Genomic DNA, 55834 nt, shown 5'->3' with positions numbered 1-55834 from the left:
CCTCTCGCGAGGGTTCAGGCTGGGGCTGGGGTGGCGCCTGGGTCTGGGTCGGGGCGGGCGTCGGCTATCCGGGCCAGGCCTGGTTCCGGTTTGCGGCCGGCCCGGCGGGCTGCTTCTACGTGGAGGCGGGCGAGCTCGACGGCTTGACGGGTGACCGTCACCTTCTTCTTCTCAGCCATCGGCGCCTTCTCCTTCCACAATCATCGTGTCCGCGTCCGCAAGATCAGCGTACGCGTCCGCCCCGACCCGGTCGATCGCTACCGAGGCGGTCAGCGCGGCGACCAGATCGTAGTCCTCGGGCTGTAACAGCTCGGAGCGCATCAGTGAACGGAGCGTGACGACCCCGGCGTCGGTGCCCGCGTCGGTGCCCTCCAGGATCTGCTCGACCGACCAGCGGACCATCCGCATCGTCTCCTCGCGATGCCGCCAGACGTCCAGCTCGCGATCGGACTTGCGGGTCAGGTACCCGCCGAGGACGACGCCGCCCAGCGCGAGGAACGGGCTCAGCACGGTGACGATCACACCCACCACCGAGATCCAGGTCGGAATCACGAACACACCCCAGTACTCACTCGCGTCCTCCCAAATCCGTGGTCTTGACCGGTCGATGATGCTACGAAGAGAGCAGACCACGCACCACCGACAAGTGGGGGAGCTGTACATCGTGACCGACGACCCGGCGCGGTACGACGTGTTCGTGCAGGGGACCGTGTTCCTCGACATCGTGATGACCGGGCTGGAATCGGCCCCGACCACCGGGACCGAGATCTTCGCCGAGGGGATGGGATCGTGCCCGGGCGGCGTCGCGAACTTCGCCATCGCGGCCAGCCGGCTCGGCCTGCGCAGCGGACTGGCGGCCGTCTTCGGCGACGACGTGTACGCCGACTTCTGCTGGCGCACCCTGGCCGACCAGGAGGGCGTCGACCTGAGCCACTCGCGCCGGATCGGGCACTGGCACTCGCCGGTCACGGTGTCGATGTCGATCGACCGGGACCGGGCGATGGTGACCCACGCCCACGAGGCGCCCGGTGATCCGAGCAAGCTGGTCGGGCCTGGCCTGCTGACCCGGTCCGCGATCGTCCCGGTGGCCGAGGAACTGCCGGACTGGACGATCGAGGTCCGCGAGTCGGGCGCGCTGCTGTTCGGCGACGTCGGCTGGGACCCGACCGACACCTGGTCCCCCGCGGTGCTCGACGTGCTCGACGGCTTCCACGCGTTCACGCCGAACGCGGGCGAGGCGATGGCGTACACCAGGACCGACACCCCGAAGGCGGCGCTGCACAAGCTGGCCGAACGGGTCCCGCTGGCCGTCGTGACGAACGGGTCCGACGGGGTGCTGGCGATCGACTCGACCACCGGCGAGGAGGAAGAGGTCCCCGCGCTGCCGGTGCGTTCGTACGACCCGACCGGCGCGGGCGACGTCTTCCTCGCCTCGCTCGTCCTCGGTACCTTGCGCGGCTGGCCGCTCGCTCATCGGCTCGCGTTCGGGAACCTGTGCGCGGGGCTGTCGGTGCAGCACTTCGGCGGCTCGCTGGCGGCGCCGGGCTGGGGCGACATCATCGACTGGGTCCGCGACCACAGCCGGCACCGTCCCGGCGACGTCGACCCCGAGGTACTGCGGCACTACACCTTCATCGGCGACGTCCTCCCGGCCGGCCCGGTCCCGATCGTCCGCCGCGCCGGCGCGACGATCGCCCGCCTCTCCGACGCCTGACCGCCGAGCCCGTTGAACCCGCCGGCACAACGACCGGCGGGCTCAACGGACGTACGCCGATCAGGCGCGCCGGCGGCCGAGGGCGAGCGTCAGGCTGGTCAGAGCCAGCAGCACTCCCCCGGCGACGAACCCGAGCGCCGGGCCGGAGCGATCGATCGCCAGCCCGGCCAGGGAGGCGCCGGCCGAGCTGCCGAGGTTGTTCGCGGTGTTGATCCACGTACTCGCCTCGGTCCGCTGGTCCGGCGGCGTCAGCTCGTCCGCGGCCAGGTACGACACCACGAACAACGGCGCCACCGCGACTCCCGCGGCGGCCATCACCACGCCGAGCAGGACCAGGTTCGTCGTCGTCGATGCCGCCAGCAACCCGGCAGCCAGTACGCCGATCAGCCCGGCGAGGTGGGTCCACGACGACCGTGTGTGCTGCCGCCGTGCCCACAGCAGTCCCCCGACCACGCTGCCCAACCCGATCCCCGCCTCGAGGAACCCGGTCGCCCCCGGATGCCCCTGCCCGGCCGCGACCCCGGCGAGGCACAGGTACGCCACGCTGATCCCCGAGGCGGTGACCAGGATGACCAGCAGGATCCGGCGGAGCGCCGGGAGGGTGAGTGGTCCGAGCGGATGCCGGGACCGGGCCGGCTCCTCGGTGTGCCGCGTGACCGGGGACGTGACCATCAGGAAGGTGCCGACGGCAAGAAGTGCCGCGGTCGCGGTGAGCGCGACCGGGGCGGACCAGAGGCTGATCAGGAACCCGGCGAGCAGCGGCCCGAGCAGGTACAGCGACTCCTCGCAGATCGCGTCCAGGGCGTAGGCGCGTTCCTTGAGCTCGGTGCCTTCGGTGAGCCGTCGCCAGGACGCGCGCATCGACGGTCCGAGTGGTGGTGCGAACACCCCGGACCCGGTGGTCAAGGCAACCAGAGCGGCGGCGTTCGTGGTCGGGATCGCCGTGAGCAGGATCAGGCCGGCCGCGCAGACCAGGGCGAGACCGGGGAGGACGCGGCGCTGGCTGTACCGGTCGACGAGGCGCGACTTGTACGGCATCGAGAGCGACGCCAGCCCGAAGCCGGCGGTCGCGGCACCGGCGATCGCGAACGACCCGGTGCGTTGTTGAACGGTGAACAAAGCGGACAGCGGGAGCAGACCGTACGCCAGCCGGCCGGCCAGCGCGGGCGCGAAGGTGCGCAGGGCCGACGGCAACAAGAAGACGTCACGGTAGCTCCCAGCACGGACAGTGCTGGACATGCGGAATCGCTCCTGAAGGGATCCACGGCAAGAAGCCGGGCGATGAAAGTGGGGGCTCTCTACAACGAGCCCGCTCTAGTCACAGAAGCGCTGCATGGCGCACAGCGTACCTCTCGAAGTCGATCGTGCCAGTTGATTTTCGGAGCGTGGGAACTCCCCACCTTGGCACCCCAACGGCCGTAGGGTCGGTCTGCTGGTCAGTCGAGGTGTGGAGGTACGTCGAGATGTCGGGTGCGGGTGGATTCAACCGGCGGAGCTTTCTCGCCATGGGCGGCGGCCTGGCCGCGCTGGCCGTGGCCGGGTGCGGCTCGAACACGGGCCGCGAGGAGGCCGGCGGCGGTGGCTCCGAGGGCGGCAAACCCGCGCTCGCGCAGTGGTACCACCAGTACGGCGAACCGGGCACCCAGCAGGCCGTCGAGCGGTACGCCAAGGAGTACGCCGACGCCGCGGTGACCGTCCAGTGGTCCCCCGGTGACTACGACAAGAAGGTTGCCTCGGCCCTGTTGACCGACAGCGGCCCGGACGTGTTCGAGTACGGCAACGGGCCGAGCATCGACATGATCAAGGGCGGCCAGGTGGTCGACCTGACCGACCTGCTCGGCGACGCGAAGAGCGACTTCACCCCGTCGCTGATCGAGCGGATGTCGTACCAGGGCAAGCTGTACGCGATCCCGCAGGTCACCGACATGCAGCTGCTGGTGTACCGCAAGAGCCTGTTGCAGCAGGCCGGGGTGGAGCCGCCGACGACCGTCGACGAGCTGCTCGCCGCGGCGAAGAAGCTGACCACCGACAAGGTGAAGGGCCTGTTCGTCGGCAACGACGGCGGCGTCGGCATCCTCGGCGGTCCGGCGCTGTGGTCGGCGGGCGTGGACTACCTGACCAAGGACAACCAGTTCGGCTTCGACGACCCGGCCGCGGTCGAGTCGCTGCGGAAACTGCGCGAGCTGTTCACCTCGAAGTCGTTGTTGCTCGGGGCACCGACCGACTGGTCCGACCCGTCCGCGTTCACGCAGGGCCTGACCGCGATGCAGTTCACCGGACTGTGGACGTTCCCGCAGTTGCAGAAGGCGTTCCCGGACGACTTCGGGGTCCTCCCCTGGCCCAAGCTGAACGCCTCCACCGGCGCGCCGAGTGTCACGGTCGGGGCGTACGGGGCCGCGGTCAGCACGAAGGCGAAGGACGTCGAGGCGGCCAAGAAGTTCGTCCAGTGGCTGTGGGTGGACCAGACCGACAAGCAGCTCGACTGGGCCCAGACGTACGGCTTCCACATCCCCGCCCGGAAGAGCCTGGCGGAGCGGGCGGACAAGCTGAAGTCCGGCCCGGCCGCGGACGCGGTTAAGTTCGTCAACGAGGTCGGGCACGCGCAGAACCCGTTGCTCTGGACCCCGAAGTCGGGCACCGCGTACTCCGACGCGCTGAACCGGATCATCAAGAACGGCACCGATCCCGCGACCGAGATCAAGGCGGTCAAGGCCGTCGTGGACGCTGAGCTGCAACGCATCGCGGGCTGATGTCGGCCCCGGCAACGAGCCGGACCCGGCCCACCGCCGAGGACCGTCCACCGGTTTCGCTGACGACGCGGCTGCGCGGCCGGTACGACCGGAACCTGTGGTTCGCGATCTTCGTGGGGCCGTTCGTGCTCGGCCTGGCGGTCTTCGTCTACGTGCCGATCGTGTGGTCGGTGGTGCTCAGCTTCTTCGACGCCCGGAACACGGTCACGCCGACGGATTTCGTCGGCCTGGGCAACTACCTGGACATGCTCCGGGACTCCGCGTTCCGGAGCAGCCTGCTCACCTTCGTGGTGTTCGCGTTGTTCATCGTGCCGACGACGTTCGTCGTGTCGCTGGGGCTGGCCCTGCTGGTGCACCGGGCCCGGTTCGCCCGGACGTTCTTCCGGTCCGTGTTCTTCCTGCCGACCGCGTGTTCGTACGTGGTGGCGTCGCTGATCTGGAAGCTCTCCATCTTCAACGGCGTGCGCTTCGGCCTGGCGAACACGGTGCTCGGCTGGTTCGGTCTGGAGCCGGTCGCCTGGCTCTCGGTCACCCAGCCCCCGTGGTACTGGCTGGTGCTGGTGACCGCGCGGATGTGGCTGCAGGCCGGGTTCTACATGATCCTGTTCCTGGCCGGGTTGCAGCGGATCTCGCCGTCGCTCTACGAGGCGGCCGCGATCGACGGCGCGACCGGGTGGCGGGTGCTGCGGTACGTCACGCTGCCGCAGTTGCGGGCGACGTCGACCGCGGTCCTGTTGCTGCTGCTGATCAACGCGTTCCAGGCGTTCGACGAGTTCTACAACCTGCTGTCCAGCTCGGGCCAGTACCCGCCGTACGCGCGGCCGCCGCTGGTCTACCTGTACTACGCGGCGCTCGGCCAGGGTCAGGACTTCGGTCACGGCAGTGCCGGCGCGGTGATCCTCACGTTGATGATCGCGCTGATCGCGTTGGCCCAGGGCCGGTTCCTCGGGCTCGGACGGAGAGACGACTGATGGCCGGCATCCAGCGCTCCTCGGCGGACCGGACCGGCTCGGTGATCCGGTACGTCGTGCTCGCGATCGGCGCCCTGCTGTTCCTGCTGCCGTTCTACCTGCTCGTCCGCAACGGGCTGTCGACCGAGCAGGACATCACCTCGCCGTCGTGGAAGCTGTTCCCCTCGTCCCTGCAGTGGAGCAACCTGCCCGACCTCTTCCGCGATCCCACCGTGCCGATGGCGCGGTCGTTGCTGAACTCGCTGGTGATCTCGGTGATCCAGACGATCGGCGTCCTGGTGATCTCCGGCCTGGCGGGGTACGGCCTGGCCCGGATCCCGTTCCGGTACGCGAACGCGGTGTTCTACTTCATCCTGGCGACGCTGCTGATCCCGGCCGCGGTGACGTTCGTCCCCAGCTTCGTCCTGGTGTCCACGCTCGGGTGGGTCAGCACGTTGCGCGGCCTGATCGTGCCCGGGTTGTTCCAGGCGTTCGCGACCTTCCTGTTCCGCCAGTACTTCCTCGGTTTCCCGCGGGAACTCGAGGAGGCGGCCCAGCTCGACGGGACGGCGTACTGGGGGACGTTCTGGCGGATCGTGGTGCCGAACTCGAAGGGGTTCGTCGCCGCGATCGGCACGATCACCTTCATCGGCTCGTGGAACGCGTTCCTCTGGCCGCTGGTGATCGCGCCGGACCAGGACGCCTGGACGGTCCAGATCGCGCTGTCCACCTTCCTCACCGCGCAAACGATCAACCTGCCGCAGCTGTTCATCGCGGCCACGATCGCGATCTTGCCTCTGGTGGTGATGTTCGTCTTCCTGCAACGTTGGATCGTGCAGGGCGTCGAACGCTCTGGCATCAGTGAGTGACAACCATTCCGCAAGGGGGACAACGTGACATTCGACAGCGACCTGATCGGCCTGCTCCGCGGTGAGGTGAGCGGCCCGGTCCTCGGTCCGGGCGACGAAGGTTTCACCGAGGAGGTGGCCGCGCAGAACACCGCGGTCCTGCACACCCCGGACGTGGCGGTCGGCGTGACGTCGGAGGAGGACGTCGCGGCGGTGGTACGGATCGCCGCCGCGAGCGGGACCCCGGTCCGCGTACTCGCCACCGGCCACGGCTCGGCCACGCCGGTCACGGGCGGCATCCTGGTCACCACCCGGCGGCTCGGCGGAGTCACCGTCGACCCCGAGACCCGGATCGCCCACATCGGTGCCGGCTGCCGCTGGGACGAGGTGATCGCCGCGGCCGCCGAGCACGGCCTCGCGCCGATCACCGGTGCCTCGGACAACGTCGGCTGTATCGGGTACACGCTCGGCGGCGGCCTGGGTCCGCTCGCCAGGACGTACGGTTTCTCGTCGGACTGGGCGCGCGGGTTCCGCCTCGTCACCGCCGACGGACAGATCCGCACCGTCACCGGCGACGAGCACCCGGATCTGTTCTGGGCGCTCCGTGGTGGCAAGGGCGGGTTCGGCATCGTGACGGCGATGGACTTCGAACTGGTCGAGCTGACCACGCTGTACGGCGGGGCGGCGTTCTTCGACGCGGACCAGATCGCGCCCGTGTTCGGCAAGTGGGTGGACTGGACCAAGACGCTGCCGGAGACGGCGACCACGTCGGTGGTGATTCTGCGGCTGCCCCCGCTGGAGTTCATTCCCGAACCGTTGCGGGGCAAGACCGTCCTCAGCGTGCGGTTCGCGTTCATCGGCGACGCGGCCGACGGCGAGAAGCTGTTCCAGCCGATCCGGGACGCGGGCGTGAGCCTGATCGACCTGGTCGCGGAGATGCCGGCGGACCGGATCGCGATGATCCACAACGACCCCAAGGACCCCGGCCCGACCTGGGATCGCGGGCAGCTGCTCGACGACCTGGACGCCGGCTTCGCGCCCGCGTTCCTCGGTGCGGCCGGTCCGGAGCAGCGGGTGCCGTTCGTCGCGATCGAGATCCGGCACCTCGGCGGAGCCACGGCGCGCGACGTCCCCGAGGGCAGCGCGGTCGGCGGACGCGGCGGGGCGTACACGCTGATGCTGATCGGCGCCCCGGATCCGAGCCTGCGCCCGATCTTCCCGGACGCGGCCGAGCAGTTGCTCGCGCCGCTGCGCCCGTGGATCTCGGCCGAGACCACGATCAACTACGCGGGCGGCCTGACGGTACCGGGCACGTACGAGGCGTCCTGGCCACCGGCAACCTTCGCCCGCCTGGCCGAGATCCGCGCGACCTACGACCCGGACACGGTGTTCCCGTACGGCCCGGTCAGCTCGGAAGCTGCGGGATGACGTCACGGCCGTACGCCGCGAGCGTCTCCTCCTTTTCGTCGTGCTGTAGGTAGAGGGCGAACTGGTCGACGCCGAGCTCGCGGAGCTCCTTCAGCCGGTTCACGTGGTGCTCGACCGGGCCGAGGATGCAGAACCGGTCGATCACCTCGTCCGGGACGAAGTCGGTGTGGGTGTTCCCGGCCCGGCCGTGCTCGGCGTAGTCGTAGCCGTGCCGGCCCTTGATGTAGTCGGTGAGCGCGGTCGGTACGGTGCCGGCCGCGCCGTACCGGGCGACGATGTCGGCGACGTGGTTGCCGACCATGCCGCCGAACCACCGGGTCTGGTCGCGTTGGTGGGCCAGGTCGTCCCCGACGTACGCAGGGGCCGCGACGCAGAACCGGATCGCCATCGGATCCCGGCCGGCCTTCTCGGCCGAGGCGCGAACCGCGGCGATCATCCAGGCGGCGATGTCCGGATCGGCGAGCTGGAGGATGTACCCGTCCCCCACCTCGCCGGTCAGGGCCAGCGCCTTCGGCCCGTACGCCGCGACCCAGACGTCCAGCTTGCCGTCGGAGACCCAGGAGAACTTCAGGTCCTGGCCCCGGTACGTCACCGTCTCGCCGCGCGCCAGCCCACGGACCACCCGCACGCAGTCCTTCAGTTGGGCGAGCGTGCCCGGCTTCGCGCCGAGGGTCCGCAGCGCCGAGTCGCCGCGGCCGATCCCGCAGATCGTCCGGTTCCCGAACATCTCGTTCATCGTCGCGAACTGGGAAGCGATCACGGTCCAGTCCCGGGTGCCCGGATTCGTCACCATCGGCCCGACGGTGACCCGCTCGGTGGCGGCGAGGATCTGCGGGTAGATGACGAACGGCTCCTGCCAGAGCAGGTGCGAGTCGAACGTCCAGACGTACGAGAAGCCGGCCAGCTCGGCCTGGCGGGCCAGACCGATCACCTCCGACGCGGGCGGATCACACTGGAACACCACTCCGAACTCCACCGGCTTCCCCCTTCAGACCAGGTACGACGACAACCCGCGGCGCAGGTACCGACCGTGTCCCTTCCGGCCGTGGTAATTGCCATCGGCCACGATCACGGTGCCGCGGGAGATCACCGTGTCCACGTGACCGGCGATCTCGAACCCCTCGTAGGCCGAGTGGTCCATGTTCATGTGGTGCGTCGCGACCCCGATCCGGGTGGTCCCGTTCGGGTCGTAGACGACCAGGTCGCCGTCGGCGCCGGGCTGGATCACGCCCTTGCGCGGGTACAGCCCGAACATCCGGGCCGGCGTGGTCGCGATCGTCTCCACCCAGCGCTCCAGCGAGATCTTGCCGTCCACCACGCCCTGGTAGACCAGGTCCACCCGGTGCTCGACGCCACCGATCCCGTTCGGGATCTTGGAGAAGTCGCCGAGACCGAGCTCCTTCTGGTCCTTGAAGCAGAACGGGCAGTGGTCGGTGGACACGATCGCCAGGTCGTTGCTGCGCAGCCCCTTCCACAGGTCCCGCTGGTGCGACTCGTGCTTGCTCCGCAGCGGCGTCGAACAGACCCACTTCGCCCCCTCGAACCCGGGCGCGCCGAGCTGGTCCTCCAGGGTGAGATAGAGGTACTGCGGGCAGGTCTCGGCGAACACGTTCCGGCCCTTGTCCCGGGCGGCCGCGACCGCTTCCAGGGCACCGCTCGCGGACAGGTGGACGATGTACAGCGGGCAGTCCCGGGCGACCTCGGCGAGTGCGATCGCGCGACTGGTCGCCTCCGTCTCGAGCGCGGCCGGCCGGGTGATCCCGTGGTAGACCGGGTCCGTCTCGCCGCGGGACAGGGCCTGCTGGACCAGGACGTCGATGGCGATCCCGTTCTCCGCGTGCATCATCACCAGCGCGCCGTTGTCCCGCGCGGTCTGCATCGCCCGCAGGATCTGGCCGTCGTCGGAGTAGAAGACGCCCGGGTACGCCATGAACAGCTTGAAGCTGGTGATGCCCTCGTCGGCGACCAGCTGGTCCATCGCCTTCAGCGCGTCGGTGTCGACGCCACCGAGGATCATGTGGAACGCGTAGTCGATGTGGCAGTTGCCGTCCGCCTTCGCGTGCCAGGCGGCCAGCCCGTCCTGGACGATCTCGCCGGTCCGCTGCACCGCGAAGTCGATGATCGTCGTGGTCCCGCCCCAGGCCGCGGCCCGGGTCCCGGTCTCGAACGTGTCGCTCGCCGCGGTCCCGCCGAACGGCAGCTCCATGTGCGTGTGCGCGTCGATCCCGCCCGGGATCACGTACTTGCCCGAGGCATCGATCACCTCGTCGGCCTGCACCGGTTGACGGTACCCCGGATCGAACAACGCGACGATCCGCTCGCCGTCCACCAGTACGTCGGCGACCTGGGTCCCGGTCGGCCCGACCACCGTCCCACCTCTGACCAGCAACGACATCCTTGGCGCTCCTTCGGTCGGTCGGTTGTGCTCCGGCGCGGCGCTACGGTGCGGTGAGGTCCCCGTACGCGTCCGGGCGGCGGTCCCGGTAGAACTGCCAACGGTCCCGGACCGTGGCCAGCAGCTCCAGGTCGAGGTCGCGGACGATCAGCTCGGGATCGTGGTCGTGCCCGACGTCGCCGACGAACTTGCCCTCGGGGTCGACGAAGTAGGACGTGCCGTAGAAGTCGTTGTCGCCGAGGTCGGACTCGATCCCGACCCGGTTGATCGCGCCGACGAAGTACTCGTTGGCGACCGCCGAGGCCGGCTGCTCCAGCTTCCACAGGTACGACGACAACCCGCGACTGGTCGCCGACGGGTTGAACACGATCTTGGCTCCCGCCAGGCCCAGTGCCCGCCAGCCCTCGGGGAAGTGCCGGTCGTAGCAGATGTACACGCCGATCCGGCCGACCGCGGTGTCGAAGACCGGGTACCCGAGGTTGCCCGGGCGGAAGTAGAACTTCTCCCAGAACCCCTTCACCTGTGGGATGTGCGTCTTCCGGTACTTCCCGAGGTACTTGCCGTCAGCATCGATCACGGCGGCGGTGTTGTAGAGCACGCCTTCCTGCTCCTGCTCGTACACCGGCAGCACCGTGACCAGGCCGAGCTCCGCGGCGAGTGCCTGGAACCGCTCCACGGTGGGCCCCGGCACCGACTCGGCGTATTCGTAGAACTTCGGATCCTGCAGCTGGCAGAAGTACGGCCCGTAGAAGAGCTCCTGGAAGCAGATCACCCGCGCTCCCTGGGCCGCCGCCTGCCGCGCGTACTCCTCGTGCGCCTTGATCATCGACTCCTGGTCCCCCGTCCAGTTCGTCTGGACCAGCGCCGCCCGTACGACCTCAGCCATTCCCCGACCTCCCGCACTAGCCGAACATCCATGCTCCGCCCGGACGGGACCCCCGTCAACGGCTTCGGGAAAGACGCCGGTCGCTCAGTAGTCGAGCGTGCGCGGAGCGGCCACGGTGACCCGGCCGCCGACGGTGACCCAGTCGGGGTCGAGGTAGGTGGTGAGCAGGTGCGAGCCGGCGCCCTGGACGACGGTGAGGTCGCGGCCGAGCCGCGCGGTCAACTGGGTCACCGCGGACCCGGTGGCCTCGTCCTCGCGGACCCCCATCGCCGGGGCGAACATCCGAGCCCGGATGGTTCCCTGCTGCTCGTCCTGCCAGGACCAGAGGAAGGTATGACCCGCCTCGTACTGCGCGGGGTCGGCGGCGAGCACATCGTCCGGAGTGGGGAGCTGGTGCCATTCAAAGGTGCTGCCCCAGGTCGCGTGGGCACGGACCGAGGTGAGATCGCCGTCATGGCGGACCGGGACCTCGCCGGCCGGGACGTGGAGGACGTCGGCCGGGTACCCCTGGGTGCGGAGCCACCACGCGACGCCGACGGTGGGGTGGCCGGCGAACGCCATCTCGCCGGTGGCGGCGAAGATCTGGAGACGGCCGGTCGCGGGATCGTCGACGTACACGGTCTCGCTGTAGCCGAGGCGGGCCGCTAGTTCTCGGCGGTCCGCGGGTGGTACTCGGGTGCCGTCGACGATGCCGAGCGGGTTGCCGAAATCCCCGGACGGGTCGACGAAGACCCGGACGACATCGACGGCGACGGTGGACACTTGCTTGCCTGGCCGGTCAGTGGGCGCGTCAGCGGGCCGGTCAGAAGACGAGAACGGCGGCGATGACCGCGATCAGCACGACACCGGCACCGATGAAGGCCAGCCTGCGGCCGTTCAGCTTCGGCTCCTCGGCGGTCTCGACCTCGCCCTCCTTGACGAAGGCGCGGAACATCTGCGTGCTCGCTCCCGGGTCCTGCTCGTTCTCGACGTTGTTCGTGACGTTCTGGTCTGCCATGGCGCAGACCCTACCGGCGGCATCGGACCGCCAGCACACGGCGACACCCGATCTGACCCGGCTCTTACCCTCCGTACGCCGGCCAGACACGCTCCGCTGGTTCCCGGGCACTTTTCCTGGACCAGGGGGTGCGCATGTACCGTTTGGCACATGCGCTTCGAATCCTCGGTCACCGTGCACGCTCCCCGCGAACGCGTCTGGGAGGTGTTCAGCGACGTCGCCCACTGGCCCGACTGGACCCCGACGGTCGACTCGGTCGAACGCCTCGACGAGGGCCCGATCCACGTCGGCGCCCGGACCCGCATCCGGCAGCCGAAACTCCCGGTCGCGATCTGGGAGGTCACCGAACTCGTCGAAGGCGAGTACTTCGCCTGGGTCTCGACCGCACCGGGCATCCGGACCACCGGCGGTCACCGCGTCGAGGAGGCAGCCGACGGGACGGTCGTCGCGACGTCGACGATCGTCCAGGAAGGCCCCCTCGGCTGGCTCTTCGGCAAGCTCTACGCAAACCTCACCAACCGCTACATCACCCTCGAAGGCGAAAGCCTCAAGAAGATCTGCGAACAGCAGTAGATCCGCCGTCCGGCTTCACTGCGCGGCCGCTTAGGCGGACCGTGAACAAGAACCCGGGACCACGGACAACGCACAACATGTCCGAGGTCCCGGCAAGGTGTTCACACCCGGCAACCCACCGCAAGGCTGTCGACATCAAGGAAGGCCAAGTGGTCGACTACGAGGCCCTGGCCGAGATCCTGGCCAAGACCACAGTCACCCGGTAGGAAGCGGACCTACTCCGGTTCGGTGGGTTGGGACAGCCAGCCGGTGACTACGGGGAGGCGGGTTGCGCGGTGGACTGCTGTGAAGGCGAAGGGGCGGTCCAGGGTTGCTTCGAGGCGGCGGGACTGGGTGGTGGGCATGGACGTTCGCATCATGCCCATGGCGGTGACCGCGGCGGCTTCGAACCCGGTGGCGAAGAAGCGGGCGAGGACGGTTTGCTTGGCTTGGCCGACGACCAGGGGGTCGGGGCTGATCGCGCTGAAGTGGCCGCTCGGGCCGGGGTCGGTCGTCACCGTGGTGAGGCCGAAGAGGTCGCGCTGGGCCATCAGGTCGTGCTCGGCCTGGACGCTGAAGGACGGGAGGGAGAGCTTCACCTCAGGATGACGCGAGGTGGTCTGGCCGAGGCGCAGGGCCGGGGCGAGCTCGTCACCCGGTTGGCCGAGCTCGAGGAGCGCTGATCCGGACTGGCCGGACTGCGGCTCGAGGGCGGCTTCCAGGAGGCCGGCCAGTACGTCGGGTTGCGAGGCTTGCGGGGTACCGATCCCGAGCAGGACATCCACGTCGGCGTCGCCGCGGACCGTGATCACGGTCAGGCGGCCGGCCGGGGTCTCGTGGACGCGGACGGCGTCGAGGTCCTGGTCGACGCGGTCCAGCCAGTGCCACGCTCCGCCGGACCACGGGCCGTCGTACACGCGCCGGATCTGCTCCTTGAACGCCTGCACCCAGGTGGTTCGCAGGGACAGAGCGGACGCGAGCACCACCATCAGGTCCGGGGTCACCTCGATCGGCATCTCCCGGATCAGGTTGTCGGTGTGCTCGGCCGCCCAGGCGTCGAGCTTCGCCTTGTCCGCGGCCAGGTCACCGGTCAGCGCGCCGGTCACCTCGACCGGGATGACGCTGTCGAAGGACTCGCTCAGCTTCAACTGCTGATGCAACCAGATCCCCAACGCCGCCTGCAGATCGCTCGCACCGTCGACCACGCGAATCAGCTCGACGGCCTGCCCGGCCGCGGTTCCAGGATCGACGCCGGCCGCCTCGGCCAGCTCGGCGCGCCCTGGCTCGTCCGCCGCGGAAGCGAGCAGAGCCAGCAGTGGCCAGAGACCGAGCCCGGACACGACCGAGTTGCCCGGGGGAAGCGTGCGGGCCCAACGGGAGGTCAGCGTGGTGACTGCGCGTACGACGTCGGTGTCCATGCGCTCCACAGTGCCATGGCCCCAGTGCACTCACCAGGAACTCACCCTGCACTCTCCAGGAACTCAAGGCCGGTCGATCCCGGTCGTCACAGCCGAGAACCAGTATTCCGCGGAGTGGCGGTGATTTTCATTTGCGGGCACGGTGGGTAGTCGATCCGGTGCGCGGTGCTGTGTCAGGATTCCGCCCATGAGTACGCCCGCCGAGTCCGCTGAGGCCCTGGATCCCGCGGTCGCGGCCGACGCCGGGCACGCCGAGGACACCGACCACCAGCATCCGGATCACGATCCGCCGAAGGAGCCGGCCGGGTCGTCGATCGTGTTCACGGTGACCTTGGTGATCCTGGTCGGGCTCGCGTTGTTCGGGCGGAAGTTGTTCGCCGGGCTGTTCACCGACGACGGGGTACGGACCTGGGCCACGATGTTCGTCGGTGTGACCGTCCAAGCGCTGCCGTTCCTGGTCCTCGGCGTACTCCTCTCCGCAGCGCTCACCGCCTTCGTCCCGGCGTCGTTCTTCGCCAAGGCGCTCCCCAAGCACCCGGCTCTCGCCGTACCGGTCGCCAGCGCGTCGGGGGTCGTGCTCCCCGGGTGCGAGTGCGCCTCGGTACCGGTCTCGGCCGCGCTGATGAGTCGAGGGGTGACTCCGGCGGCGGCACTCGCGTTCCTGCTCTCCGCGCCCGCGATCAATCCGGTCGTGCTGGCGTCCACGGCGGTCGCGTTCCCCGGGCAGCCGAAGGTGGTTCTGGCGCGGGCGGTGACGAGTCTCGGGGTTTCGATGATCCTCGGCTGGCTCTGGCTCGCGACCGGGCGCGGAAGCTCCTGGTTGCGGATGCCGAAGAACCGGCATGCCGACGGGACCAGCAAGGCGGACGTGTTCCGCTCCTCGATGCTGCACGACTTCCTGCATGCCGGCGGCTTCCTGGTCATCGGGGCTGCCGCCGCGGCCACGCTCAACGTCGTCGTTCCGCGCGAGTGGCTCGATCACGTCGCCGGCAATCTGCTGCTGTCCGTGCTCGTCCTCGGTCTGCTCGCGGTGCTGCTCGCGATCTGTTCGGAGGCGGACGCGTTCGTCGCCGCCAGCCTCACGCAGTTCTCACTCACCGCGCGACTCGCGTTCATGGTGGTCGGGCCGATCGTGGACGTGAAGCTGATCGCGTTGCAGGCGGGCACGTTCGGCCCCAAGTTCGCGGCCCGGTTCGCGCCGGCGACCTTCCTGGTCGCCGTGGTGTCCAGTCTTCTCGTCGGATGGTGGTTGCTGTGAGACGCAACGTCGCGGGGCTCGTGATCGTGTTCGTCGGTGCGGCCACCGTGCAGCTCGCGATCTCGGACACCTACCTGCGCTACGTGAAACCGAACATGCGCTGGATGCTGCTCGCCGCCGGCATCATCCTGATCGCCTTGGCCGTCGTGGACGTGTTCGCCGACACCAGGCGGAAGCCGGTCGCCGACGACGGTCACGGACACCACGGTCTGCCCCGGGCCGCCTGGCTGCTGCTGATCCCCGTCTTCGCCTTGCTCGTCGTGGATCCGCCGGCGCTCGGTGCCGACGCCGCGCAACGGCAGTCCCCGGTCGCCGCCAAGCCGGTCGCACCGAAGGACCAGTCCTGGTTGGCGAACAGCGCCCAGAGCGACGTCCCGGTCGCGTTGGCGGTCCGCGACTACGCGGTCTGGGCCGTCTGGGAGTCCGACCGGATGAAGGGCCGCAACTTCCAGCTCACCGGCTTCGTGACACCGGGCAAGGACGGCGCCTGGTACGTCTCCCGGATCGGGCTGACCTGCTGCGTCGCCGACGGGACCGCGTTCATGGTCGAGGCCCGCGGCCAGACCGCGCCGCCGAAGAACCAGTGGGTCACCGTCACCGGCGAATGGGCCGAGCCGACCAAGCGCGTCGACGGCGACGTGGCCGCGCTGACCGTTACGGAGATCCGCCCGGTGACCGCCCCGGCGAACCCGTACGAGTAAGCAGTACGAGTCAGCGGCCGGCGACCTTGTACGCCGAGGACGTGGTCCACCCGGCCACCAGGGGCAGCCCCGTCGGCCGGTGCACCGCGATGAAGCCGAACGGGCGGTCCAGGTCGATCCACAAGGCCTTGGCACCCGGCATCGGCGCGGAACCGGCCGCCATCGGCATCGCGGTCACCGCGGCCGCCTCGAACCCCTTCGCCGAGAACCGCGCCATCACGGCCTGCTTGGCCTGACTCACCGCCAACGGCATCGGGCTCACCCCCGGGAAGTGCCCGCGACTCGGGTCCGACGCGGCCGCCAACCCGAACACCTCGGGCGTCGCCAGCAGATCGTGCTCGGCGTCGACCTCGAAGTACGGCACCCCGAGCAGGACAGCGGGCCGCGGCGCCATCGACTCGATCACCTTGACTCCCGGCGCCGCCGTACCGCCCAGCAACTCCTCAGCACCCGCACCGGAGTCCGCGAGCGCCAACCCGGCACCCAGTACGGCGGAACGCGACGCACCCGGCTCCCCGACGACCAGGCGGACGTCGACCTCACCGGTCCCCCGCACCGTGATCGCAGTCAACGGCCCGGCCGCGGTCCGGTGGAGCCGTACCGTGCCGAGATCCGGGTCGGCGCGGGACAACCACCACACGGGCCGACCGTCGACGAACCGCTCGTTCTCCGTGAACGGCAACGCCCACGAGGTACGCACCGCCAGCGCGGACGCCAGCACGAGCAGCGTCTCCGGTGTGAGCTCCACCGGCATCCGCTGCAACAGACCGCCCGTCTGCTCGTTCACCCACTGGTCCAGCGCATCCCGGTCGGACAGTACGCCGCGCAGCTCGGGCGGGATCACCTTGTCGAGCCCTGGTTCGAGCGGCACCTCCGCGTTCGTCCACAGGGCAACCGCTGTGCGCAGTTCCTCGGTACTCGGGAGCAGCTCGGTGGAGTCGGCGACAGCGAGCAACTCGGAGCGCGCCGGCTCATTGGCGAGCGCGCCGAGCATCGCGATGAGCGGGGCGACGCCGTACCCGGAGACGACGGTGCTGTCGTCACCGGGGAGCGTGTCGATCCAGCGGGAGGTCAGACGGCCGACTTGGTGAGCATCCACTCGGAGGAGTCTGCCTGTTGACGGGTTCGCCTACGCAGCACGGTACAGGCCATCCCACCGATGATCAGCGCGGCCGCGATCCCCTGCTGCAGACCGACCGCTTCGCCACGGAACAACCAGGCCGCCGCCATCCCGACCACGGGCACCAGGAGCGAGAACGGCGCGACGGTGCTCGCGTCGTACACCCGCAGCAGGAAGCCCCACACCCCGAAGCCGAACAGCGTGGCGACGAACGACAGATAGGCCAGCGCGCCCACACCGGTGAGGTCGATCCCGCGCAACGCGTCGAGATCCACTCGTGGCCCCTCGGTCAGCAACGACAGCCCCAGCAGCGGGACGACTGCGACCGCGCTGACCCAGACCATGAAGCGCAGCGTGTCCTGCGGCTTCGCGTGGCGGATCACCGTGTTCGAGACGCCCCAGCACGCGGCCGCTGCGATCACGAGCGCCAACGCACCGAGCGGTGCGCTCAGTCCGCCGTCCAGCACGATCAGCAGCAGCCCTGCACAGGCAACGGCGATACCGACGAGCTGCGTACGCCGCGGCCGCTCCCGCAGGACCAGCATGGCGAACAGCAGCGTGAACACCACCTGGCTCTGCAACACCAGCGACGCCAGCCCAGCCGGTACACCGTGGTCCATGCCGACAAACAGCAACCCGAACTTCGCCACCCCGAGCGCCAGGCCGACAGCGATCACGTACCGCCAGGCGACCCGCGGGCGGCCGAGCAGGAAGATCGCCGGGACCGCGGCGAACAGGAAGCGCAGAGCCGAGAACAGCAACGGCGGGAAGTCCTGCAGACCGACCTCGATGACGACGAAGTTGATTCCCCAGACAGCGGCCACCGCGACCGCGAGGAGGACGTGACGAGGGCTCATGGTCACCCAGTCTGGGCGCGAGTACAGTTAAGGACCAGCACAGCTTGCTATGGCAATCACTGTAGGAGCGCTACATGATTGAGCTCGGCCGGTTACGCGCCCTGCACGCCGTCGCGGTGCACGGGTCGATCGGCACCGCGGCCGACGCGCTCGGGTACACACCGTCCGCGGTCTCCCAGCAACTGGCCAAGCTGGAACGCGAGACCCGCACGCCATTGCTGGAGAAGCGCGGCCGCGGCATCGTCCTGACCGACGCGGCCCAACAGCTCGCGGCGACGGCGGCCGAAGTCCTCCGCCTGGTCGAGGAGGCCGAGCTGCAGCTGGAGGAGCAACGCGGCCAGGCCATCGGCGAGCTCGTGATCGCCGCCTTCCCGACGGCGGCCCGCGGACTGCTGCCAGCCGCACTGCCGCGGCTGATCGACGGCAACCCCGCGCTCGACGTCCGGGTGCTCGAGATCGACCCGTACGAAGCGGTCGCCGCGGTCCAGCGCGGTGAGGTGCACATCGCGGTCGTCCACGACTGGCACAACAGCCCGCTCGCCCTGCCCGACGAGTTGTCCCGGGCCAAGCTCGGCAGCGATCCCGCCGACATCCTGGTTCCGGAGACGCACCGGCTGGCCGGCAAGGAGTCCGTCCGCGCCGTCGACCTCGTCGGCGAACGCTGGATCTGCCAGCCCGCCGGGTCGATCTGCCACGACTGGCTGGTCCGGACGATGCGATCGGCCGGCGTCGAACCGTTCGTCGCGTACTCGGTCGCCGAGTACCAGACCCAGCTCGCGCTGCTGGCCCGCGGGATCGGGATCGGCCTGCTCCCCCGGCTCGGCCGCGGCCCGTTGCCGGACGGAGTCGTCGCGGTCCCGCTGCAGCCCGCGCCGAGCCGGCGGCTGTACGCGGTCTGGCGGACCGCGACCGCCCGGCGCCCAGCGATCGCGGCCGCCCTCACCGCCCTGAAGACCGGCTGGCGCGACCGCGACACAGCTTGACTCCACGCCATGGACCCGGTTGACCTGCCCGCCAGGGACTCCGCGAGGTTTGATCACACTGTGCGATCGATTGACAGCGGTGAGCTTCCTCGTTAGGTTTCCGGGAAATAGTTAGGAAACCTTCCTGTTCATCCACCTCGCTCCGTCCCCGCCCCAGGCGAAGGAGGCACGATGTCCCGTTCCCGTTGGGCCGCGCTGGCCGGCAGTATCGCGCTGGCCGCCACCGCCCTGGTGACCAGCCCGGCCGCCAGTACCGCCGCCCCTGCCCCCATCGACTCCGCCGCGTCCCGGCCCGCAGCGACCACGCCGGTCGGGATCAACGGCCAGCTGCATGTCTGCGGCACCAAGCTGTGCAACCAGTACGGCAAGCCGATCCAGCTCCGTGGGATGAGCACGCACGGGCTGCAGTGGTACAGCCAGTGCGTGAAGACCGCGTCGCTGGACGCGCTCGCGAACGACTGGAAGGCCGACATCCTGCGCATCTCGCTGTACGTGCAGGAGGGCGGCTACGAGACCGATCCGCGCCGGTTCACCGACCTGGTCCACGGCTACATCGAGGAGGCCACCAAGCGCGGCCTGTACGCGCTGGTCGACTGGCACCAGCTCGACCCCGGTGACCCGAACGCCAACCTGAGCAAGGCGAAGACGTTCTTCACCGAGATCGCGGAGCGGCACAAGGACAAGACCAACATCATCTACGACATCGCCAACGAGCCGAACAACGTCAGCTGGGCCGGGATCAAGTCCTACGCCGAGCAGATGGTGCCGGTGATCCGGGCCAAGGACCCCGACGGCGTCGTCTTCGTCGGGACCCACGGCTGGGCCTCGCTGGGGATCTCCGACGGCCGGACCGAGAACGACGTGATCAGCAACCCGGTCAACGCGACCAACCTGATGTACACGTTCCACTTCTACGCCGCGTCGCACCAGGACGAGTACTTCGCCGCCCTGTCCCGGGCCGCGGACCGGATCCCGTTGTTCGTCACCGAGTTCGGCACCCAGACGTACACCGGTGACGGCGGCAACGACTTCGCGTACTCCCAGAAGTACCTCGACCTGCTGGCCGCGAAGAAGATCGGCTGGACCAACTGGAACTTCTCCGACGACTTCCGCTCCGGCGCCGTCTTCAAGCCGGGCACCTGTGCGGGCAACACGTTCACCGGGACGTCGGTGCTGAAGCCGGCCGGCGTCTGGGTCCGGGACCGGATCCGCACCGCCGACGCCTTCCCGACGAGTTGAACACGGTCCGACCGGCTGAACCACAGGAACGCCCGGGCCCGGCACACCGCCCCCGTGCCGGGCCCGGGGTGCGCGATCAGCGACTCCGGCGCGTCGAGCTCGAAAGAGGCGGGCGCGACCGGTCAGTCGCCGACAAGGGCCTGCAGCTTGGCCTCGGACTCGTCGTCGGCCGCGGTGTAGACGGTCGCGCGGACCTGGCCGAGCTGGGTGAGCCAGAGGTTCACCGGTTCCACCCGGACGAGGCCGTGCCGCGCGGTCTCCAGCAGCTTGATGTTGTTGCTCGGCGCGGCCACTTCGTACCGCTCCCACAGGTCGGCGAACAACGGTGACCGGGACAGCAGTTGCTGGGTGAGCTCCTGCCAGGCCGGTTCGCCGAGGTGGTCCGCCAGCGCGCCCCGGTACCCGGCGACCATGTGCAGTTGCAGCGACTCCGCCTCGGTGAAGCGGCACTGCCACTCCTCGGACACGAAAGTGAGCCAGAGCAGGTTCCGCTCCTCGGGCGGGATCGTGGCCATGTCGAGCAGCACCTTGCAGTACGCGTCGTTGAAGGCGAGCACGTCGTAGCGCGCGTTCAGCACAACCGCGGGGTACGGCGAGGCCTTGTCGAGCATGCGCTGCACCGAGTCGGGCAGGACGGTGCACTCACCGGTCACCGGACCCGGCGGGAGCCCCGCGAGCCGGTACAGGTGGCTGCGCTCGAGCCGGTCCAGCCGTAGCGTCCGTGCGACCGCGTCGAGCACCTGTGCGGACACGTTGATGTCACGGCCCTGTTCGAGCCAGGTGTACCAAGTGATCCCGACACCTGCGAGCTGCGCGACCTCCTCGCGCCGTAGACCCGGTGTCCGTCGTCGGCCACCCGGTGCGAACCCGACCTCCTCCGGCCGGATCCGCTCCCGCCGGCTCCGGAGGAACGCGCCCAGCTCCCGGTGCCGCTCGTGCTTGCCGGTCACGGTGCGGGCGTACTCTGCGGGCAGGCTGGTGGTCATGGTCCCATCCTGGTCGGTGGTTCCGGGGTACGGGAGGCTGGTGCCAGGTGCTGTGGATACCAGGATAAGCAGGCTCTCACCACCAGGATCCGATCCGTCGCAGGCTGGTTCGCATGACTGACCAGCTCCAGACCGCCCCGGTGCCCGCGCCTCCGCGGGACGCCTCGCCACTCGGGCCGGTGGCTCTCACGACTCTGCTCTTCGGCGCGTTCCTGCCGATGCTCTCCTTCTTCATCATCAACGTCGCATTGCCCGCGATCGGCGGCGACCTGCACGCCTCGTCCGGGGAACTCCAGCTCGTCGTCGGCAGCTACGGCATCGCCAACGCGACCCTGCTCGTGGTCGGTGGCCGGCTCGGTGACGGGTTCGGCCGGAAGCGGCTGTTCCTCGCCGGGCTGACCGGGTTCACCGTGCTCTCGCTGATCTGCGCACTCGCCCCGACGATCGGTGTGCTGCTCGCTGCCCGGGTCGTCCAGGGTGCCGCGGCCGCTGCGATGACGCCGCAGGTGCTGGCCTCGATCAGCAGCCTGCTCACCGGCGAACACCGGGCCCGCGCGATGGCCTGGTTCGGCGTCGCCGGTGGTGCGGCGGCCGCACTCGGTCAGATCCTCGGTGGCGTGCTCGTCGAGGCCGACGTGTTCGGGCTCGGCTGGCGGGCGGTGTTCCTGGTCAACGTCCCGGTCGGCCTGCTCGCCCTTGGCGCGGCGCTGCGGTTGCTGCCCGAGACGCGAGCGGACCAGGCCCACCAGGTCGACCTGGTCGGTGCGGGGCTGCTCGCTCTGACGCTGGTGCTTCTGCTGCTGCCGTTGACCGAAGGGCGTCCGCTGGGCTGGCCGTTGTGGACCTGGATCTCGCTGGCCGCGGTGATTCCTTCCGCGGCCGTGCTCGGGCTGCATCAGCACCGGGCCGAGCGGGCGGGTCAGGCACCGCTGATCCCACCGACGGTGCTGCGGTTGCGGGCGATGCGGGTCGGTCTGCTGCTCGCGGTCGGGTTCTTCACGACGTTCGGCGGGTTCATGTTCGTCTTCGCGCTCGCGACCCAGGGCGAGGCGGGGATGTCGCCGCTCGAAGGCGGGCTGAGCCTGCTGCCGATGGCGGTCGGGTTCCTCGTCACGTCGATCTACGGCCCGCGCCTGCAGCTCCGGTACGGGGCCGGGCTGATCGTCCGCGGCTGGCTGGTGCAGGCTGTGGGGTACTCGCTGCTGGCCGTGGTCACGTTGATGCTCTGGCCCGACGTGTCACCTCTCCGGCTGGCGCTGCCGATGCTGGTGGCGGGCTTCGGGAACGGGCTGGTGATGGTGCCGCTGATCGGCGTGGTCCTTGGTCAGGTCCCGCCGGCGCAGGCCGGACTCGGCAGCGGGATCCTGTTGACCAGCCAGCAGACCTGCCTCTCACTCGGCGCGGCCACCGTCGGCACGGCGTACCTGTCGCTGGCCGGGACGTCGTGGGGTCAGGGTGGTTCGCTGGCAGCGGTCGCGTTCGCGATCACGGCGATCTCGTTGCTGATGACACCGATCACGTGGCGGTTGCGGAGCCGCTGATCACCAGTGGCCGGGGCGGAGGACGGTGGCGGGCAGCTTCGTGGCCGCGTCGCCCTTGGCCGCGTTGACCTGCGACTGGGTGAGGAAGAGGGCCTCGCGGAGATCGGCGCCGGACAGCTCCGTGTCGCGGAAGTCGGCGCCGATCAGGTCGGCCCGGCGCAGATCCGCGCCGGTGAGGTCGGCGGCGATCAGGTACGCGCCGCGGAGGTTGGCCCGGGCGAGATCGGCGCCGCGCAGCCTCGCGCCGACCAGGTCCGCTCCGCGACGCTCCTTCTTCTTCGGCTGCTTGCCGCGGACGAGCTCGCTGGTCCGCAGCAGGAGTGCGTTGACCTGCTGGCGTTCGTTGCCCAGGTCAACGTCCAGGACCGCGATCCGGGTGAGCTGCTCGACGTGGTGCTCGGCCTTGCGCAGCGCGTCGGCGATCGGCGCGGTCTCCGGCCGGTCCAGGGCGTCCGCGAGGTACCAGAGCAGCTCGTGCAGCTGCCGCATGATCGGCAACTGGGCGAACAGGTCCTGACCGGGCCGCTGCCGCCAACTGGTCCCGGCCTGCTCGGAGATCTTCTGGCCCGCGCCGAAGCAGTCGTACACCGTGCAGCCCTGGAAGCCTTCGGGCCGCAGCTTGCTGTGGATCCCACAGCGGAAGTCGTCCCGCAGGTTCGGGCAGGGTTCACCGGCCGGTTTGTCGATGGCGAAGTCGGCCGACTTCGCGAACGTCAGCGCGACGCAGCACAGTCCGAAGCACCGGCCGCAGTCGGCGCGGAGCTCCGCCAGGGGCACCGGTACTAGTTCTGCTCGGCGACCGTCTGGCCGGTCCGGCGCCAGCGGATCCCGGCCTCGATGAACTCGTCGATCTCGCCGTCGAACACACCCGACGTGTTGCCCGACTCGAACAGCGTCCGCAGGTCCTTGACCATCTGGTACGGGTGCAGCACGTAGGACCGCATCTGGTCGCCCCACGACCCTTGGACGTCACCGCGCAGCGCGTCGATCTGGGCCCGCTCCTCGGCCTTCTTCAGCGCGAGCAGCTTGGCCTTCAGGATCACCATCGCGCTGGCCTTGTTCTGCAGCTGGGACTTCTCGTTCTGGCAGGAGACCACCGTGCCGGTCGGGAGGTGCGTGATCCGGACCGCGGAGTCGGTGGTGTTGACGCTCTGGCCACCCGGGCCGGACGAGCGGTACACGTCGATCCGCAGCTCCTCCTCGGGTACGTCGATCTCGTCGGTCTGCTCCAGCACCGGGACCACCTCGACCGCGGCGAACGAGGTCTGCCGGCGGCCCTGGTTGTCGAACGGGGAGATCCGGACCAGCCGGTGCGTGCCCGACTCCACGCTCAGCGTGCCGTACGCGTACGGCGCCTTCACCGCGAACGTGGTCGACTTGATCCCGGCCTCTTCGGCGTAGGAGGTGTCGTAGACCTCGGAGCCGTACCCGTGCCGCTCGGCCCAGCGCAGGTACATCCGCTGCAGCATCTCGGCGAAGTCGGCGGCGTCGACACCGCCCGCGCCGGACCGGATGGTCACCAGCGCCTCGCGCTCGTCGTACTCCCCGGACAGCAGGGTGCGCACCTCGAGCGACTGGATCGCCTTCCCGACCGCGCCGACTTCCTTCTCCGCCTCGGCGAGGCTGTCCGGGTCGTTCTCCTCCCGGCCGAGCTCGACCAGCACGCCGAGGTCGTCGAGCCGGCCGCGCAGGTTGGTCACCCGTTCGACGTCGGCCTGCAGGCTGGACAGCCGCGAGGTCACCTTCTGCGCGTTCGGCTGGTCGTCCCACAGGTCGGGCGCAGCGACCTGCTCCCCCAGGTCGGCGATCTCCCGGCGCAGCGCGTCCAGATCGAGCACCTTCTCGATCGAGGTCAGCGTCACGTCGAGCTGCTTGAGCTCCGCGTCAAAATCCAGTCCAGCCACAACCAAGCAGCGTACCCGCTAACACTCACACCCCGGGAATCCTTTGTCCCGGCCCCGGCCCTGACCCCGGCGCCGACAGGCCGTGACGGAGGATGCCGAACACCTCGGCGGTCGCGTCGGCGAGCCGGGCGTTGGCCGCTTCGAGCTGGGCCTGATCAGCGGTGTCGGGCAGCAGCCTGGCCAGCTCGGCCTCCAGCACCTTCTGCGCCGCGGCGTACTGCGCGCCGATCAGCTCGGCCTTCCATCGCGGCATCCCCTCGTCCCGCTCCAGCAACGCCTCCGCGATGAGCTGCTCCATCCTGGTCGCGACGAGCCGCCGCCTCGCCCGCAACGTCTCGCTGTCCTCCAGGGTCCGGCTGAACCGCAGCCAGGTCGCGAGGTGACCCGACTCCAGCCGCGCGCGGGTCACGGCCAGGTAGTGGTCCTCGAGCGCGGTCACCGCGTCCATCTCGGCCGGCGCCGCCCGGATCGCCTCGGCCGGTCCGGCCCACCAGCTGTCCTCGTCGAAGAACAGGTCCTCCTTGGTGGGGAAGTGGTTGAAGACGGTCTGCACGGCGACGTCCGCGGCCTTCGCGACCTCGGCCACCGTGACGGCGTCGAACCCGCGGGCCAGGAACAGCTCGGTCGCGACATCCGAGATCGCCTGCCGCGTCTGCCGCTTCTTCCGCTCCCGCCGCCCGGTCTCCGCACTCGCCGGCCGGTCGGCACCCGTGGACGTCATGGACAGAGCCTAGAGCACCGTGCTTTACTCCCTCCATTGTTGTAGTGACTACATTTTTGGAGCGACACCATGACCATTCTCGTCACCGGTGGCCGCGGCCGGATCGCCCGTGCCGTCGTCGCCGGCCTGACCGCCGCCGGCCTCGACCCCCGAGTCGCCAGCCGCGATACCTCCGCCGTCCCTGGCTCCGTCCCGTTCGACCTCACCGATCCATCGACCGTGAGCGCCGCCCTGCGCGACGTGACCCAGGTGTTCCTGTACGCCGAACCGACCACGGCCGCCGCCTTCGTCGAAGCAGCCGACGCGGCCGGGGTGAAGAAGGTCGTCCTGCTCTCCTCGATGTCGTCGTACGCGGACAACGAGGACGCGGCCGCCGACCCACACGCCGAGACCGAGCGCGTCATCAAGACCGGCGCGTACGCCGTGACGTGTCTGCAGCCCGGCGCCTTCATGACCAACGCGATCTTCTGGTCGTACGCCCTGCGCGCGACCGGCCAGATCCGGCTGCCCTACCTGGACGCCGAGGAGGCCCCGATCCACGAACAGGACATCGCCGACGCCGCCGTCCAGGTCCTGCTGGCCGGACCCGGTTCACCGCACGACGGCCGGGCGTACCCGCTCAGCGGCCCCGAGTCGATGACCAGGCGCCGCCAGATCGAGCAGATCACCGAGGTCACCGGTGTGCCGATCGAGGCCGTCGACCTCGCCCCGGCCCAGGCCGAGGAGGAGATGAGCCGGGGTATGCGCAACCAGGCCCAGTTCCGGAGCCTGATGTCGTACTGGGCGAGCCGGGTCGGGCTGCCCCATCCGATCGAGCCAGGGGTCGAACTCCTCACGGCGCATCCCGCCCGGTCCTGGCAGACCTGGCTCCGCGACCACCCCGAGGTCTTCGCCGAGTAGGGCCGGACCCGCCGGACCTCAGGGCAGGATCGAGTCGATGTAGCCGCCGTCGACGCGGACCGCGCCACCCGTGGTCGCCGAGGCCTGGTCGGAGCTGAGGTACACGACCATGTTGCCGATCTCGGGCGGCTCGATCAGGCGCTGGATGAGGGAGTACGGGCGGTGCTCCTTCATGAACCGGCGCTGCGCCTCGTCCCAGGGCAGGTCGGTGCCGACCAGTTCACCGACGAAGTCCTCGACGCCGGGAGTGTGGGTCGGGCCGGCCATCACCGAGTTCACCGTGACGCCTGTCCCGGCCGCGGCCTTCGCGTACCCGCGGGTGACGGCGAGCAGGGCGGTCTTGGTCATGCCGTAGTGGACCATCTCGACCGGAGTCGCCACGGCGGAGTCGCTGGCGATGTTCATCACCCGGCCGAAGCCGCGCTCGATCATGCCGGGCAGGTACAGCCGGATCAGCCGCACCGCGGACAGCACGTTCACCTCGAAGTACCGGCGCCACTCGTCGTCGTCGATCTCGAGCACCGGTCTCGCGCCGAAGATGCCGAGGTTGTTCACCAGGATGTCGAGCTCGCCGGCCCGTTCCCGCAGCGACTCGGCGCCCTCGGCTGTCGCGAGGTCGGCCGCGATCGGCAGCACCTCGGCGCCCGGAACCGCCCCGACCACCTCGACCACCGCCCGCTCCGTCTTCCCCTGGTCGCGGCCGTTCACCACCACCGTCGCCCCGGCGCGCGCCAACTCGGTGGCGATCGCGAGGCCGATCCCCTGGCTGGATCCCGACACCAGGGCCCGTCGTCCGCTCAGTTCGATCTTCATCGGTCCATCGTGCCAAAGAGTCAGCGGATCGGGACGGTGGCGGACGAGGTCGACCCGACGTCGGCCGATCCCTGCCAGCCGGGCGGCGTGAACGGCAGGTCGACACTCGACGTGAGCTCCACCGTCACCGTCGTCCCGGTCACGTCGGCGGACCAGTCGAAGGCGTCGAAACGGGTGCCTGCGGCAACGGCGTCCAGGTACTCCGCGGTCAGCCGCCGGGCCTCCTCGGGATCGAGCTCGGCGTTCGACCCCGGCCCGGGTTGGGCGTAGACGGCGGCGAGACCGTTGGCCGCGGCAAGCACCGCGCCGTCCGCGGTCGCGTCCAGGTCGCGCCGGACGAGGAACACCTTGGACAGATCGGTGACGACCACGATCAGCAGGACGACGATCACGGTGAACCCGATGATGAGCACGGACATCTGCCCCTCCTCACCCCGGCGCCGCGCCGTCACCCGTCCCCCTTGGCTTCGCGGTAGTCGCCGTACGACTCGATGTGCGACGCGGTGATCCGTACGGCGGGGCGCTCGCCGCCGAGTGCGTCGGGGATCAACGGCAACGGCACCTGCGTGTCCAGCCGCACCGTCACGGTCGAACCAGGCTCCAGGCAGGCCGGGGTACAGGAGATGCTGAGCTCTTCCGGCCGGAGCTCGATGCCCTGGTCCTTCATCGCCAGCCGCGCCGCCTCGTACGCCCGTGAGCGCGCGTCGTCCTCGGACAGTCCGGCCGGGACGATGATGAACGCACGCCCGGCCGCCCGCGTCGCCGCGGTCGCGCCGTACGAGGCCCGCTGAACCTCGAAGACGCCGAGCATCAGGTACACGAGCGGGATCAGCAGCACCAGCGCCAGCCAGGAGAACTCGACCACGGCACTCCCCCGCTCATCCGTTGCCCGAGGCACCAATCTGACCTGCCACCGCCTCGGTCGGCGGGACGATCGGCGGGTCATTCGCCGGTCTCCTTGACGGCGTGGCCTTCGACCTCGAAGCCGAGACCTGGTCCCCACAGGCCGAGTGCGGGCATGTGCGCCTTCACGACCACCCGGACCCCCGGCTGTCCTTCGATCTCCACCGGCTCCGCGGTGACGGCCTCGACCAGCTCGTCGCGAACCACCCCGGTGACCAGGCGACGGGCGTGTTCCTCACCGTCGGCGGGATCGCGGTTCAGGACGGCGGCGTAGTGGGCGCCTTCGGAGGCCGCGGCGGTGATCGTGTTCCGGATGTACAGGTAGAGGCCGACCTGCAACACCGCGAGGAACAGTGGCACCACCAGTACCGACACCAGCACGAAGTCGACCACGGCGGCACCCTGATCGCCCCGCCGGCGACCACCAGGCCGCGGCTGTCGCGGACTCCATCGCCTCGTGGTCACCCGCAGCCCGGCACCCGTGTGCAGCGGAGTCGGGCTCACTTGTTGGTGACGGAGTCCAGCGCGCGTTCGAAGATGGCCTTCAGCTGGTTCTCGGCGGCGACCCACAGCGTGACGACCAGGCCGGCCGTCATCACCGTGATCAGCACCCAGCCGGGAACGTCGCCGCGCTCCTTGGCCGCCGGCCGTGGTCTCAGGACCAGCGCAAGCACGAGTCTGGTCAGCAGTAGGGACATGGGTTCTCCTCATCTCATCCGGCGATCAGCCGGATACCGACTGCGCCCGGGTAGAAGGCGAAAATGATCGTGACAGGCAGCACCAGGAAGATCACGGGCACCATCATCGAGACCTCGCGGCGGGCGCCGGACTCGATCAGGTCCCGCCGGTTCGCCTCCCGGATGTCGCCCGCCTGCGCGCGGAGGACGTCGGCCAGTGGGGTCCCTCGTTCGAGCGCAACCGCGAGGCCGTCGGCGAACCGGGACAACGCGACCAGCCCGGTCCGGTCCGCGAGTCCGTCGAGCGCGCGGACCAGCGTCTCCCCGGCTCGCGTCTCGGCCAGGACCCGCTTCAGCTCCTCGGCCAGCTCGCCCCGGCAGGATCGGGCGACCCGGTCGAGCGCCGCCGCGGGACCTTCGCCGGCCGCGACCGACAACGCGAGCAACTCGGCGACCGTCGGCAGCTCCGCCAGCAACCGCCGCTCGCGCCGGCTCACCTGGGTCGTGAGATAGGTGTCCCGCGACAACACGCCGAGCACCGCGAGGATCCCGCTGAGGACGAGCAGGCCGATCGGATTCCCGGCGCCGAGCGACAACGCGACCAGCGCGATCAGCAGGCCGATGCCGAAGCCGACCGTGCCCCACAGCACCTGCTCGATCCGGAACTCCTCGACGCTCTGGTCGATCCCTGCCCGGGCGAGCCGGCGCCGGATCGACGCCGAACCACCGAGGATCCGCTCCAGCCGCAACGCTCCCGCTCGCAGGGACGGACCGAACAGCCGCACGATCGCGGAGAACGGCGAACTCGACGTCGTCACCCCGAGGAACACGTTGCCGCCGCCGAGGTCGCGCAGGTACGGGCCGATCCGGTCGTCGACGGACGGCTTCCGCAGGAACGGCAACCGCCGGATCACCAGCAACAGTCCCGCACCGAACACCAGGCCGAGCAGCGCACCGATCGCGGCCGGGCTCATCGCAGCACCCGCCCCGGCTCCGGCAGCCGGCCGATCCGCAGCATCAACCGGTACGCGACCACGCAGACCGCGGCGCCGATCCCGATGATCAGCGCGCCGACGGGCGAGTTGTACCGCTGGATGACGTCGCCCTGGAACGACAACGCGCCCAGCACCAGCCACGGCGCGGCCACGGCGACCCGGGCCCCGTTGACGGACCAGGCCTGCCGTGACTCCAGCTCGGACCTGGTCCGGGCGTCGTCGCGGAGGAAGGTGGACAGCGACCGCAGCAGCCGGCCGAGATCGCCACCGCCGACCTCGCGCGCGATCCGCAACGCCTCCACCACGCGGTCGCCGACCGGATCCGCGAGCCGCTCCTTCAACCGGTCCAGGGCTTCGGCGAACCGGCCGGTCGAGGCGTAGTCGGCCCCGAACCGGCGGAACGGATCGCGCAACGGCAACGGCCCGCGCTCCCCGACCTGCGCCAGCGCCTCGGACAAGGACAGCCCGGCCCGCACCGCGGACGCGATGTTGTCGACCACGTCCGGCCACAGCTCCCGGAACTCGGCGAGCCGCTTCCGGGCCCTTGCCTTGAGCAACGCCACCGGGACACCGCCGGCCATCACGCCGAACACCGCTCCGACCGGCAACGCGGCGGTCACCAGGAACATCAGCACGAACGCCAGCACTCCGGTGATCACGCAGGCCCCGATGAACGCGCCCGGCGTCACTCCCTCGACGCCCGCGCTCGCCAGCAACTCCCGCGCCCGTGCCCGTAGCTTGCCCTCGGCCGGGGCGTCCTCGTCGGCGGGTGCGATGAACGCCCAGACGATCAGCAGGATCCCGACGCCGAAGAAGAGCCCGATCAGCAGTCCCATCAGCTCACCCCCGGCGGCAGCTCGGTGAGCAGGCCCGCGGTCGAGTACCCGGCTTGCTGGAACCGCTCCGGATGCGGCAACTGCCCTTCTGCCCGGCGCAATCCGCCGTCGACCAGGCCGAACACCGTCTCGGTCTCGATCGCCTGCTCCTCGACCCGCCCGGTGACCGCGACGATCTCGCGCACCCGCCGCTGCCCGTCCGCCCCGATGCCGAGGTGAACGACGAGGTCGACGCACCCGGCCACCGTCGGCAGCACGAACCGGGAGCCGATGTTCTCCCCCGCGAGCAGCGGCAGCGTGCACATCTTGGTCAGCGCCTCGCGGGCGGAGTTCGCATGGATCGTGCACATGCCGGGTAATCCAGAGTTCAACGCCAAGAGGAGATCCAGGCACTCCTCGCCGCGCACCTCGCCGACGATGACCCGGGACGGGCGCATCCGCAGCGACTCCTTGACCAGGTCGCGCAGCCGCACCTCGCCGGTACCCTCCAGCCCGGCCTGGCGGGTCTGCATCGAGACCCAGTCCGGGATCGGCAGCCGGATCTCGAAGACCTCCTCGCAGGAGATCACCCGCTCGCTGCCCGGGATCGACCCGGCCAGCGCGTTCAGCATCGTGGTCTTGCCGGCCTGGGTGCCGCCGGAGACGAGCACATTGAGGCCGACGGCAACGGACGCCTCCAGCACCGCCGCGGCGTGCGGGGTCAGCGAGCCGAGCGCGACCAGGTCGGCCAGCCGGGTCGCCCGCACGGTGAACTTGCGGATGTTGATCGCGGCGTACCGCTGGGTGATGCCGCCGAGCACGACGTGCACCCGGCTCCCGTCCGGCAGCCGCGCGTCGGTGAACGGCTGGGAGACGTCGATCCGCCGGCCGGTGGTCTTCAGCATCCGCTCGACCAGGTCGCCGACCTCCTCCTCGGTCAGCACCGTGGTGGTCAGCTCGTGCCGGCCGTCGCGGGCGATGAACACCCGGGACGGCTCGTTGATCCAGATCTCCTCGACCGCGGGATCGTCCAGGTACCGCTGCAGCGGGCCGAAGCCGGCCACCCGGTCGTGCACCTCCCGGCTGACCGCGGCCAGGTCGCCGATCGGCGGGACGATCCCGGTCAGGCTGCGCTCGTCGTACTCGCGGACGACGGTGGCGACGATCGCGGTCACGGCCGACGGGTTGCGGAGCGGGTCGATGCCCTCCCGGCGGACCACGTCGCGGACCTGCGCGTCGATCAGCTCGACCGCGCCCTGACCGTCGGCGCCGTACGGGCTGTCGGGCCGGCGCGCGGCCAGTCGGTCCGCAGTCATCGTCTCCCCGTGTCCGTCTCGGCGGCGACCAGCTCGTCACCCTGCGCGACCATCCTCGCAAGGACGAGGTCCGCCGCGCCAACCTGATCCGCTCCGCCTGTGGATAACCCGATCAGGGCACAAGCCGACAGAACGTATCCGCCCGGTCACCGCCAGGTCCACCCCGTTGCAGCTTTTGACATCGGTTCTGTCGTCGGCGGCCACGACTCGAGGCGCCCGCACCGCCATCGTGGTTCCGGGTGTAACACGATGGCCGGGTCGGCGCGTCGATGTGGGTGAGACCCCGACGGAGAGGCTGTGATGACGACGGACGACTTCGAGGAGTTCGCCAGAGTGCGAACCCCTCACCTCTATCGGACGGCCTGGCTGCTGACCGGCGATCGGCACCACGCCGAGGACCTGGTCCAGGAGACGCTCGCCAAGATGTACCGGGCGTGGCGGGGCATCCGGCGGATCGACAACCCGGCCGCTTACGCGCAGACGGTGCTGGCACGGACGTACGTGTCGCAGCGTCGGCGCCGGAGTTGGTCGGAGCAGCCGACCGAGGCGATGCCGGACCGGGCCGAGCGCCCTGGCGACCACGAACTGCGGCTCTCCCTGCAGACAGCCCTGGCCGAGCTGTCTCCCCTCGATCGTGCGGTGCTGGTGCTGCGGTTCTTCGAAGATCGCAGCGTCGAACAGGTCGCGCTCGATCTCGGCAAGAACGCCGGCGCGATCCGGACCCGGACGTCCCGCGCCCTGGACCGGTTGCGCACGGTCCTCGGCGACGACGTCCACCTGATCGCCCTCTGACCCAGGAGAACCCCGTGACCAACAACCTCGACGACGCCCTGCCGGACCTGATGCGGCGGGCCACCGAACACCTCGAACCCGAATCCACCGACCTGGTCGAGCGCGGCCTGCGCCGTGGCGTCCAGCTCCGCCGGCGGCGTACCGCGGTCCTCAGCTTCAGCGGCGCGGGCGCGATCCTCGCCACCGCGGGCATCATCGTCGGCGGCACCCAGCTCTTCGGCGGCACCACCGGTGACGCCCCGGTCGCCGGTCCGCCGCTCGCCGTCGCGACCAGCTCGACGCCCAGTCCGAAGCCCACGCCTCAGCCGACAGCGCTGCCGAAGACCGACACCACCCTGCCCACCCTGAAGAGCTTGCTCCCGCCCAAGTACAAGCAGTCCGCTCCGTACACGTGGGGCGGCGACGCGGAAGGCTTCAACGGCGCATCGATCGTGCTGAACGACGGCAAGGGCGCGTCCCAGGTGGTGGCCTGGTTGTCCCGGGAGGGTGGAACGACGGCCTGTACCCCGGATCGGGAGGGCCTGGAGAACTGCTCGGTCCGGCCGGACGGCAGCGTGCTCACCTGGTCCAAGGAACGGCAGACGAATCCACCCGCTCCCGGCAAGCCCGCCCGCGTCGACGACGACATCGTCGAGAACACGGTGCAGCTGACGTACCCCGACGGCCGGGTGATCTCGTTGATCAACTACAACGGCGCCGGGGAGAAGGGTGCGCCGGCGACGCGAGTGAAGCCGGTCCTGACGATCGGGCAGCTGACCTCGATCGCGAGCAGCAAGCGCTGGGAGTTCCCGACCGCGGCGGACACCAAGACCCCCGAGCGGAAGTCCCGGTAACCGTCAGCGGTGTACGAGCGTGTGCTCGAAGGCGTACCGCGACGCCCGGAACAAGTGGGAGCCGTACTCGACCGCGCGGCCGTGGTCGTCGTAGGTGATCCGCGTCGTCGCGAGCAGTGGACAGCCCGGTTCCTCGGTGAGGAGCCGGGCTTGTTCCGTCGTGGCCGGCTGCGCGGAGATCGTCTGGTGGGCGACCTTGAGCCGGACGCCCTCGGCGCGGAGCAGTTCGTACAGACCGTGCTCGGCCAGCAGCGCCGGGTCCGGGTCCAGGAGTTCCGAGGGCAGCCAGTTGCGCATCAGGGCCAGCGGTTCGCCGTCGGCTCGACGGAGCCGCTCCAGTCGCAGCACCCGGTCACCCGATTCGCACTGCAAGGCCGCGGCCACGTCCGTGCTCGCCGGGGCGATGCCGAAGCGGAGCACCTCGGTCTCCGGTTTGCGGTGCGCGGCGGAGAGGTCGTCGTACAGGCTGGTGAGCTCCAGCGAGCGACGGACCTGGCCGGAACTGCCGACGACCTGCGTGCCGACACCGCGTTTGCGGACCAGCAGTCCCTGGTCCACCAGGCGCGCGATGGCCTGCCGGACCGTCGGGCGGCTGAGTCCGTACGCCTCGGCGAGGTCCACCTCGTTGCTGAGCCGGGAACCGACCGGGAGGTCACCGCCCTGGATGGCCGCCTCGAGTTGCTGCGCCAGCTGCACGTGGAGCGGGGTACGGCTGGTGCGATCGACAGTGACCTGGACGGTGCTCATGCGCACATCTTGGAGGGTCGGACGCCCACCGTCGAGTCACCCACGGGATTTGATCAGATCTCGGGGTTTGAGAATGCGTCCCGGAAACGCCGCGGAGCCGCTCACTGTCGCTTTCGGCGAACGCCTCGGGACCGACGGTGCCCCGATATCCCGGCTTTCCCGGCGCCGCCGCGATCGCGGCCCAATTGCTCCCGGCAGGTGCGCCATTTTCTTCGGGCGTCCACGTCGCCGTACCGGGGGTTGCCGCAGCGTGGTGAGGCCCTTGTCCCGTCCAGTTCCAGGTCTCCAGCCGGCCGGGTGGATTCGCTCGACCAGTTCCGGGAATGGCAGCTCGGTGAACACCGTCTCCGCTCAGCCGGGTGGCCTCAGCCGATTTCCCCGATCCGCACCGGCCGGCTTTCCTGGTGCGACTTCATCGCCGCCAGCGCGATCCGGAGTGCGTTCCGGGCGTCGTACCCGGTGACCGGTGGCGGGGTGTTTTCCCGGATCACCTCGGTGAATTCGGTGAGTTCGCGCCCCTCGGCGCGCTCGTTGACGGATCCGGGATCGTCGTACTGAAGGGGCCTTCGGCAAGGACGTGAGGGCGAGGTCCCAGGTGAACGTGGTGAATCCGGGAGGTGAAGGTCAGGCGGTACCTCGTGACTATCGCCTCGGATTCCAGTCGGCCGAGGGCGCCGCGCTCTACCCTGCCTACGTGCACACGTTGTCCAGCGGCCGGCGGCAACCACTCCGTGGACATCCGGCGGAGGGCGAACCTGGTGCAGATATCCTCCGCTTTCGGCCGGGCGATGGACAGTGTCGACCGGGTCCGGATGGCGGTCAGGCTCTACCCGGTGCTGCGCGACCTCGGGCAGGATGACGCGTTCGGCCTGGACAACGTCATCGCCGCGAGTGCGGAGGGATACGCTTTTCCGGCCACTCCGGACCGGGACCAGCCGATCGGCGGGCTGGCCCCAGGACCCAGGCGGACCTGCTCCGCCAGGCCCTCGCCGAGGACCGGCCCAGCGACCGGCTGGACCACGCCCTCGACGAGCACGCCGTACGCCGCCGTACGGACGACATCTAAGGAGAAGGCATGGAACCGCTGCGCATCGGTGTTCTCGGCGCTGCCCGGATCGCGGGCAGGGCGATCGCCGACCCGGCCCGGCTGACCGGCCACCGGCTGGTCGCGGTCGCCGCCCGGGTCACCGGCCGGGCCGAGGCCTTCGCCGCCGAGCACGGCGTCGAGCGGGTCCATGCCTCGTACGAGGACGTGCTGGCCGACCCGGAGATCGAGGCGGTCTACAACCCGCTCGCCAACGGCCTGCACGGCCCGTGGAACCTGAAAGCCATTGCCGCAGGCAAGCATGTGCTGACCGAGAAGCCGTCCGCGAGCAACGCCGAGGAGGCCGCGGCGGTGCGCGACGCGGCCCGCGACGGCGGCATCGTGTTCATGGAGGCGTTCCACTACGCCTACCACCCGGTGATGAAGCGGCTCCAGGAGCTCCTGGCCAAGGGCGAACTGGGCGACCTCCAGCACATCGAAGCCACCATGGTGATGGGTCCGCCGGCCGACGAGGACCCGCGCTGGTCGTTGTCGCTCGCTGGTGGAGCGGTGATGGACGTCGGCTGCTATGCGCTGCACGCTCAGCGGCTGCTCGCGCCGTTCGGTGGTGGGGCGCCGACGCTGGTGAACGCGCGCGCCGGTGAGCGCAAGCGGATGCCTGGCGTCGACGAATGGCTGAACGCGGACCTGGAGTTCCCGAGCGGCGCGACCGGGGCAGTGCGGACGAGCATGGCCGCGGAGGAGCTGGACTTCAGCCTCAAGGTGATCGGCACCCGCGGCGAGGCGTTCGCTCCCGGCTTCGTCCTGCCGCACCTGGACGACCGGGTCATCGTGACCACCAAGGAAGACACCTGGGTCGAGCACCTCGGCACCCGGACGTCGTACACGTACCAACTGGAGGCGTTCGCCGGGGCGGTGCGTGAAGGCAAGCCGGTCCTGACGGACGCCGAGGACGCGCTGGCGACGATGCAGCTGATCGACGCCTGCTACCGCGACGCCGGCATGTCACCCCGACCGGTCACAAGCATCTAAGGAACTTCGAGATTCGCCGGCCGCCGCGCCCCATTCCGGGGTCGCGGCGGCTGCGGCTTGTCCTGGGCTGGATAGCTTCCGGCCGCCTTCAAGCTTGCTGCCTGCACTCGTCTGCACGCCGGACGAAAGCAGCTGAGGTGTAGGTAGTCGTTCGCCCGGCCGAGGCACCCACCTGGACCCACGGCTTTCGCCCGGCCGCCACCGGCCTGCACGTCGGTCCCCGGCGTCGAGCGCCGCGCGCCCGTTCAATCGAAGCTGTGAATGGTTTGCCTGAAATTGACTTGGGTGACGCCTTGACGCGCAGTTCTGCGCAGTGGCTAACTGGCTTCTTCGACCGCCCCGCTTGAGGAGACTTGATGCGTCTGCTCCTGTCCGCTGTCAGCGTCCTCGCCGTGGTGACTACCGTCGCCGTCGTGGCCCCCAGCCTCGCTACCGCCGCCCCGCCACCACCGGCAGGCCCCATCTCCCCCGAACCGCAGCAACTCACCCCCAGACCCGACGGCTTCCCGCTCACCCCCGTCGTCGGTCTCGTCCGCAGCGACCGCTCCGACGCGGACGCCGAGCGCGTGGTCCGGGAAACGCTCCAGCGCGCCGGGGTGAAGACCGTCCGCACCACCGACGGCGCCGACCCGAACACGCCCACCACCATCTGGCTCGGCCAGGCCGACCCCGTACTCACCGAGTTGCGCGTCGACAACAGCGCCGAGCTCCCCGCCGAGGGCTACGTACTCGCCGCCGGCCGCGACCGAGCCGGGCGCGGGCACGTGGTGCTCGACGGTGCCGACACCGACGGTACGTACTACGCCGCGCAGTCGCTCGCCCAGCTCGTCCAGCCCCGTCCCGGTCAGGACTGGGTCCCCGGTGTCGCCGTGCGGGACTGGCCGACCATGCGATACCGCGGTTCGATCGAGGGGTTCTACGGCACGCCCTGGTCGCACGCCGACCGGCTCGACCATCTCGACTACCTCGGCGCGCACCGGATGAACACGTACGAGTACGCGCCCAAGGACGACCCGTACCACCGCGACCGCTGGCGGGATCCGTACCCCGCGGACAAGCTCGCCCAGCTCGGCGAACTCGTCACCCGCGCGCTGCGGAACAAGGTGGACTTCACCTTCGCGCTCTCCCCGGGCCTCGACATCTGCTACACGGCGGACGCGGACTTCCAGGCGATCGTGGCAAAGTTCGAGGCGCTGTACTCGCTCGGTGCGCGGTCTTTCAACGTGCCGCTGGACGACATCGACTACAACAACTGGCACTGCGACGCCGACCGCGCGAAGTACGGCACGGGTGGGGGCGCCGCCGGTCGAGCGCAGAGCGACCTGCTCAACCGGGTGCAGCGGGAGTGGGTGGAGACCAAGCCGGACGTGGCTCCGCTGCAGATGGTCCCCACCGAGTACTACAACATCACCGAATCCCCGTACAAGAAGGCGTTGCGGGAGCAGCTCGACTCCGACGTGGTCGTGCACTGGACGGGTGTCGGGGTGGTGCCGAAGACGATCACCGCGGCCCAGGCGGCGCAGGCGAAGGCCGTGTTCGGACACGACATCCTGATCTGGGACAACTACCCGGTGAACGACTACGCGGCCGGACGGCTCCTGCTGGCCGGATACAGCGGACGCGAACCTGCCATCGCCGAACACGTCGCGGGCGTGATCTCGAATCCGATGAACCAGGCAGCCGTCAGCAAGGTCGCGCTGTACTCGTTCGCCGAGCTCGGCTGGAACCCGGCCAAGTACAACGTCCGCGCCTCCTGGCTCCGCGCGCTCACCGAACGCGCCGGCGGCGACCCTGCGACCACCGAGGCACTCCAGGTCTTCGCGGACCTCAACACGTACGACGGCACCCTGCATCCGGAGAGCGCGCCCGAGCTCGGTGCGGCGGTGGACGCCTTCTGGCAGACCTGGAGTACGGGCAAACGCTCCACCGCGCTGTCCGTACTACGTCCCCGGGTGGCCGCCGTCGCCGCTGCCCCGGCCGTGATCCGTCAAGGCGTCGTCGACCCCGCGTTCACGGCCGAGGCGGAATCATGGCTCAAGGCAACGGAACTCTGGGGCCGGGCGATGCACCGTGGTCTCGATCTGCTCGCCGCCCTCGACCAGGGCAACGGCGCGTCCGCGTGGACGGCGCGCCAGGAGATCACCGCCCTGGTCACCCAGGCGAAGGCGATCCGGGACAGCCGCGCACCGCACAACGGCACCTACCCGCGGATCGGCGAACGGGTGATCGACGAGTTCCTGGCCGAGACCGGGCGGATCCACGATCGCTGGCTCGGCGTCGTCCCCGGACGGACCGCGACCACGAATCTCGGCACCTACCAGGACAACGTGCCCGCCCGGATGACCGACGGCGACCCGGCCACGTTCTTCTGGAGCAACGGCAGCCCTGGTCCCGGCTCCGAGGTGCGGGTCGACCTCGGCGTCGCGTCCGAGATCGGCGACGTCGCGGTCCTGATGGGCAAGTCGTCGAGCCCGAACGACTACATCCGCTCCGGCGCCCTGGAGTACTCGGTCGACGGCACCCGCTGGACCGAACTCATCCGCGCTACGACGGCAGAGGTCCGTGCGACCGCTCCGGCGGGGACCACGGCGCGGTACGTCCGGTACCGGTCGTTGTCGGCCAGCGACTTCTGGCTCGTGGTCCGCGAGTTCTCCGTCGAGGCGATCGGCGGAAAGAAGACGACGCTGGCCGTGACCGGTACACCGGCACCCGCCGAGGGTTCGTCGTTCCAGCGCGCCGCGGACGGCAACGTGGAGACCGGCTACGTCCCCGCAAACGCTCCGGCCAACGGTGACGCGTTGGTCGCCACCCTCTCCGCACCGCGCGAGCTGGCCGGCCTGACCGTGTTGCAGAACGAGAACGCAGTCGGATCCGCCACCGTCGAGATCCAGGTCGGCGGGGAGTGGCGACCAGTCGGCGATGTCTCCACCGCCTTCGCCGAGCTCGACACCGCGGACGCCCTGGCCGAAGCGATCCGCCTGGTCTGGAAGAGCGGCACGCCGTCGGTCGCCGAACTCGTCCCGCGCTGGTCCGACGAACCGGTGGTCGAGCTGACCGTCGGCGACGACCGCGCCGATGTCGTCGGAGGTTTGGCGTCAAACTTCGTCGTCGAAGCGGCGCCTGGTCGAGCCGAGACGGTGAGCGGCACGTTGGCCGTTACGGTGCCGGCCGGGTGGTCGGTCACTCCGGCGAGCACCTCACTGACCGTGAAGCGCGGCTTCGCCCAATCCGTCCCGGTCAAGGTGACACCGCCTGCCGACGCGGCTCTCGGTGACGTCGACATCCCCGTCACCTTCACAACGGGCGACGAGGTGGCCGAGGCAGTCCTCCGGGTCGCCGTGCGGCCGAAGACGTCCACCACCAACGCAGCGCTGGGTCGTCCGGCCACCGCGTCCGGCGTCGAACCGGGAACGTCGTTCACCGCCGATCTCGCCGTCGACGGCAACGCGACAACGCGATGGGCCTCGGGGTACGACGACTCCTCGTGGCTCCAGGTGGACCTCGGGAGCAGGACCCGGGTCGGCAAGGTCGTGCTGACCTGGGAGACCGCGTTCGGCTCGGCGTACGAGGTGCAGGTGTCCGACGACGGGACGACCTGGACGAAGGCGGCCGAGGTCACCGGCGGGGACGGCGGGACCGATACGGTCTGGCTCGACGCGACCGGGCGCTATCTGCGGATGCAGGGCGTCGATCGCGCGACGACGTACGGGTACTCGCTGTACGAGCTGGCCGTCTACCCGAAGGCCACGTAGCACCCGGGATCGCGGTGATCGGCCGGCCAGCCGATCACCGCGATCGCCGGCTCAGTCGTGGGTCGGGAAGCCCAGGTTCAGGCCGCCGTGGGACGGATCGAGCCAGCGGGACGTGACCACCTTGCCGCGCGTGAAGAAGTGCACGCCCTCGGCGCCGTGCGCGTGGGTGTCGCCGAACAACGAGTTCTTCCAGCCGCCGAACGAGTAGTACGCCATCGGCACCGGGATCGGCACGTTCACGCCGACCATGCCGACCTCGACCTCGGTCTGGTACCGCCGGGCGGCGCCGCCGTCGTTGGTGAAGATCGCCGTGCCGTTGCCGTACGGGTTGGAGTTCACCAGGTCGAGCGCGGCGTCGTAGGAGGGGACGCGGACCACCGAGAGCACCGGTCCGAAGATCTCGTCGGTGTAGATCGACATGTCCGGCGTGACCTTGTCGAACAGCGTCGGGCCGAGCCAGAAGCCGTCGTCACCGCCGTCGAACGGACCCTCGCGACCGTCCACCGCCAGCTCCGCGCCCGCGTCGACCCCGGCCTCGACGTATCCGACGACCTTGTCGCGGTGCGCGCCGGTCACCAGCGGACCCATGTCGCAGCCGCGGGTGCCGTCGCCGGTCCGCAACGTCGCCATCCGCTCCTTGATCTTGCCGATCAGGTCGTCGGCCACCGGCTCGACCGCGATCAGCGCGGAGATCGCCATGCAGCGCTCCCCCGCGGAACCGAAGCCGGCGTTCACCGCGGCGTCGGCGGTCAGGTCCAGATCGGCGTCGGGCAGCACGACCATGTGGTTCTTCGCGCCGCCGAGGGCCTGGACGCGCTTGCCGTTGGCCGTGCCCCGCTCGTACACGTAGCGCGCGATCGGGGTCGAGCCGACGAACGAGACGGCCTTGATGTCGGGGTGCTCGAGCAGCCGGTCGACGGCCTCCTTGTCGCCGTGCACGACGTTCATCACGCCGTCCGGCAGGCCCGCCTCCTTCCACAACGCGGCCACCGCGTTCACCGCCGACGGGTCCTTCTCGGACGGCTTGATCACCACGCTGTTGCCACAGGCAACGGCAATCGGGACGAACCAGAGCGGCACCATCGCCGGGAAGTTGAACGGCGAGATCACCGCGACCGCGCCGAGCGGCTGGCGGATCGAGTACACGTCGACGTTGGTCGAGACGTTCTCGCTGAACCCGCCCTTCAGCAGGTGCGGGATCCCGCAGGCGAACTCGACCACCTCCAGACCGCGGGTCACCTCGCCGAGCGCGTCGGACAGCACCTTGCCGTGCTCGGCGGTGATCAGCGCCGCGATCTCCTCCTTGCGCGCGTTCAGCAGCTCGCGGAACGCGAACAGCACCTGGGCGCGCTTGGTGAGCGACGTCCGGCCCCACGCCTTGGACGCGTCGTGGGCGACCTTGACCACCTCGTCGACGGTCGCGGCCGAGGCCAGGTCCAGCTCGCCGGTGACCTCACCCGTCGCCGGGTTGTAGACCTTGCTGGTGCGCTCCGAGACCCCCGCCCAGGGCGTCCCGCCGATCAGATGGGTGATGCGCTCAGTACTCACAGCTGTGTCCTCTTGTCGTCCGATACTCGTCCCCACGCGACTCACCCCAGCACCTCGTCACGTCGTGCCAGCTCCACCGCGACCGGCCGTCCCTCGGCCAGCGACTCCAGCCCCGCCGTACAGACGGCCGCCGCGGCGTACCCGTCCCAGGCCGTCGGACCGTCGATCCCACCCCGTGCCGCGGCGTCGGCCCAGCGCTGCACCTCGACGTCGTACGCGGTCGCGAAGCGGGTCCGGTAGTCCTCCGGCACCGCTCCTCCCCAGTGTCCGGCCGACCTGGTCAGCACGTCGACCCCGAGGCCGATGGTCGCGCTGCCCCGCTCACCGACGGCCTCGCAGCGCACCTCGTACCCGACCTGGAAGTTGACGAACACCTCCACGTCGGCCAGGGCGCCGTTCGCCAGCTCGAACACCGCGAACTGCGGGTCGAGCACACCGTCCGCGACCAGTCCGGTCGGCTTCGGTGCGTGCACGGTGACCCGGGTGATCTCCTCGCCGAACAGCCAGCGGGTCACGTCGACCTCGTGCACCAGCGAGTCCCGCACGATCATCTCGCTGCGGAAATGCGGGGCCGAGGTCTTGTTGCGGTGCACGTTGTGCAGCAACAGCGGCCGGCCGAGCTCGCCGGAGTCGAGCAGCCGTTTCAACGCCGCGTACTCCGGATCGAAGCGGCGCATGAAACCGACCTGGATCAACGGCCGGCCGAGCTTGTGCTCGGCCTCGACCACCCGCAGCGACGACTCGGTGTCCATCGTCAGCGGCTTCTCGCAGAGCGTGGGCTTGCCGTGCTCCAGGCAGGCCGCCAACTGCTCGGCATGCGCGAACCCGGGCGAGGCGATGATCACCGCGTCCACGTCCGGCGCGCCGATCAACGCCAGTGGGTCGCCGATCACCCGGACGTCGCCGAGCGGCGCGGCCACGGCGGCGGCCCGGTCCGTGTCGGGATCCGACACCGCGACCAGGCGCGCACCGGAGATCTTCCGCGCCACCCGCTCGGCGTGATCGGCCCCCATCGTGCCGACGCCGATGATGCCGATCCTGAGGTCCTTCATCCGTCTCCCTTGTCCGTCCGCGATTCCCGCCCCGCCTCGGCCGACGCCGTCACCTCGTCGGTGGGGGCGGTCGGGTCGACGGCGCGCAGCTCGTGGCTGAGCGCCTCCAGCTCCGAACCGCCGGCCATCTCCGTGGTGAGCTGCTCCAACGTGATGTCGGCCCGCTGCGTGTCCAGCGCGACCCGGCCGAGCTTGAGCACGACGAAGTGGTTGCCGACCAGGTACGCGTGGTGCGGGTTGTGCGTGATGAAGACGACGCCGATCCCCGCGTCCCGCGCCTTGACGACGTACTTGAGCACGATGCCCGACTGGTTCACGCCGAGCGCCGCCGTCGGCTCGTCCAGGATCAGCACCTTCGCGCCGAAGTGGATCGCCCGGGCGATCGCGACACATTGGCGCTGACCACCCGACAACTTGCCGACGGGCTGTTCCAGGTCGGGGATCGAGATCCCCATCCTGGTCAGCTCCTCCTGCGCGATCCGCTTCATCCGGGCCGCGTCCAGCAGGCCGAACGGGCCCTTGGTCAGCTCGTTGCCCAGGAAGAAGTTCCGCCAGACCGACATCAGCGGCGCCAGGGCGAGATCCTGGTAGACGGTCGCGATCCCGCTGTCGAGGGACTCGCGCGGTGACGAGAAGTGCCGCTCCTGACCGTTCACCGACATGGTGCCGGAGGTGTAGTCGTGCAGGCCGGCGATGATCTTGATCAACGTCGACTTGCCGGCACCGTTGTCGCCGAGCACGCAGGTGATCTCGCCCTGCCGGACCGACAACGACACTCCCCGCAGGGCATGGATGTTGCCGTAGCTCTTGCCGATGTCCTCCAGATGCACGATCGGCGTGGTCGGGCTGGTGGTCGCCTCGTCGGCGAATCCCGTGGTGGTGCTCATCTCGCCTCCGCCTTGCTCCGGACGACCAGGTTCACGATCGTGGCCAGCAGCAACATCGCGCCCAGGAACGCCTTGAACCAGTCCGGGTTCCAGCCCGCGTACACCACGCCGAGCTGGACCATGCCGAAGATCAGCGCCCCGATCGCCGCGCCCACCACGGAGCCGTACCCGCCGGTGAGCAGGCAGCCGCCGACGACCGCCGCGATGATGTAGAGGAACTCCTTGCCGACCCCCTCACCGGACTGCACCACGCCGTTGGAGTTGAACAGCAACTGCATCCCGGCGAACCAGGCGAAGAAGCCGACGGTCATGAACAGGCCGATCTTGACCCGCTTCACCGGCACCCCGACCGCCCGGGCCGCGGCCGCGTCCCCGCCGACGGCGAAGATCCAGTTGCCGATCCTGGTCCGCTGCAGCACCCAGGCCGCGATCGCGACGAACACGATCCACCAGACGACGATGATCTTGATCGTGATCCCGCCGAGCTGGAACTCGGAGGCGAACACCGCCTTGGCCGACGCGAACCCGTCCATGTCGCTGATCGAGTTCGACGCGACCGCGCCGGAGGCCAGCCGGGTCACCGCGATGTTCAGGCCCTGCAGGATGAAGAAGGTGCCGAGGGTCACCAGGAAGCTCGGCAGTCCGGTCCGCATCAGCAGCCAGCCGTTGAACAGGCCGATCAGCAGCGCCAGCACCAGGGCGATGACGACGCCGACCCAGACGTTGAGGCTGAACTGGTAGGCGAACAGACCGGCGGTGAGCCCGGCCGTCGTCACGGCCACACCGGCCGACAGGTCGAACTCGCCGCCGATCATCAGCAGCGACACCGGGACGGCCATGACACCGATCAGGGCGGCCTGGTACAGGATCGTGCCGGTGTTGTCGATGTCACGGAATGGCGGCGCGGTGACGACGAAGAACACCAGGATCACCAACGCGCCGACGAGCGAGCCGATCTCGGGCCGGCTGAGCAACCGGGCGCCGATCGACCGTGCCGAGACCCGGTCGTCCCCGGCCACCGGTGTGGTGATGGTCGATGCCATGGCCGGACCTCAGCGCGTCCCCGCCGCGGCGTACTTCTCGACCGCCGTGACGTTGTCCTTGTCGATGAACGCCGGTCCCGTCAGCGTCGCCTGGCCACCGCCGATGGTGTCGCCGTTGGTCCGGTAGAGCCAGATCGAGTCCACCGCCAGGTACCCCTGCAGGTACGGCTGCTGGTCGACGGTCCACTGCACGGTGCCGTCCTGGATCGCCTTGACCATCTCCTTGCTCATGTCGAAGCTGGCGATCTTGGCCGACGACCCGGCGTCCTTGGCGGCCTGGACGGCGGCCAGGGTGATCCCGGCGTTCAGCCCGACCACGTAGTCGGCGGTCTTGTCCTGCTGCAGCTTCGAGGTGACGGTCGCCTGCGTCCCCGGGATGTCGGTGCCGTTGACGTTCAGGTTCTCGACCGCGGCGCCGAACTTGTCCTTGATGCCCTGGCACCGGGACTCCAGGCTGACGTTGCCCTGCTCGTGGATGATGCAGATGACCTTCTTCGCACCCTCCTGCTTGAGCCTGGTCCCGGCGGCCTCACCCGCGATCCGCTCGTCCTGGCCGAAGTACCCGAGTGCGCCGGAGCCCTGCCAGACGTCCAGGCCGCCGTTCAGCACCGTCACCGGGATGCCGGCGGCGACGGCCTTCTTCACGTTCGGCATCACCGCGTCGGGCTTGTTCAGCGTGACCGCGATGCCGTCGACCTTCGAGTCGATCGCCGTCTGCACCAGGTTGGCCTGGGCGGCGCCGTCGGGGTCGGCCGAGTACTGGAGTTCGACGTTGTCCTTCTGCGCGGCCGCCTCGGCACCGCGGCGGACGATGTCCCAGAAGGTGTCACCGGGACCCGAGTGGGTGATCAGCGCCACCTTGATCCGTGGGGTGTTCGCGACGTTGCCCGCGGCCCCCCCGGACTTCTGCTCCTCCTGCTTGCCACCGGAGGAACTGCAGGCGACCAGCGCCGCGGCCAGCACGACCGCCGCCCCCGCCGCCACCGCCTTGTTCTGCCACCGAACCATGTCTCCTACCAGCCTTTCGGACGATCCGCGGTCACCCCGCGGTGCTACTTGGGACCAGAGATCTCACACTCTGCTGGCCGCCGGACCGATACGCCACCCCCAGCCGATCTCAACTCGCCAACGCCGCTCAGGACTCCCGTCGGACCGGGGCCAGCAGCGGCCGCTGGATCTTCTTGGACTCCTCGTACTCCGCGGCGGCGGCCTGGGTGGACCGCAGCTCCGACACCTGGCTCACCGGAACGTCCCACCACGAGTCGCTGCCCGGGGCACCGATCAACGGATCCGTGCTGACGTGGATCGCGATCGGCCCGGTCGCCGCCTTCGCGGTGTGGATCGCCTTCTCCAGCTCGGCCCGGCTGCTCACCTCGAGCACCTCGACGCCGAAGCTGCGCACGTTGGCGGCCAGATCCACGGGCAGGTGGTCGCCGTCGAGCCGGCCGTCCCCGGTGCGCTTGCGGTACGCCGTGCCGAAGCGCTGCGACCCGAGGGACTCCGACAGCGCGCCGATGGAGGCGAAGCCGTGGTTCTGCACCAGGACGACGATGATCTTCAGGTCCTCCTGGACGGCCGTGGCCAGCTCGCTCGACATCATCAGGTACGACCCGTCGCCGACCAGGACGAACACGTCCCGGTCCGGGGCACCGAGCCGGACGCCCAGCCCGCCGGCGATCTCGTAACCCATGCAGGAATAGCCATATTCGACGTGGTATCCCTTCGGGTCGCGGGTCCGCCAGAGTTTGTGCAGGTCGCCGGGCATCGATCCGGCGGCACAGACCACCACATCAGACGGCGCCGACAATTCGTTGACGGCACCGAGCACCTCGCCCTGGGTGAGCAGTCCCTCGGCCAGCTTCCCGGTCACCTCCGCGGGTGGGTTGTAGGCGTTGTCCACAACCTCGTCCCACTTCTTCGCCAGCTCGGAGGCCGAAGCCGTGTATGTTCCCCGCACACTCCAGTCACCGATCGCGGATCGCAAGGAAACAAGGGCTTCCCGAGCATCCGCGACGAGAGGAAGGCCCGCATGCTTACCACCGTCGAACCGCGCCACGTTGATGTTGACGAACTTCACGTCCGGGTTCTGGAAGGCCGTCCGCGACGCCGTCGTGAAGTCGCCGTACCGGGTGCCGATGCCGATCACCAGGTCGGCGTCGCGCGCCAGCGCGTTCGCTGCCGTGGTTCCGGTCGAGCCGACCGCGCCGACCGACTGCGGGTGGTCGTAGCGCAGCGATCCCTTGCCCGCTTGGCTTTCCGCCACCGGGATGCCGGTCGCTTCCGCGAACTCGCGCAACGCGTCCTGCGCCCGGGAGTAGGCGACCCCACCACCGGCCACGATCAACGGCCGCTCCGAGGCCTTGAGGAGCTCTACCGCTTTGTCGACAATCGATGCCTCAGGCAACGGGCGCGCGACGTACCAGGTGCGCTCGGCGAACAGCTCCTCCGGCCAGTCGTACGCCTCGGCCTGCACGTCCTGCGGCAGCGCGAGCGTCACCGCGCCGGTCTCCACCGGATCGGTGAGCACGCGCATCGCGTTCAGCAGGGCCGACGGCAGCTGCTCCGGCCGCCAGACCCGGTCGAAGTACTTCGACACCGGGCGGAAGGCGTCGTTCACCGACACGTCGCCGGCCGCGAAGCTCTCCAGTTCCTGCAGCACCGGCGTCGCGACGCGGGTCGCGAACACGTCCGACGGCAGCAGCAGGACGGGCAGCCGGTTGACCGTCGCCAGGGCGGCCCCGGTGATCATGTTGGTCGAGCCGGGCCCGATACTCGCGGTGCAGGCGTAGGTCTGCAGCCGGTCCCGGGTCCGGGCGAACGCGGCGGCGGTGTGCACCATCGCCTGCTCGTTGCGCGCCAGGATGTACGGCAGCGCCGTGGGGTCGTCGAGCTCGGACTGCAGCAACGCCTGGCCGAGACCCGCGACGTTGCCGTGCCCGAAGATCCCGAAGCAGCCGGCGAACAGCTTCTGCCGTTCCCCGTCCCGCTCCGAGTACTGGACGCTCAGGAATCGCACCAGCGCCTGCGCGACCGTGAGCCGTACCGTCATCGTTGTCCTCCCAGAGCTCGGTTCTTCATCGGTCCACCCCGTCTGCCTTCGCCCGCTTCACCGGTCGTCGCCGAACGGGAGCCGGCTGTCGATCTGCTGGCTGGTCCACAGCTCGCGGACCCAGCCGTGCTGCGGGTCGTCGCTGATCAGCCACTGCCGCTCGGTCCCCGGCCCGGCCATCACGTTCAGGTAGTACATGTCGTACCCGGGCGGCGCCATCGCCGGACCGTGCCAGCCGTGCGGGACCAGGACGAGGTCACCGCTGCGGACCTCGGCCAGCACGTCGATCGGCCGGTCGTCGGTGCCGTACACCCGCTGGTACCCGATCGGGTCGTTGCCCTTGACACCTTCCGGCGCCGCGTCGGACAGCTGCAGCTCGAAGTAGTAGATCTCCTCCAGCTCGCTCTCCTGGCCCGGCTTGTGCTCGTCGTGCTTGTGCGGCGGATACGACGACCAGTTGCCGGCCGGGGTGAGCACCTCGCAAGCGATGATCGAGTCCGCCTCGAGGACCGCGGGCGTGCCGAAGTTCCGGACCTGCCGGGACGCGACCCCGGCGCCGCGCAACTCGGTCTCGACCTGCTCGACCCCGATCCGCCGGAACGGGTAGTCGCTCGCCGCCTTCGCGTGCGGGAAGGCGATCCGGGCCCCACCGGCACTCACCACCGCCATCGTGGTACCACGCGGGACGTAGGCGAGGTCCGTCGCTCCGGCGAACACGTCCGCGCGACCACCGAGCGGGACGGTCTCGCCGTCCACGATCACCTCGGCCGATCCGCTCAGCGGCAGCACGAGGTATTCGCAGTCGCCGGTGTCGATCTCGACCGACTGGCCGGGCCGCAAGGTGCGGACGGCGAGACCGGTGTGGTGCCAGTCCTGCTCCCCCGGTCGCACCATCAGCTCGAAGCCGTCCTGAGCGGTCGATCCCGCGGGCCTGAACCACTCGGTCATGCGGCACCTCCATGGACTAGGGCAGCGGCGTGGTCGACTGCGGCCGGCACGTCGCCGTCGGGCGGGAACAGGAGCGCGCGACCGACCACGAGACCCCGGACCGAGGGCAGGCTGAGCGCCTTCCCCCAGGACGCGTACGTCTCCTCGGGCGCGACCGTGGGATCGCCACCGAGCAACAACGTCGGCAACGTCGTCGCCTCCATCACCCGGGCGAGGTCGTCGACCACGGGCAGCTTGAGCCAGGTGTACGCGCTGGTCGCGCCGAGACCGGAGGCGATGTGGATCGACCTGATCACCGAGTCGGGGTCGAGCAGGTTGGTGACCCGCCCGTCCTCGCGGGTCGACCAGAACGGCTCGACCATCGCCATCAGCTTGCGCTCGGCCAGTCCGGTGACCGCGGTCGCGGCGCTCTCCAGCGTGGCGACGGTGCCGGGGTCCGCGAGGTCGATCCGGGTCAGCATCTTGCCGCCGTCCAGCCGGCGTGCGGCGATCTCCTCGGCACTCCCGTACGCGGTGAACCGGTCGTCCAGTTCGAAGGTCGCGCCCTGCAGGCCGCCACGGTTCATCGAGCCGATGACGATCTTGCCTTCCAGGGCACCGAGCAGGAGGAGATCCTCCAGGACGTCGGGCGTCGCGAGGACCCCGTCGACCCCGGGGCGTTCCAGCGCGGCCACCAGCCGATCGATCAAGGCCGGCCGGCTCGCCATCGCCATCCGGTCGTCCCGGACCCCGAGCGCGCCGCGGGCCGGGTGGTCCGCGGCGACGATCAGCAGTCGCCCGTCCTCGCCGACCAGTTCACGCCGTCGCCGCTGCTGCCATGCCTCGGCGACCCGCTCCGGGTGCCGCACGCGCAGCTCGGTCAGGTCCACCTGTCGACGCACCTCGGCCCGCGGCCCGTCCGGGACCACCTGTCTGCCGAGGTCCGGACGGTCTTCCGCGAGGCCGCTCATGCCTGCTCACCCAGCTTCGCCAGGACCTCGGACTCGGTCGGCATCGCGGTCGAGCACTCCAGCCGGGAGGCGACGATGGCGCCGGCCGTGTTCGCGAACCGGATCACCTTCTCCAGCGGCCAGCCGGACAGCAGCCCGTGGCAGAGGGCGCCGCCGAATCCGTCGCCGGCACCGAGACCGTTCACCACCTCGACCGGGAACGGCGGGACCTCGACGCGCTCGTCCCGGGTGCGGGCCAGGGTGCCCTTCGGACCCTGCTTGACGATCGCCAGGTCGAGGCCGCGGTCCAGCAGCGCCTGGGCGGCCTTGTCCGGGTCCGTCTCGCCGACGGCGACCTCGCACTCCTCACGGTTGCCGACGGCAACGGTGCAGTGGTCGAGGGCGCGGCTGACCTGCTCGTGCGCCTCGCTCGGATCCGCCCAGAACATCGGCCGGTAGTCCAGGTCGAGCACGGTCAGCGGCCGGCGTTCGCGGGCCTCCCAGGCGACGAAGTGGGCCGAGCGGCTCGGTTCGGCGGACAGACCGGTGACGGTCGACCAGTAGATCGACGCCGACCGGATCGCGTCCAGGTCCAGCTCGGACGGATAGATCTCCAGGTCGGGCGCCTTCGGGAACCGGTAGAAGTACAGCGGGAAGTTGTCCGGCGGGAAGATCTCGCAGAACGTGATCGGCGTCGGCAGGGTGTCGACCGGAGTCACGAAGCGGTCGTCCACGCCGAGTTCCCGCAGCGACCGGTGGATGAAGGTCCCGAACGGGTCGTTCCCGGTCCGGCTGATCACCGCGGACCGCCGCCCGTGCTGCGCCGCCGCCACCGCGACGTTCGTGGCGCTCCCACCGAGGAACTTGCCGAAGCTCGCCACGTCCTGCAGAGGAGTCCCGATCTGCAACGGATACAGGTCGACCCCGATCCGCCCGATCGTCAACACCTCGTCGACGCGCCGGGGTGGTTCCTGCGGGTTCGTCATCGGACGGCCTCCGCCAGGCGGCGTAGGTGGGTGATACTGGCCCGGACGTCGGCGACCGGGCCCTCGCCGGCGGGGCGCGCTTGCAGGATCGTGTCCTGCTCGAGGACGTACCAGCCTTGGTAGCCGGCGCCTTCGAGCGTGCTGACGATCGCGCCGAGGTCGATGTCGCCGGCGCCGAGCGGTCGGTACATGCCCTGGCGCACCGCGTCGGTGTAGCCGACCTCACCGGACTGGACCTTCGCCGCCCACGCCGCGTCGACGTCCTTGAGGTGGGTGTGCTTGATCCGGGCCGTGTGTTCGATGGTGAGGGCGACCGGGTCGACGCCGCCGATCAGCAGGTGGCCGGTGTCGAGGGTGAGGCCGATCGCCGAGCCACGGAGGACGCGGTCCACGTCGTCGGCGTTCTCGACCATCGTGCCGACGTGCGGGTGGATCGTGGCCTGGATGCCCTCGTCGGCGGCGAGCGCGGACAGCTTGTCCAGGTTGGCGAGCAGCGTGGCCCAGCCGGTGTCGTCCAGCACCGGGCGGTCGTCGTACCCGTCCTGGCCCGTCGCGGCCGCGAGCACGAGGGTCGAGGCGCCGGCGGCCACGAAGCCTCGCAGCGCCCGGGCGACCTCGGGGATCGGGTCGTGCCCCGGATCGTGCAGCACGACCGGGACGAACCCGCCGACCGCGCGGAGCCCGAGATCGGCGAGCGTCTTCGCCTTCTCGGCCGGATCGTCCGGCAGGAACCCGTCCGGCCCGAACTCGGTCGCCGCGATGCCGACGTCGCGCATCTGTGCCAGGACCGTCTCCGGGTCGTACTGCCAGCCCCAGCCGGGGACCTCGCAGACACCCCACGAGATCGGGGCTCCGGCGATCCGGGCAGCAAGGTCACTCATCGGGCGATCTCCTCCAGGCTGACAACGCGGTTCTCGTGGCGGGACAGTTCGCAGGCGTCGGCGATCCGGAACGCCTGCAGCGCATCGCGGACGGTGCACGGGACCTCGCGAGTCCCGGCGACCACCTCGGTGAAGGCGGTGAGCTCGGCGACGTACGCAGGGCGGAAGCGGTCCATGAACGTGGCGTGCGGCTCGCCACCGGGGAAGGTGACCCCGGCTTCGGCCGAGCGCAGCGCGGTGTGCTCGTCCAGGCCGACCGCGACCGAGCCGAGGCTGCCGAGCACCTCCATCCGGACGTCGTGGCCGGCCGCGTTGTACCGGGTGCCGCTGACCGAGACGAACGTGCTGTCGTCGAGGGTGAGCAGCGCGGCGGCCGCGTCCACGTCGCCGTACTCGCCGAAGAAGGGCTCGCCCCGGTTCGCGCCGGTGGCGTACACGCTGACCACCTCGCGGCCGGTGACGAACCGGATGATGTCGAAGTCGTGCACCGTGCAGTCGCGGAAGAAGCCGCCGCTGGTCGGGATGTACTCCCGCGGCGGCGGGAAGGCGTCGTTGGTGTTCGCCCGGATGTGGTGGACGAACCCGAGCTCGCCGGACCGGACCTGGGCCGCGGCCGCCTGGTAGCCGGCGTCGAAGCGGCGCTGGAAGCCGATGTGCACCGGCACGTCGGACGCCTCGACCAGCTCGACCACGCGTTGGGTGTCGGCCAGGTCGTGCGCGATCGGCTTCTCGCAGAAGGTGGGGATCCCCGCGGCCACGCCCCGGGCGAGCAGGTCCGCGTGTGCCGACGTCGCGGCCGCTATCACGAACCCGTCCAGGCGGCTCGCCAGCAAGGCGTCCACGTCCGGGGCGAACTCGATCCCGAGATCCTTCGCGACCAGTTCCGCGCGGTTCGCGTCGGCGTCCGCGACCACCACCTGGTCCACCGCCGGCAACCCCTTCAGGGTGGCGGCGTGGAACGCCCCGATCCGTCCGACTCCGACCAAACCGATCCGCATCCGCAGCCCTCTCCCGTCCCGGAATCCCCTGCCAGTCCGCGCCGTCCCGGGGCCGAGCGGCACGCGTCCTGTGCGGCCAGCCTTCCCGGCCACGCCAGAGGTGTCAATAGTTTGTTAACACATTTTCACGTAGAGACATACATACCTGCTTGCTGTAACATCCGGCCCATGACCGCCGCCCTGCCGATCCAGCTCGATCGGGCGAGCCCGGTGCCGCTCTACCATCAGCTCGCCGAGCAGCTGACCGCTGCCATCACCGGCGGCACGCTGCGTCCCGGTGATCCGTTCGAGAACGAGATCGCCATGTCGGATCGGCTGAGCCTGTCCCGCCCGACCGTGCGCCGGGCCATCTCCGAGCTCGTGAACCAGGGCCTGCTGGTCCGCCGGCGTGGGATCGGCACCACGGTCGCGAGCCAGATGGTGCACCGCAAGGCCGAGCTGACCAGCCTGTACGAGGACCTGGTCCGCGAGGGGCGCACGCCACGGACAGAGGTGCTCTCGCTGAACTGCGAAGCGCAGGACGACCGGGCGGCCGGCGTCCTGGAGTTGCCGTCGGGGACGCCGTTGGTGGCGGTCGTGCGACTGCGGTACGCGGGCGACATCCCGCTCGCGATCATGCGGAACTGGTTGCCCCCGGCACTCGACGACCTGACCATCGAGCAACTCACCGCCGACGGCCTGTACGCCGTGCTGCGGGCCCGCGGCATCCGCCCGACGGTCGCCCGGCAACGCATCGGCGCCCGCAACGCCACCGCCGAGGAGCGCCGCACCCTGCACATGTCGAAGGCCGAGCCGCTGGTCACGATGACCCGCTCCGCCTATGCCGCCGACGGTGCGCCCGTCGAGTTCGGCGACCACTGCTACCGCGCCGACCAGTACTCCGTGGACGTCGTCGTCAGCGACCGCTGATCCCGCACCCCGGACACCCCGCAAAGCAGAGCGCCGCCCGGGGCTCAGGGCCGGGCGGCGGCTTGCTTGGGTCGTGCTGCTGTGACCGTAGGGGCGGGGCCGGGCGGTGACAAGAGCTCGGCTCGTGGCTGACCGAATTCGGTCAGCCACGAGCTGGTGCTCCAACCATCAGGCCTGGTTGGCCAGCAGGGTCCGGACCAGGCGGAGGCCGACCGAGAGGTGGGCCAGCTCGGGGCCGTCGGTCTCGACGATCTCCTCGAGCATGGTCGCCGCTCTCGACAGGGCCGCCTCGTTCTGGTCCTGCCAGGAGATGACGCGCTCCTCCGGGTCGGCGGTGGCGTCCGTGGCGGCGAGCACCTGGGCGGTGAGCCGGGCGTGGACGGCGTGGAGGTCGTCGCGGAGGGCGGCCCGGGCCATCGTCTGCCAACGGTCGGTCCGCGGCAACGCGATGATGCGCTCCAGGAACCGGCCGAGCTGCAGCCGCTCACCGAGAGCGAAGTGCACCTTCGCCACCTCGAGGATGTCGAGGTCGTCCCGGTCGGCGGTCTCGACGACACCGAGCCCCGCGTACGCCGGCGGCAGGACCGCGATCCGGGTCGCGAACTCCTCCGGCACCCCCTTCGCCACCAGGGCTTCCCGGCGCTGCTCGAACAACGCGAGCTCGCGGCCGCGCAGGACCTCGGGCAGCGCGCTGGTCAGCTTCGCGATCCCGGGCGCGAAGAAGTCGACCAGTTCGGCGATGTCGACCGGGGGCCGCCGGTTGCTGACCAGCCAACGGGTCGCGCGCTCGACCAGGGTGCGGGTCTCCAGCCGCATCCTGGTCTGGGTGTCCGCGTCGACGACGTTGTCCAGGTCGGCGTTGTGGGCGAGCAGTTCGGGCTGGCCGAAGATCCGGCTGGCGGCGAGGTTCGCGCGCACGACGTCCTCGACGGTCCCGCCGGTCTCCAGCGAGAGCCGGTGGAACGCGGTGATCCCGGACGAGTTCACGAACTCGTTCACCACCTGGGTGGTGATGATCTCCCGGCGCAGCTGGTGCGCCTGCATCGGGTCGCCGAACCGCTCCTGGATCACCTGCGGGAAGTAGCTCGCGAGCTTGGCCGCCAGGTAGTCGTCGTCGGGCAGCGAGGTGTTCAGGAGTTCGGCCTCGAGCACGATCTTGGTGTACGCGATCAGCACCGACAGCTCGGGGGACGTCAGCCCCTTGCCCTCGAGCTTGCGGCGCTTGAACTCCGCGATGCTCGGCAGGAACTCCAGTTCGCGGTCGAGCAGGCCCTGCTTCTCCAGCCGGCGGACCCAGTCCTGGTGGACGTGCAGCAACGCGGGCGCCTGCGCGGACGCGTTCGCGAGCGCGATGTTCTGCCGGTAGTTGCTCTTCAGCACCAACTGGGCGACCTCGTCGGTCATCGACGCGATCACGTCGTTGCGCTGCTTCTCGGTCAGGTCGCCGTCGACGACCACCTGGTCCAGCAGGATCTTGATGTTCACCTCGTGGTCGGAGGTGTCCACGCCGGCCACGTTGTCGATGAAGTCGGTGTTGATCCGGCCACCGTGCTGGGCGTACTCGATCCGGCCGAGCTGGGTGAAGCCCAGGTTGCCGCCCTCGCCGACCGCGCGGGCCCGCAGGTCGGACCCGTTGATCCGGATCGGGTCGTTGGCCTTGTCGCCGACGTCGGCGTGCGTCTCGGCCGCGGACTTCACGTACGTACCGATGCCGCCGTTCCAGAACAGGTCGACCGGCGCCTTCAGGATCGCGCTCATCAGCTCGGCCGGGGTCAGCGTCGCCGGGTGGCCCTCGATCCCGAGCGCGTCCCGCACCTCGGTCGAGATCGGGATCGCCTTGTCCGTCCGCGGGAAGACGCCGCCGCCCGCCGAGATCAGCGCGCTGTCGTAGTCCGCCCAGGACGACCGCGGCAGGTCGAACAACCGGCGCCGCTCCGCGAACGAGACGGCCGCGTCCGGGCTGGGGTCGAGGAAGATGTGCCGGTGGTCGAACGCCGCGACCAGCCGGATGTGCTCCGACAGCAGCATCCCGTTGCCGAACACGTCGCCGGACAGGTCGCCGACGCCGACGACGGTGAAGTCGGCGTTCTGGCAGTCGTGGCCCATCTCGCGGAAGTGCCGCTTGACCGACTCCCAGGCGCCCCGCGCGGTGATCCCCATCGCCTTGTGGTCGTACCCGACCGAGCCGCCGGAGGCGAACGCGTCCCCGAGCCAGAACCCGTACTCCTTGGCCACGCCGTTCGCGATGTCGGAGAACGTCGCCGTGCCCTTGTCCGCGGCGACCACCAGGTAGGCGTCGTCGCCGTCGTACCGGACCACGTTGCTCGGGGCAATGATCTCGCCGGCGACGATGTTGTCGGTGATGTCCAGCAGGCCGGAGATGAACGTCTTGTACGACGCCACCCCCTCGGCCAGCCAGGCGTCCCGGTCGACGGCCGGGTCGGGCAGCTGCTTGGCGAAGAACCCGCCCTTGGCGCCGACCGGCACGATCACCGAGTTCTTCACCATCTGCGCCTTGACCAGGCCGAGCACCTCGGTCCGGAAGTCCTCCTGCCGGTCCGACCAGCGCAACCCACCGCGGGCGACGGCGCCGAACCGCAGGTGCACGCCCTCGACCTGCGGCGAGTACACGAAGATCTCGTACGCCGGCCGCGGCTCCGGCAGCTCCGGGATGGCCTTCGGCTCCAGCTTCAGCGAGATGTAGTCGCGCGGCCGGCCGTCCGGGCCGGGCTGGAA

General features: G+C 70.0%; 54 protein-coding genes (1 of these 54 cut by a window edge). 18 read left to right on the top strand and 36 right to left on the bottom strand.

Annotation, left to right across the window (positions count from 1 at the left end):
- Window positions 1-14: 14 nt before the first annotated feature.
- Together FB561_RS37915 and FB561_RS16885 are read right to left on the bottom strand one after the other, a co-directional pair.
- Window positions 15-179 (bottom strand): hypothetical protein, encoded by a 165-nt coding sequence (locus FB561_RS37915; protein ID WP_170284687.1) that lies wholly within the window; start codon window positions 177-179, stop codon window positions 15-17.
- Window positions 172-552, bottom strand: coding sequence for a hypothetical protein (locus FB561_RS16885; protein ID WP_238334861.1), 381 nt, complete (start codon window positions 550-552; stop codon window positions 172-174). Before FB561_RS16885 ends, FB561_RS37915 begins: the two co-directional genes overlap by 8 nt.
- A 94-nt stretch (window positions 553-646) precedes the next feature.
- On the opposite strand from FB561_RS16885, the gene FB561_RS16880 reads away from it, so the two are divergent.
- Window positions 647-1714 (top strand): carbohydrate kinase family protein, encoded by a 1068-nt coding sequence (locus FB561_RS16880; protein WP_238334860.1) that lies wholly within the window; start codon window positions 647-649, stop codon window positions 1712-1714.
- A 60-nt stretch (window positions 1715-1774) separates the two neighbouring features.
- Here the strand turns inward: FB561_RS16880 and FB561_RS16875 are convergent, their stop codons facing one another.
- The gene (locus tag FB561_RS16875) at window positions 1775-2953 is read right to left on the bottom strand and encodes an MFS transporter (protein ID WP_145807764.1); all 1179 of its coding nucleotides are present in this window, start codon (window positions 2951-2953) and stop codon (window positions 1775-1777) included.
- Window positions 2954-3219: 266 nt separating this feature from the next.
- Here FB561_RS16875 and FB561_RS16870 point away from each other — a divergent pair, with 266 nt between their 5' ends.
- The 4 genes from FB561_RS16870 to FB561_RS16855 are packed head-to-tail and all read left to right on the top strand — an operon-like array spanning window position 3220 to window position 7690.
- Entirely contained in the window at window positions 3220-4464 is a 1245-nt protein-coding gene (locus tag FB561_RS16870) for an ABC transporter substrate-binding protein (protein ID WP_238334859.1), read from the top strand.
- Window positions 4464-5435, top strand: a complete 972-nt coding sequence (locus FB561_RS16865; protein ID WP_238334858.1) for a carbohydrate ABC transporter permease — start codon at window positions 4464-4466, stop codon at window positions 5433-5435. Before FB561_RS16870 ends, FB561_RS16865 begins: the two co-directional genes overlap by 1 nt.
- Window positions 5435-6283, top strand: a complete 849-nt coding sequence (locus FB561_RS16860; protein ID WP_145807761.1) for a carbohydrate ABC transporter permease — start codon at window positions 5435-5437, stop codon at window positions 6281-6283. Before FB561_RS16865 ends, FB561_RS16860 begins: the two co-directional genes overlap by 1 nt.
- A gap of 24 nt (window positions 6284-6307) precedes the next feature.
- Entirely contained in the window at window positions 6308-7690 is a 1383-nt protein-coding gene (locus FB561_RS16855) for an FAD-binding oxidoreductase (RefSeq protein ID WP_145807759.1), read from the top strand.
- Here FB561_RS16855 and FB561_RS16850 read toward each other — a convergent pair.
- The 5 genes from FB561_RS16850 to FB561_RS16830 form a co-directional block, all read right to left on the bottom strand.
- Complete coding sequence (locus FB561_RS16850; RefSeq protein WP_145807757.1) at window positions 7668-8666, bottom strand: TIGR03842 family LLM class F420-dependent oxidoreductase; 999 nt, start codon at window positions 8664-8666, stop codon at window positions 7668-7670. The two genes, FB561_RS16855 and FB561_RS16850, sit on opposite strands and share 23 nt — an antisense overlap.
- 12 nt (window positions 8667-8678) lie before the next feature.
- The gene (gene hydA, locus FB561_RS16845) at window positions 8679-10085 is read right to left on the bottom strand and encodes a dihydropyrimidinase (RefSeq protein ID WP_145807756.1); all 1407 of its coding nucleotides are present in this window, start codon (window positions 10083-10085) and stop codon (window positions 8679-8681) included.
- 43 nt (window positions 10086-10128) lie between these two features.
- On the bottom strand, window positions 10129-10971 hold the full coding sequence (locus FB561_RS16840; protein ID WP_145807754.1) for a nitrilase-related carbon-nitrogen hydrolase: 843 nt from the start codon (window positions 10969-10971) through the stop codon (window positions 10129-10131).
- A gap of 84 nt (window positions 10972-11055) precedes the next feature.
- On the bottom strand, window positions 11056-11733 hold the full coding sequence (locus tag FB561_RS16835; RefSeq protein WP_145807752.1) for a PhzF family phenazine biosynthesis protein: 678 nt from the start codon (window positions 11731-11733) through the stop codon (window positions 11056-11058).
- A 40-nt stretch (window positions 11734-11773) separates the two neighbouring features.
- On the bottom strand, window positions 11774-11968 hold the full coding sequence (locus tag FB561_RS16830; RefSeq protein WP_145807750.1) for a hypothetical protein: 195 nt from the start codon (window positions 11966-11968) through the stop codon (window positions 11774-11776).
- 150 nt (window positions 11969-12118) lie between these two features.
- On the opposite strand from FB561_RS16830, the gene FB561_RS16825 reads away from it, so the two are divergent.
- Window positions 12119-12541: an SRPBCC family protein gene (locus tag FB561_RS16825; RefSeq protein ID WP_145807749.1), complete on the top strand. Its 423-nt coding sequence runs from the start codon at window positions 12119-12121 to the stop codon at window positions 12539-12541.
- A gap of 77 nt (window positions 12542-12618) precedes the next feature.
- Window positions 12619-12747, top strand: a complete 129-nt coding sequence (locus FB561_RS38995; protein ID WP_272952546.1) for a hypothetical protein — start codon at window positions 12619-12621, stop codon at window positions 12745-12747.
- A 9-nt stretch (window positions 12748-12756) separates the two neighbouring features.
- Here the strand turns inward: FB561_RS38995 and FB561_RS16820 are convergent, their stop codons facing one another.
- Window positions 12757-13938, bottom strand: coding sequence for a serpin family protein (locus tag FB561_RS16820; protein ID WP_145807747.1), 1182 nt, complete (start codon window positions 13936-13938; stop codon window positions 12757-12759).
- Between the two features lie 187 nt (window positions 13939-14125).
- Between FB561_RS16820 and FB561_RS16815 the strand changes: the two genes are divergently transcribed.
- Window positions 14126-15196, top strand: a complete 1071-nt coding sequence (locus FB561_RS16815) for a permease (protein ID WP_202880635.1) — start codon at window positions 14126-14128, stop codon at window positions 15194-15196.
- On the top strand, window positions 15193-15897 hold the full coding sequence (locus FB561_RS16810; protein ID WP_238334857.1) for a TIGR03943 family putative permease subunit: 705 nt from the start codon (window positions 15193-15195) through the stop codon (window positions 15895-15897). Before FB561_RS16815 ends, FB561_RS16810 begins: the two co-directional genes overlap by 4 nt.
- Window positions 15898-15907: 10 nt before the next feature.
- On the opposite strand, the gene FB561_RS16805 is transcribed toward FB561_RS16810, so the two are convergent.
- The gene (locus FB561_RS16805) at window positions 15908-16996 is read right to left on the bottom strand and encodes a serpin family protein (protein ID WP_145807744.1); all 1089 of its coding nucleotides are present in this window, start codon (window positions 16994-16996) and stop codon (window positions 15908-15910) included.
- Complete coding sequence (locus FB561_RS16800; protein ID WP_145807742.1) at window positions 16969-17874, bottom strand: EamA family transporter; 906 nt, start codon at window positions 17872-17874, stop codon at window positions 16969-16971. The genes FB561_RS16805 and FB561_RS16800 overlap by 28 nt, the downstream gene beginning before the upstream one ends.
- A gap of 74 nt (window positions 17875-17948) precedes the next feature.
- On the opposite strand from FB561_RS16800, the gene FB561_RS16795 reads away from it, so the two are divergent.
- Both FB561_RS16795 and FB561_RS16790 read left to right on the top strand, forming a co-directional pair.
- Entirely contained in the window at window positions 17949-18857 is a 909-nt protein-coding gene (locus tag FB561_RS16795; protein WP_145807740.1) for a LysR family transcriptional regulator, read from the top strand.
- A gap of 171 nt (window positions 18858-19028) precedes the next feature.
- Window positions 19029-20096, top strand: a complete 1068-nt coding sequence (locus tag FB561_RS16790; RefSeq protein ID WP_145807739.1) for a glycoside hydrolase family 5 protein — start codon at window positions 19029-19031, stop codon at window positions 20094-20096.
- Window positions 20097-20218: 122 nt separating this feature from the next.
- On the opposite strand, the gene FB561_RS16785 is transcribed toward FB561_RS16790, so the two are convergent.
- Complete coding sequence (locus tag FB561_RS16785; RefSeq protein WP_145807737.1) at window positions 20219-21082, bottom strand: helix-turn-helix transcriptional regulator; 864 nt, start codon at window positions 21080-21082, stop codon at window positions 20219-20221.
- Window positions 21083-21195: 113 nt separating this feature from the next.
- Here FB561_RS16785 and FB561_RS16780 point away from each other — a divergent pair, with 113 nt between their 5' ends.
- Window positions 21196-22623: an MFS transporter gene (locus FB561_RS16780; RefSeq protein ID WP_145807735.1), complete on the top strand. Its 1428-nt coding sequence runs from the start codon at window positions 21196-21198 to the stop codon at window positions 22621-22623.
- On the opposite strand, the gene FB561_RS16775 is transcribed toward FB561_RS16780, so the two are convergent.
- From FB561_RS16775 to FB561_RS16765, 3 genes are read right to left on the bottom strand one after another with little or no spacing between them, the layout of a single operon-like run.
- On the bottom strand, window positions 22624-23400 hold the full coding sequence (locus FB561_RS16775) for a pentapeptide repeat-containing protein (protein WP_238334856.1): 777 nt from the start codon (window positions 23398-23400) through the stop codon (window positions 22624-22626).
- A gap of 5 nt (window positions 23401-23405) precedes the next feature.
- Window positions 23406-24527, bottom strand: a complete 1122-nt coding sequence (gene prfB, locus FB561_RS16770; protein WP_145807734.1) for a peptide chain release factor 2 — start codon at window positions 24525-24527, stop codon at window positions 23406-23408.
- A 25-nt stretch (window positions 24528-24552) separates the two neighbouring features.
- Window positions 24553-25248 carry a TetR/AcrR family transcriptional regulator gene (locus FB561_RS16765; protein WP_145807732.1) on the bottom strand — a complete coding sequence of 232 codons (696 nt, stop codon included), beginning with the start codon at window positions 25246-25248 and terminating at the stop codon, window positions 24553-24555.
- 69 nt (window positions 25249-25317) lie between these two features.
- Here FB561_RS16765 and FB561_RS16760 point away from each other — a divergent pair, with 69 nt between their 5' ends.
- Entirely contained in the window at window positions 25318-26148 is an 831-nt protein-coding gene (locus FB561_RS16760; protein ID WP_145807730.1) for an SDR family oxidoreductase, read from the top strand.
- Between the two features lie 18 nt (window positions 26149-26166).
- On the opposite strand, the gene FB561_RS16755 is transcribed toward FB561_RS16760, so the two are convergent.
- The 8 genes from FB561_RS16755 to FB561_RS16720 all read right to left on the bottom strand — a co-directional run bounded on the left by FB561_RS16755 (window position 26167) and on the right by FB561_RS16720 (window position 31667).
- Entirely contained in the window at window positions 26167-26961 is a 795-nt protein-coding gene (locus tag FB561_RS16755) for an SDR family NAD(P)-dependent oxidoreductase (protein WP_145807729.1), read from the bottom strand.
- Between the two features lie 20 nt (window positions 26962-26981).
- Window positions 26982-27380 carry a pilus assembly protein TadG-related protein gene (locus tag FB561_RS16750; protein ID WP_145807727.1) on the bottom strand — a complete coding sequence of 133 codons (399 nt, stop codon included), beginning with the start codon at window positions 27378-27380 and terminating at the stop codon, window positions 26982-26984.
- A 29-nt stretch (window positions 27381-27409) separates the two neighbouring features.
- Window positions 27410-27859 carry a hypothetical protein gene (locus FB561_RS16745; protein ID WP_238334855.1) on the bottom strand — a complete coding sequence of 150 codons (450 nt, stop codon included), beginning with the start codon at window positions 27857-27859 and terminating at the stop codon, window positions 27410-27412.
- A 44-nt stretch (window positions 27860-27903) separates the two neighbouring features.
- Window positions 27904-28257 (bottom strand): TadE/TadG family type IV pilus assembly protein, encoded by a 354-nt coding sequence (locus FB561_RS16740; protein ID WP_238334854.1) that lies wholly within the window; start codon window positions 28255-28257, stop codon window positions 27904-27906.
- Window positions 28258-28364: 107 nt separating this feature from the next.
- Complete coding sequence (locus FB561_RS16735; RefSeq protein ID WP_145807724.1) at window positions 28365-28562, bottom strand: hypothetical protein; 198 nt, start codon at window positions 28560-28562, stop codon at window positions 28365-28367.
- Window positions 28563-28576: 14 nt separating this feature from the next.
- Window positions 28577-29515 (bottom strand): type II secretion system F family protein, encoded by a 939-nt coding sequence (locus FB561_RS16730; protein ID WP_145807722.1) that lies wholly within the window; start codon window positions 29513-29515, stop codon window positions 28577-28579.
- On the bottom strand, window positions 29512-30372 hold the full coding sequence (locus FB561_RS16725) for a type II secretion system F family protein (protein WP_145807720.1): 861 nt from the start codon (window positions 30370-30372) through the stop codon (window positions 29512-29514). The genes FB561_RS16730 and FB561_RS16725 overlap by 4 nt, the downstream gene beginning before the upstream one ends.
- Entirely contained in the window at window positions 30372-31667 is a 1296-nt protein-coding gene (locus FB561_RS16720) for a TadA family conjugal transfer-associated ATPase (protein WP_145807719.1), read from the bottom strand. The genes FB561_RS16725 and FB561_RS16720 overlap by 1 nt, the downstream gene beginning before the upstream one ends.
- A 300-nt stretch (window positions 31668-31967) precedes the next feature.
- On the opposite strand from FB561_RS16720, the gene FB561_RS16715 reads away from it, so the two are divergent.
- Together FB561_RS16715 and FB561_RS16710 are read left to right on the top strand one after the other, a co-directional pair.
- Entirely contained in the window at window positions 31968-32459 is a 492-nt protein-coding gene (locus tag FB561_RS16715; RefSeq protein WP_145807717.1) for a SigE family RNA polymerase sigma factor, read from the top strand.
- A 14-nt stretch (window positions 32460-32473) separates the two neighbouring features.
- On the top strand, window positions 32474-33292 hold the full coding sequence (locus FB561_RS16710) for a hypothetical protein (RefSeq protein WP_145807715.1): 819 nt from the start codon (window positions 32474-32476) through the stop codon (window positions 33290-33292).
- A 3-nt stretch (window positions 33293-33295) separates the two neighbouring features.
- On the opposite strand, the gene FB561_RS16705 is transcribed toward FB561_RS16710, so the two are convergent.
- Window positions 33296-34039 (bottom strand): GntR family transcriptional regulator, encoded by a 744-nt coding sequence (locus FB561_RS16705; protein WP_145807713.1) that lies wholly within the window; start codon window positions 34037-34039, stop codon window positions 33296-33298.
- A gap of 1075 nt (window positions 34040-35114) precedes the next feature.
- Between FB561_RS16705 and FB561_RS16695 the strand changes: the two genes are divergently transcribed.
- Together FB561_RS16695 and FB561_RS16690 are read left to right on the top strand one after the other, a co-directional pair.
- On the top strand, window positions 35115-36116 hold the full coding sequence (locus FB561_RS16695; RefSeq protein ID WP_145807711.1) for a Gfo/Idh/MocA family protein: 1002 nt from the start codon (window positions 35115-35117) through the stop codon (window positions 36114-36116).
- 356 nt (window positions 36117-36472) lie between these two features.
- Window positions 36473-39868, top strand: a complete 3396-nt coding sequence (locus tag FB561_RS16690; RefSeq protein WP_145807709.1) for a beta-N-acetylglucosaminidase domain-containing protein — start codon at window positions 36473-36475, stop codon at window positions 39866-39868.
- Window positions 39869-39919: 51 nt separating this feature from the next.
- Here FB561_RS16690 and FB561_RS16685 read toward each other — a convergent pair whose 3' ends face one another.
- The 11 genes from FB561_RS16685 to FB561_RS16635 form a co-directional block, all read right to left on the bottom strand.
- The gene (locus FB561_RS16685; RefSeq protein WP_145807707.1) at window positions 39920-41416 is read right to left on the bottom strand and encodes a CoA-acylating methylmalonate-semialdehyde dehydrogenase; all 1497 of its coding nucleotides are present in this window, start codon (window positions 41414-41416) and stop codon (window positions 39920-39922) included.
- Between the two features lie 41 nt (window positions 41417-41457).
- Window positions 41458-42468: a Gfo/Idh/MocA family protein gene (locus tag FB561_RS16680; protein ID WP_145807704.1), complete on the bottom strand. Its 1011-nt coding sequence runs from the start codon at window positions 42466-42468 to the stop codon at window positions 41458-41460.
- Window positions 42465-43355 carry an ATP-binding cassette domain-containing protein gene (locus tag FB561_RS16675; protein ID WP_238334853.1) on the bottom strand — a complete coding sequence of 297 codons (891 nt, stop codon included), beginning with the start codon at window positions 43353-43355 and terminating at the stop codon, window positions 42465-42467. Before FB561_RS16675 ends, FB561_RS16680 begins: the two co-directional genes overlap by 4 nt.
- Entirely contained in the window at window positions 43352-44398 is a 1047-nt protein-coding gene (locus FB561_RS16670) for an ABC transporter permease (RefSeq protein WP_145807702.1), read from the bottom strand. The genes FB561_RS16675 and FB561_RS16670 overlap by 4 nt, the downstream gene beginning before the upstream one ends.
- Window positions 44399-44407: 9 nt before the next feature.
- Complete coding sequence (locus tag FB561_RS16665) at window positions 44408-45406, bottom strand: sugar ABC transporter substrate-binding protein (RefSeq protein ID WP_145807700.1); 999 nt, start codon at window positions 45404-45406, stop codon at window positions 44408-44410.
- Between the two features lie 127 nt (window positions 45407-45533).
- Complete coding sequence (gene iolD / locus FB561_RS16660; protein WP_145807698.1) at window positions 45534-47447, bottom strand: 3D-(3,5/4)-trihydroxycyclohexane-1,2-dione acylhydrolase (decyclizing); 1914 nt, start codon at window positions 47445-47447, stop codon at window positions 45534-45536.
- A 57-nt stretch (window positions 47448-47504) separates the two neighbouring features.
- On the bottom strand, window positions 47505-48395 hold the full coding sequence (iolB, locus tag FB561_RS16655; protein WP_145807696.1) for a 5-deoxy-glucuronate isomerase: 891 nt from the start codon (window positions 48393-48395) through the stop codon (window positions 47505-47507).
- Window positions 48392-49264 (bottom strand): Cgl0159 family (beta/alpha)8-fold protein, encoded by an 873-nt coding sequence (locus tag FB561_RS16650; RefSeq protein ID WP_145813110.1) that lies wholly within the window; start codon window positions 49262-49264, stop codon window positions 48392-48394. The genes iolB and FB561_RS16650 overlap by 4 nt, the downstream gene beginning before the upstream one ends.
- 77 nt (window positions 49265-49341) lie before the next feature.
- The gene (iolC, locus tag FB561_RS16645) at window positions 49342-50310 is read right to left on the bottom strand and encodes a 5-dehydro-2-deoxygluconokinase (protein ID WP_145807695.1); all 969 of its coding nucleotides are present in this window, start codon (window positions 50308-50310) and stop codon (window positions 49342-49344) included.
- The gene (locus FB561_RS16640) at window positions 50307-51191 is read right to left on the bottom strand and encodes a sugar phosphate isomerase/epimerase family protein (RefSeq protein ID WP_145807693.1); all 885 of its coding nucleotides are present in this window, start codon (window positions 51189-51191) and stop codon (window positions 50307-50309) included. Before FB561_RS16640 ends, iolC begins: the two co-directional genes overlap by 4 nt.
- A complete protein-coding gene (locus FB561_RS16635; RefSeq protein WP_145807691.1) occupies window positions 51188-52189 on the bottom strand; it encodes a Gfo/Idh/MocA family protein in 1002 nt (333 codons plus the stop codon). Before FB561_RS16635 ends, FB561_RS16640 begins: the two co-directional genes overlap by 4 nt.
- A gap of 168 nt (window positions 52190-52357) precedes the next feature.
- Here FB561_RS16635 and FB561_RS16630 point away from each other — a divergent pair, with 168 nt between their 5' ends.
- Window positions 52358-53098, top strand: a complete 741-nt coding sequence (locus FB561_RS16630; RefSeq protein ID WP_145807689.1) for a GntR family transcriptional regulator — start codon at window positions 52358-52360, stop codon at window positions 53096-53098.
- Window positions 53099-53266: 168 nt separating this feature from the next.
- Here FB561_RS16630 and FB561_RS16625 read toward each other — a convergent pair whose 3' ends face one another.
- Window positions 53267-55834 carry the 3' portion of an NAD-glutamate dehydrogenase gene (locus tag FB561_RS16625; protein ID WP_145807687.1) on the bottom strand. The gene runs 2298 nt beyond the window's last position, so 2568 of the gene's 4866 nt are visible here — the last part of the coding sequence; its start codon lies off the right edge, out of view; it ends in the stop codon at window positions 53267-53269.

The sequence above is a fragment of the Kribbella amoyensis genome (assembly GCF_007828865.1).
Classification (GTDB): domain Bacteria; phylum Actinomycetota; class Actinomycetes; order Propionibacteriales; family Kribbellaceae; genus Kribbella; species Kribbella amoyensis.
This window is presented reverse-complemented; position numbering and strand designations above follow the sequence as displayed.

Excerpts from the sequence above, each read along its gene's own strand:
- FB561_RS37915 (WP_170284687.1), bottom strand. The coding sequence starts at position 179 with ATGGCTGAGAAGAAGAAGGTGACGGTCACCCGTCAAGCCGTCGAGCTC.
- FB561_RS16875 (WP_145807764.1), bottom strand. The coding sequence starts at position 2,953 with ATGTCCAGCACTGTCCGTGCTGGGAGCTACCGTGACGTCTTCTTGTTG.
- FB561_RS16870 (WP_238334859.1), top strand. The coding sequence starts at position 3,220 with ATGGGCGGCGGCCTGGCCGCGCTGGCCGTGGCCGGGTGCGGCTCGAAC.
- FB561_RS16865 (WP_238334858.1), top strand. The coding sequence starts at position 4,464 with ATGTCGGCCCCGGCAACGAGCCGGACCCGGCCCACCGCCGAGGACCGT.
- FB561_RS16860 (WP_145807761.1), top strand. The coding sequence starts at position 5,435 with ATGGCCGGCATCCAGCGCTCCTCGGCGGACCGGACCGGCTCGGTGATC.
- hydA (WP_145807756.1), bottom strand. The coding sequence starts at position 10,085 with ATGTCGTTGCTGGTCAGAGGTGGGACGGTGGTCGGGCCGACCGGGACC.
- FB561_RS16840 (WP_145807754.1), bottom strand. The coding sequence starts at position 10,971 with ATGGCTGAGGTCGTACGGGCGGCGCTGGTCCAGACGAACTGGACGGGG.
- FB561_RS16830 (WP_145807750.1), bottom strand. The coding sequence starts at position 11,968 with ATGGCAGACCAGAACGTCACGAACAACGTCGAGAACGAGCAGGACCCG.
- FB561_RS16825 (WP_145807749.1), top strand. The coding sequence starts at position 12,119 with ATGCGCTTCGAATCCTCGGTCACCGTGCACGCTCCCCGCGAACGCGTC.
- FB561_RS38995 (WP_272952546.1), top strand. The coding sequence starts at position 12,619 with ATGTCCGAGGTCCCGGCAAGGTGTTCACACCCGGCAACCCACCGCAAG.
- FB561_RS16820 (WP_145807747.1), bottom strand. The coding sequence starts at position 13,938 with ATGGACACCGACGTCGTACGCGCAGTCACCACGCTGACCTCCCGTTGG.
- FB561_RS16815 (WP_202880635.1), top strand. The coding sequence starts at position 14,126 with ATGAGTACGCCCGCCGAGTCCGCTGAGGCCCTGGATCCCGCGGTCGCG.
- FB561_RS16800 (WP_145807742.1), bottom strand. The coding sequence starts at position 17,874 with ATGAGCCCTCGTCACGTCCTCCTCGCGGTCGCGGTGGCCGCTGTCTGG.
- FB561_RS16795 (WP_145807740.1), top strand. The coding sequence starts at position 17,949 with ATGATTGAGCTCGGCCGGTTACGCGCCCTGCACGCCGTCGCGGTGCAC.
- FB561_RS16790 (WP_145807739.1), top strand. The coding sequence starts at position 19,029 with ATGTCCCGTTCCCGTTGGGCCGCGCTGGCCGGCAGTATCGCGCTGGCC.
- FB561_RS16785 (WP_145807737.1), bottom strand. The coding sequence starts at position 21,082 with ATGACCACCAGCCTGCCCGCAGAGTACGCCCGCACCGTGACCGGCAAG.
- FB561_RS16780 (WP_145807735.1), top strand. The coding sequence starts at position 21,196 with ATGACTGACCAGCTCCAGACCGCCCCGGTGCCCGCGCCTCCGCGGGAC.
- FB561_RS16765 (WP_145807732.1), bottom strand. The coding sequence starts at position 25,248 with ATGACGTCCACGGGTGCCGACCGGCCGGCGAGTGCGGAGACCGGGCGG.
- FB561_RS16760 (WP_145807730.1), top strand. The coding sequence starts at position 25,318 with ATGACCATTCTCGTCACCGGTGGCCGCGGCCGGATCGCCCGTGCCGTC.
- FB561_RS16755 (WP_145807729.1), bottom strand. The coding sequence starts at position 26,961 with ATGAAGATCGAACTGAGCGGACGACGGGCCCTGGTGTCGGGATCCAGC.
- FB561_RS16750 (WP_145807727.1), bottom strand. The coding sequence starts at position 27,380 with ATGTCCGTGCTCATCATCGGGTTCACCGTGATCGTCGTCCTGCTGATC.
- FB561_RS16735 (WP_145807724.1), bottom strand. The coding sequence starts at position 28,562 with ATGTCCCTACTGCTGACCAGACTCGTGCTTGCGCTGGTCCTGAGACCA.
- FB561_RS16730 (WP_145807722.1), bottom strand. The coding sequence starts at position 29,515 with ATGAGCCCGGCCGCGATCGGTGCGCTGCTCGGCCTGGTGTTCGGTGCG.
- FB561_RS16725 (WP_145807720.1), bottom strand. The coding sequence starts at position 30,372 with ATGGGACTGCTGATCGGGCTCTTCTTCGGCGTCGGGATCCTGCTGATC.
- FB561_RS16720 (WP_145807719.1), bottom strand. The coding sequence starts at position 31,667 with ATGACTGCGGACCGACTGGCCGCGCGCCGGCCCGACAGCCCGTACGGC.
- FB561_RS16715 (WP_145807717.1), top strand. The coding sequence starts at position 31,968 with ATGACGACGGACGACTTCGAGGAGTTCGCCAGAGTGCGAACCCCTCAC.
- FB561_RS16705 (WP_145807713.1), bottom strand. The coding sequence starts at position 34,039 with ATGAGCACCGTCCAGGTCACTGTCGATCGCACCAGCCGTACCCCGCTC.
- FB561_RS16695 (WP_145807711.1), top strand. The coding sequence starts at position 35,115 with ATGGAACCGCTGCGCATCGGTGTTCTCGGCGCTGCCCGGATCGCGGGC.
- FB561_RS16690 (WP_145807709.1), top strand. The coding sequence starts at position 36,473 with ATGCGTCTGCTCCTGTCCGCTGTCAGCGTCCTCGCCGTGGTGACTACC.
- FB561_RS16680 (WP_145807704.1), bottom strand. The coding sequence starts at position 42,468 with ATGAAGGACCTCAGGATCGGCATCATCGGCGTCGGCACGATGGGGGCC.
- FB561_RS16675 (WP_238334853.1), bottom strand. The coding sequence starts at position 43,355 with ATGAGCACCACCACGGGATTCGCCGACGAGGCGACCACCAGCCCGACC.
- FB561_RS16670 (WP_145807702.1), bottom strand. The coding sequence starts at position 44,398 with ATGGCATCGACCATCACCACACCGGTGGCCGGGGACGACCGGGTCTCG.
- FB561_RS16665 (WP_145807700.1), bottom strand. The coding sequence starts at position 45,406 with ATGGTTCGGTGGCAGAACAAGGCGGTGGCGGCGGGGGCGGCGGTCGTG.
- iolD (WP_145807698.1), bottom strand. The coding sequence starts at position 47,447 with ATGACGGTACGGCTCACGGTCGCGCAGGCGCTGGTGCGATTCCTGAGC.
- iolB (WP_145807696.1), bottom strand. The coding sequence starts at position 48,395 with ATGACCGAGTGGTTCAGGCCCGCGGGATCGACCGCTCAGGACGGCTTC.
- iolC (WP_145807695.1), bottom strand. The coding sequence starts at position 50,310 with ATGACGAACCCGCAGGAACCACCCCGGCGCGTCGACGAGGTGTTGACG.
- FB561_RS16640 (WP_145807693.1), bottom strand. The coding sequence starts at position 51,191 with ATGAGTGACCTTGCTGCCCGGATCGCCGGAGCCCCGATCTCGTGGGGT.
- FB561_RS16635 (WP_145807691.1), bottom strand. The coding sequence starts at position 52,189 with ATGCGGATCGGTTTGGTCGGAGTCGGACGGATCGGGGCGTTCCACGCC.
- FB561_RS16630 (WP_145807689.1), top strand. The coding sequence starts at position 52,358 with ATGACCGCCGCCCTGCCGATCCAGCTCGATCGGGCGAGCCCGGTGCCG.